47 protein-coding genes, 2 tRNA genes and 1 riboswitch (2 of these 50 running past the window's edge) are annotated in these 57,671 nt (G+C 72.3%); of the genes, 20 read left to right on the top strand and 29 right to left on the bottom strand.

The window, feature by feature from the left end:
• Positions 1-130, top strand: the end of a protein-coding gene (locus tag CG747_RS30890; protein ID WP_100605155.1) for a glycosyltransferase. It extends 1,040 nt beyond the left edge of the window; 130 of the gene's 1,170 nt are visible here — the last part of the coding sequence; the start codon falls outside the window, past its left edge; its stop codon occupies positions 128-130.
• A 115-nt stretch (positions 131-245) separates the two neighbouring features.
• Here CG747_RS30890 and CG747_RS30895 read toward each other — a convergent pair.
• Positions 246-327: transfer RNA gene (locus CG747_RS30895), tRNA-Leu, on the bottom strand.
• A gap of 487 nt (positions 328-814) precedes the next feature.
• Here CG747_RS30895 and CG747_RS30900 point away from each other — a divergent pair.
• Together CG747_RS30900 and CG747_RS30905 are read left to right on the top strand one after the other, a co-directional pair.
• A complete protein-coding gene (locus CG747_RS30900; RefSeq protein WP_100605156.1) occupies positions 815-1,651 on the top strand; it encodes an ABC transporter ATP-binding protein in 837 nt (278 codons plus the stop codon).
• A 62-nt stretch (positions 1,652-1,713) separates the two neighbouring features.
• Positions 1,714-4,245, top strand: coding sequence for an ABC transporter permease (locus tag CG747_RS30905; RefSeq protein WP_100605157.1), 2,532 nt, complete (start codon positions 1,714-1,716; stop codon positions 4,243-4,245).
• A 127-nt stretch (positions 4,246-4,372) separates the two neighbouring features.
• Here CG747_RS30905 and CG747_RS30910 read toward each other — a convergent pair whose 3' ends face one another.
• Both CG747_RS30910 and CG747_RS30915 read right to left on the bottom strand, forming a co-directional pair.
• Positions 4,373-5,698, bottom strand: coding sequence for a cyclopropane-fatty-acyl-phospholipid synthase family protein (locus CG747_RS30910; protein WP_100605158.1), 1,326 nt, complete (start codon positions 5,696-5,698; stop codon positions 4,373-4,375).
• A 201-nt stretch (positions 5,699-5,899) separates the two neighbouring features.
• Positions 5,900-7,288: an NAD(P)/FAD-dependent oxidoreductase gene (locus tag CG747_RS30915; protein ID WP_100605159.1), complete on the bottom strand. Its 1,389-nt coding sequence runs from the start codon at positions 7,286-7,288 to the stop codon at positions 5,900-5,902.
• 565 nt (positions 7,289-7,853) lie between these two features.
• Between CG747_RS30915 and CG747_RS30920 the strand changes: the two genes are divergently transcribed.
• A complete protein-coding gene (locus CG747_RS30920) occupies positions 7,854-8,126 on the top strand; it encodes a type II toxin-antitoxin system Phd/YefM family antitoxin (protein ID WP_100605160.1) in 273 nt (90 codons plus the stop codon).
• Entirely contained in the window at positions 8,123-8,392 is a 270-nt protein-coding gene (locus CG747_RS30925) for a type II toxin-antitoxin system RelE/ParE family toxin (protein WP_100605161.1), read from the top strand. Before CG747_RS30920 ends, CG747_RS30925 begins: the two co-directional genes overlap by 4 nt.
• Positions 8,393-8,502: 110 nt before the next feature.
• On the opposite strand, the gene CG747_RS30930 is transcribed toward CG747_RS30925, so the two are convergent.
• The 8 genes from CG747_RS30930 to CG747_RS30965 all read right to left on the bottom strand — a co-directional run bounded on the left by CG747_RS30930 (position 8,503) and on the right by CG747_RS30965 (position 17,335).
• Positions 8,503-9,456, bottom strand: coding sequence for a Ppx/GppA phosphatase family protein (locus tag CG747_RS30930; protein ID WP_100605162.1), 954 nt, complete (start codon positions 9,454-9,456; stop codon positions 8,503-8,505).
• The gene (locus tag CG747_RS30935) at positions 9,453-10,055 is read right to left on the bottom strand and encodes a DUF501 domain-containing protein (protein WP_100605163.1); all 603 of its coding nucleotides are present in this window, start codon (positions 10,053-10,055) and stop codon (positions 9,453-9,455) included. The genes CG747_RS30930 and CG747_RS30935 overlap by 4 nt, the downstream gene beginning before the upstream one ends.
• 119 nt (positions 10,056-10,174) lie before the next feature.
• Positions 10,175-10,681: a septum formation initiator family protein gene (locus CG747_RS30940; RefSeq protein ID WP_100605261.1), complete on the bottom strand. Its 507-nt coding sequence runs from the start codon at positions 10,679-10,681 to the stop codon at positions 10,175-10,177.
• 253 nt (positions 10,682-10,934) lie between these two features.
• Positions 10,935-12,251, bottom strand: a complete 1,317-nt coding sequence (gene eno / locus CG747_RS30945; RefSeq protein WP_100605164.1) for a phosphopyruvate hydratase — start codon at positions 12,249-12,251, stop codon at positions 10,935-10,937.
• A 307-nt stretch (positions 12,252-12,558) separates the two neighbouring features.
• Positions 12,559-13,239: a transglycosylase family protein gene (locus CG747_RS30950; RefSeq protein ID WP_100605165.1), complete on the bottom strand. Its 681-nt coding sequence runs from the start codon at positions 13,237-13,239 to the stop codon at positions 12,559-12,561.
• Positions 13,240-13,246: 7 nt separating this feature from the next.
• A riboswitch (cyclic di-AMP (ydaO/yuaA leader) is annotated at positions 13,247-13,415 on the bottom strand.
• A 260-nt stretch (positions 13,416-13,675) separates the two neighbouring features.
• Entirely contained in the window at positions 13,676-14,746 is a 1,071-nt protein-coding gene (locus tag CG747_RS30955) for a transglycosylase family protein (RefSeq protein WP_308303815.1), read from the bottom strand.
• 255 nt (positions 14,747-15,001) lie between these two features.
• On the bottom strand, positions 15,002-16,264 hold the full coding sequence (locus CG747_RS30960; protein ID WP_100605262.1) for a cytochrome P450: 1,263 nt from the start codon (positions 16,262-16,264) through the stop codon (positions 15,002-15,004).
• Positions 16,265-16,459: 195 nt separating this feature from the next.
• On the bottom strand, positions 16,460-17,335 hold the full coding sequence (locus CG747_RS30965; RefSeq protein WP_100605167.1) for a LysR family transcriptional regulator: 876 nt from the start codon (positions 17,333-17,335) through the stop codon (positions 16,460-16,462).
• Between the two features lie 122 nt (positions 17,336-17,457).
• On the opposite strand from CG747_RS30965, the gene CG747_RS30970 reads away from it, so the two are divergent.
• Complete coding sequence (locus CG747_RS30970) at positions 17,458-18,732, top strand: MFS transporter (RefSeq protein ID WP_374701845.1); 1,275 nt, start codon at positions 17,458-17,460, stop codon at positions 18,730-18,732.
• On the opposite strand, the gene CG747_RS30975 is transcribed toward CG747_RS30970, so the two are convergent.
• Together CG747_RS30975 and CG747_RS30980 are read right to left on the bottom strand one after the other, a co-directional pair.
• The gene (locus CG747_RS30975) at positions 18,707-18,931 is read right to left on the bottom strand and encodes a DUF397 domain-containing protein (protein ID WP_100605168.1); all 225 of its coding nucleotides are present in this window, start codon (positions 18,929-18,931) and stop codon (positions 18,707-18,709) included. The genes CG747_RS30970 and CG747_RS30975 overlap by 26 nt on opposite strands.
• Positions 18,921-19,742 (bottom strand): helix-turn-helix transcriptional regulator, encoded by an 822-nt coding sequence (locus CG747_RS30980; RefSeq protein WP_100605169.1) that lies wholly within the window; start codon positions 19,740-19,742, stop codon positions 18,921-18,923. Before CG747_RS30980 ends, CG747_RS30975 begins: the two co-directional genes overlap by 11 nt.
• 97 nt (positions 19,743-19,839) lie before the next feature.
• Here CG747_RS30980 and CG747_RS30985 point away from each other — a divergent pair, with 97 nt between their 5' ends.
• Positions 19,840-20,274, top strand: coding sequence for a hypothetical protein (locus CG747_RS30985; protein ID WP_308303816.1), 435 nt, complete (start codon positions 19,840-19,842; stop codon positions 20,272-20,274).
• A gap of 182 nt (positions 20,275-20,456) precedes the next feature.
• On the opposite strand, the gene CG747_RS30990 is transcribed toward CG747_RS30985, so the two are convergent.
• From CG747_RS30990 to CG747_RS31005, 4 genes are all read right to left on the bottom strand, one after another.
• Positions 20,457-22,526 (bottom strand): tetratricopeptide repeat protein, encoded by a 2,070-nt coding sequence (locus tag CG747_RS30990; RefSeq protein WP_180985768.1) that lies wholly within the window; start codon positions 22,524-22,526, stop codon positions 20,457-20,459.
• 39 nt (positions 22,527-22,565) lie between these two features.
• A complete protein-coding gene (locus CG747_RS30995) occupies positions 22,566-23,579 on the bottom strand; it encodes a nucleoside triphosphate pyrophosphohydrolase (RefSeq protein ID WP_100605170.1) in 1,014 nt (337 codons plus the stop codon).
• A gap of 136 nt (positions 23,580-23,715) precedes the next feature.
• Positions 23,716-24,357: a SurA N-terminal domain-containing protein gene (locus CG747_RS31000; protein ID WP_100605171.1), complete on the bottom strand. Its 642-nt coding sequence runs from the start codon at positions 24,355-24,357 to the stop codon at positions 23,716-23,718.
• A 342-nt stretch (positions 24,358-24,699) separates the two neighbouring features.
• Complete coding sequence (locus CG747_RS31005) at positions 24,700-25,518, bottom strand: HNH endonuclease family protein (protein WP_100605172.1); 819 nt, start codon at positions 25,516-25,518, stop codon at positions 24,700-24,702.
• A 136-nt stretch (positions 25,519-25,654) separates the two neighbouring features.
• Here CG747_RS31005 and CG747_RS31010 point away from each other — a divergent pair, with 136 nt between their 5' ends.
• Both CG747_RS31010 and cpt read left to right on the top strand, forming a co-directional pair.
• Positions 25,655-27,133, top strand: a complete 1,479-nt coding sequence (locus CG747_RS31010; protein ID WP_100605173.1) for a DUF2079 domain-containing protein — start codon at positions 25,655-25,657, stop codon at positions 27,131-27,133.
• A gap of 83 nt (positions 27,134-27,216) precedes the next feature.
• Positions 27,217-27,753: a chloramphenicol phosphotransferase CPT gene (gene cpt, locus CG747_RS31015; RefSeq protein ID WP_100605174.1), complete on the top strand. Its 537-nt coding sequence runs from the start codon at positions 27,217-27,219 to the stop codon at positions 27,751-27,753.
• 400 nt (positions 27,754-28,153) lie between these two features.
• Here cpt and mfd read toward each other — a convergent pair whose 3' ends face one another.
• Complete coding sequence (gene mfd / locus CG747_RS31020; protein WP_100605175.1) at positions 28,154-31,690, bottom strand: transcription-repair coupling factor; 3,537 nt, start codon at positions 31,688-31,690, stop codon at positions 28,154-28,156.
• A 254-nt stretch (positions 31,691-31,944) separates the two neighbouring features.
• On the opposite strand from mfd, the gene CG747_RS31025 reads away from it, so the two are divergent.
• Positions 31,945-33,732, top strand: coding sequence for an MFS transporter (locus CG747_RS31025; RefSeq protein ID WP_374701846.1), 1,788 nt, complete (start codon positions 31,945-31,947; stop codon positions 33,730-33,732).
• A gap of 141 nt (positions 33,733-33,873) precedes the next feature.
• On the opposite strand, the gene CG747_RS31030 is transcribed toward CG747_RS31025, so the two are convergent.
• The 3 genes from CG747_RS31030 to CG747_RS31040 form a co-directional block, all read right to left on the bottom strand.
• Entirely contained in the window at positions 33,874-34,923 is a 1,050-nt protein-coding gene (locus CG747_RS31030) for a cellulose-binding protein (RefSeq protein ID WP_257980861.1), read from the bottom strand.
• 1,033 nt (positions 34,924-35,956) lie between these two features.
• Positions 35,957-39,184, bottom strand: coding sequence for an SUKH-4 family immunity protein (locus tag CG747_RS31035; protein ID WP_374701847.1), 3,228 nt, complete (start codon positions 39,182-39,184; stop codon positions 35,957-35,959).
• An 8-nt stretch (positions 39,185-39,192) separates the two neighbouring features.
• Complete coding sequence (locus CG747_RS31040) at positions 39,193-40,200, bottom strand: HNH endonuclease (RefSeq protein ID WP_100605178.1); 1,008 nt, start codon at positions 40,198-40,200, stop codon at positions 39,193-39,195.
• Positions 40,201-40,497: 297 nt separating this feature from the next.
• Here CG747_RS31040 and CG747_RS31045 point away from each other — a divergent pair, with 297 nt between their 5' ends.
• Complete coding sequence (locus CG747_RS31045; protein WP_100605179.1) at positions 40,498-41,031, top strand: YwqJ-related putative deaminase; 534 nt, start codon at positions 40,498-40,500, stop codon at positions 41,029-41,031.
• Positions 41,032-41,039: 8 nt separating this feature from the next.
• Entirely contained in the window at positions 41,040-41,585 is a 546-nt protein-coding gene (locus tag CG747_RS31050; protein ID WP_100605180.1) for an SUKH-3 domain-containing protein, read from the top strand.
• A 147-nt stretch (positions 41,586-41,732) separates the two neighbouring features.
• Here the strand turns inward: CG747_RS31050 and CG747_RS31055 are convergent, their stop codons facing one another.
• Complete coding sequence (locus CG747_RS31055) at positions 41,733-43,160, bottom strand: sensor histidine kinase (protein WP_100605181.1); 1,428 nt, start codon at positions 43,158-43,160, stop codon at positions 41,733-41,735.
• A gap of 406 nt (positions 43,161-43,566) precedes the next feature.
• Here CG747_RS31055 and CG747_RS31060 point away from each other — a divergent pair.
• From CG747_RS31060 to pth, 5 genes are all read left to right on the top strand, one after another.
• Positions 43,567-43,638: transfer RNA gene (locus CG747_RS31060), tRNA-Gln, on the top strand.
• 131 nt (positions 43,639-43,769) lie between these two features.
• Positions 43,770-45,257 (top strand): bifunctional UDP-N-acetylglucosamine diphosphorylase/glucosamine-1-phosphate N-acetyltransferase GlmU, encoded by a 1,488-nt coding sequence (glmU, locus tag CG747_RS31065; RefSeq protein ID WP_100605182.1) that lies wholly within the window; start codon positions 43,770-43,772, stop codon positions 45,255-45,257.
• A 73-nt stretch (positions 45,258-45,330) separates the two neighbouring features.
• On the top strand, positions 45,331-46,305 hold the full coding sequence (locus tag CG747_RS31070) for a ribose-phosphate diphosphokinase (protein WP_100605183.1): 975 nt from the start codon (positions 45,331-45,333) through the stop codon (positions 46,303-46,305).
• Positions 46,306-46,493: 188 nt separating this feature from the next.
• Positions 46,494-47,078: a 50S ribosomal protein L25/general stress protein Ctc gene (locus CG747_RS31075; RefSeq protein ID WP_100605184.1), complete on the top strand. Its 585-nt coding sequence runs from the start codon at positions 46,494-46,496 to the stop codon at positions 47,076-47,078.
• A 90-nt stretch (positions 47,079-47,168) separates the two neighbouring features.
• Positions 47,169-47,759: an aminoacyl-tRNA hydrolase gene (pth, locus tag CG747_RS31080; protein WP_180985770.1), complete on the top strand. Its 591-nt coding sequence runs from the start codon at positions 47,169-47,171 to the stop codon at positions 47,757-47,759.
• 22 nt (positions 47,760-47,781) lie between these two features.
• Here pth and CG747_RS31085 read toward each other — a convergent pair whose 3' ends face one another.
• Positions 47,782-48,381 carry a Uma2 family endonuclease gene (locus CG747_RS31085; protein ID WP_100605186.1) on the bottom strand — a complete coding sequence of 200 codons (600 nt, stop codon included), beginning with the start codon at positions 48,379-48,381 and terminating at the stop codon, positions 47,782-47,784.
• Positions 48,382-48,475: 94 nt separating this feature from the next.
• The gene (ppc, locus tag CG747_RS31090) at positions 48,476-51,241 is read right to left on the bottom strand and encodes a phosphoenolpyruvate carboxylase (RefSeq protein WP_100605187.1); all 2,766 of its coding nucleotides are present in this window, start codon (positions 51,239-51,241) and stop codon (positions 48,476-48,478) included.
• A gap of 320 nt (positions 51,242-51,561) precedes the next feature.
• Between ppc and CG747_RS31095 the strand changes: the two genes are divergently transcribed.
• Together CG747_RS31095 and CG747_RS31100 are read left to right on the top strand one after the other, a co-directional pair.
• Positions 51,562-52,584, top strand: a complete 1,023-nt coding sequence (locus CG747_RS31095; RefSeq protein WP_100605188.1) for a fatty acid desaturase — start codon at positions 51,562-51,564, stop codon at positions 52,582-52,584.
• A 7-nt stretch (positions 52,585-52,591) separates the two neighbouring features.
• Positions 52,592-53,290, top strand: a complete 699-nt coding sequence (locus CG747_RS31100) for a TetR/AcrR family transcriptional regulator (RefSeq protein ID WP_100605189.1) — start codon at positions 52,592-52,594, stop codon at positions 53,288-53,290.
• Positions 53,291-53,365: 75 nt separating this feature from the next.
• On the opposite strand, the gene CG747_RS31105 is transcribed toward CG747_RS31100, so the two are convergent.
• The 5 genes from CG747_RS31105 to CG747_RS31125 form a co-directional block, all read right to left on the bottom strand.
• Entirely contained in the window at positions 53,366-53,983 is a 618-nt protein-coding gene (locus tag CG747_RS31105) for a hypothetical protein (RefSeq protein ID WP_100605190.1), read from the bottom strand.
• A gap of 106 nt (positions 53,984-54,089) precedes the next feature.
• On the bottom strand, positions 54,090-54,458 hold the full coding sequence (locus tag CG747_RS31110; protein WP_180985771.1) for a hypothetical protein: 369 nt from the start codon (positions 54,456-54,458) through the stop codon (positions 54,090-54,092).
• A 17-nt stretch (positions 54,459-54,475) separates the two neighbouring features.
• Positions 54,476-55,609 carry a hypothetical protein gene (locus tag CG747_RS31115; RefSeq protein ID WP_100605191.1) on the bottom strand — a complete coding sequence of 378 codons (1,134 nt, stop codon included), beginning with the start codon at positions 55,607-55,609 and terminating at the stop codon, positions 54,476-54,478.
• Positions 55,610-55,722: 113 nt separating this feature from the next.
• Positions 55,723-56,064, bottom strand: a complete 342-nt coding sequence (locus tag CG747_RS31120; protein ID WP_100605192.1) for a hypothetical protein — start codon at positions 56,062-56,064, stop codon at positions 55,723-55,725.
• A 306-nt stretch (positions 56,065-56,370) separates the two neighbouring features.
• Positions 56,371-57,192: a trans-aconitate 2-methyltransferase gene (locus CG747_RS31125; protein WP_100605193.1), complete on the bottom strand. Its 822-nt coding sequence runs from the start codon at positions 57,190-57,192 to the stop codon at positions 56,371-56,373.
• A gap of 202 nt (positions 57,193-57,394) precedes the next feature.
• Between CG747_RS31125 and CG747_RS31130 the strand changes: the two genes are divergently transcribed.
• Positions 57,395-57,671: the 5' portion of a MarR family winged helix-turn-helix transcriptional regulator gene (locus CG747_RS31130; RefSeq protein WP_016573281.1), read on the top strand. It continues 221 nt past the right edge of the window; 277 of the gene's 498 nt are visible here — the first part of the coding sequence; the start codon lies at positions 57,395-57,397; its stop codon lies off the right edge, out of view.

Consider the following 57,671-nt stretch of genomic DNA (forward strand, 5'->3'; position numbering starts at 1 on the left):
CGACACCCTGATGTCGGACAAGGAGCTGCGGGACCGGATGGGCGCCACCGCCCGGGAGAACATCCAGCGGTTCTCGACCGACGAGATCGTCGCCCGCTGGGAGGCGCTGTTCGCGCTCGTGGAGCGCTGAGCGGGGAGCGCGCAATACCGAGGAGGGGCCGCCGGGTTTTCCCGGCGGCCCCTCCTCGTCAAGCAAGTTGAATATTCAGGTATTTACGGGTCTTTGTCCCGCTGCCCGCGGGAGGTGCCCGGAGCCGGACTTGAACCGGCACGGCCCTAAGGCCAGCGAGGTTTAAGCTCGCCGTGTCTGCATTCCACCATCCGGGCTTGGGGTCCCCCATGCCACCTCAAAGAAGGCAGCACGAGCGTAGCCCGCAGCGCACCAGGCGGTTCGGCCGCTCTTCCCGAGGTTGTCTTATTTTATTGGCAACTGAGGGTGCATCAGTGACCGCCAGGGCCCCCGGCACATGCCCGGAGCCCATGTTCGGCGGTGACCGCCAGGGCGAAATTCGACCCTGAATTGACGAAAACTCGACGCCCGTGCGAGGGCCCTCCGACGGCCTTCCCGGCCCCTCCGCCACCGCCCCCGCGGCCCCCCTCCCGGCGCCGCCGGCCTCAGGGACGCCCTCATCCCCAGGGATGAGGGAGCGGGGAGAACTAATCCCTGGGGGTGGTCCAAGGACGGTCACACGGGTTGACGTCCGGACCCGGTGAGCTGCCGGACGATGGAAACCGATGTCCCACCGCCCACCCACCGCGGCATCGAGCCGGCGCGGGAGCGGCCCGATCCCCGTCCCGACAGGAGCCCTTTCCCGTGACCACCACCCACTCCGGCGTCTCCCTCGCCGGCCGCAGCACCGCGGTGGCCGCCCGCGCCACGGATCTCACCAAGGTCTACGGACACGGCGAGACCCGGGTGGTCGCCCTGGACGCGGTCTCCGTCGACTTCCGCCAGGCCCAGTTCACCGCGATCATGGGCCCCTCCGGGTCCGGCAAGTCCACGCTGATGCACTGCATGGCCGGCCTGGACGCGATCTCCGGCGGGTCCGCGAAGATCGGCGACGTCGAGCTGACCGGGCTGAAGGACAAGAAGCTCACCCAGCTCCGGCGCGACAAGATCGGCTTCGTCTTCCAGGCGTTCAACCTCCTCCCGACGCTCACCGCCCTGGAGAACATCACCCTCCCCATGGACATCGCCGGCCGGAAGCCGGACCGCGCCTGGCTGGACCGCGTCGTTGCGACCGTCGGCCTGGCCGGCCGGCTCAAGCACCGCCCGAGCCAGCTCTCCGGCGGCCAGCAGCAGCGCGTGGCGGTGGCCCGCGCCCTGGCCTCCCGGCCCGAGATCATCTTCGCCGACGAGCCCACCGGCAACCTCGACTCCCGCTCCGGCGCCGAGGTCCTCGGCTTCCTGCGCAACTCCGTGCGCGAGCTGGGCCAGACGGTGGTGATGGTGACGCACGACCCGGTCGCGGCGTCGTACGCGGACCGCGTGGTGTTCCTCGCCGACGGCCGGATCGTCGACGACATGCCCGACCCCAGCGCCGACATGGTGCTGGAGCGCATGCTCGGCCTCTCCGGGGGCGGTGGCGCCGGCGGCTCCGCCGCGCGGCCCCGGACCCCCGGTTTCGACTCCACGGACCGCGTCAGCTGACCGGCAGCAGCCACCCTCCCCGCCCGGACACCCCGGACCACTCCTCCAGGACTGACCCACCCATGTTCCGTACCGCCTTGCGCAATGTGCTCGCGCACAAGGCCCGGCTGCTGATGACCGTACTCGCCGTGATGCTCGGCGTGGCCTTCGTCTCCGGCACCCTGGTCTTCACCTCGACCATCTCCGACGCCCTCCAGTCCTCCGCCCGCAAGGGCTTCGACAACGTCGACGTGGCCATCAAGCGCGGTGGCTCCGACCGCGCCGACGCCGCGCCCGGAGCGCGCTCCGCGCTCGACACGAAGCTGCTGGACAAGGCCGCGCACCTGCCCGGCGCCGCCTCCGCCACCGGCACCGTCTCCGGCTTCACCGCCATCGCCGACAAGAGCGGCACGATGATCGGCGACGGCTTCTCGACCACCGGCAGCAACTACTTCCCCGGCCACGACGGCACCGACGCCCGCTATCCGCTGCGCAACGGCGCCGCCCCCAAGGGCCCGCACGAATTCGCGCTGGACGCCCGCACCGCCGACCACGGCGGCTACAAGGTCGGCGACACCGTCCGGATATCCGTCGACGGCCCGGTCCGGGAGCAGAAGCTGACCGGCATCTTCACCACCGGCGACGCCCGGGTCCACGCCGGCGGCACCCTTGCGCTGTTCGACACCGCCACCGCCCAGAAGCTGTTCGCGGCCCCCGGCCAGTTCGACGAGATCGACATCAAGGCCGCGGCGGGCACCTCCCAGACGGCGCTGAAGGACACGGTGCAGAAGGTGCTCCCCCAGGGCACCGAGGCCACCACCGGCCGGCAACTCGCCGACGACCAGGCGAAGATGATCGCCCAGAGCATGGACGGGGTGAAGACCGCCCTGCTGGCCTTCGCCGGCATCGCGCTCTTCGTCGGCATCTTCATCATCGCCAACACCTTCACCATGCTGGTCGCCCAGCGCACCAAGGAACTGGCGCTGCTGCGCGCGGTCGGCGCCAGCCGCCGCCAGGTCACCCGCTCGGTGCTGACCGAGGCGTTCGTGGTCGGCGCGGTGGCCGCGGTGACCGGTCTGCTGGCCGGTATCGGCATCGGCGCGGCCCTGCGCTCGCTGATGAACGCCACCGGCGCGAAGGTGCCCGACGGCCCGCTGGTGATCTCGCCCAGCACGATCGTGACCGCCCTGGTGGTCGGCATCGTCGTCACGGTCCTGGCCGCCTGGCTGCCCGGCCGCCGGGCAGCGAAGATCCCGCCGGTCGCCGCGATGAACAGCCTGCACGCCACCGCCACCACCAAGTCGCTGGTGGTCCGCAACACCATCGGTGCGCTCTTCGCCGGCGCCGGCACGGCCGCGGTCCTGATCGCCACCGGGATGTCCGACGGCAAGGCCACCATGGCCGCCGGTGCGGCGCTGCTGCTGATCGGCGTGTTCGTGCTGACGCCGCTGCTGTCCCGCCCGCTGGTCGCGCTGGCCTCCCCGGTGCTGCGGCTCTTCGGGATCTCCGGCGTCCTCGCCCGGCAGAACGCGGTCCGCAACCCGCGCCGGACGGCCGCCACCGCCTCCGCGCTGATGATCGGGCTGACCCTGATCACCGGCCTGACGGTGATCGCCGGCAGTGTGCAGCAGGGCATCGACAAGATGGCCACCGCCGCGCTCAAGGCCGACTACGTGGTCTCCATGGCGAACCGTTCGCCGCTCTCCCCCGACGTGGCCAAGCAGCTCGCGGCCGCGGACGGAGTCACCGCGTCCAGCCCGCTGCGCAACTCCCCGGCCCGGATCGGCACCACCACCGAGTACCTGACCGGCGTCAACGGCAAGGACTTCGACCGGCTCACCCGGCTCGACTTCACCGAGGGCGCCCTCGGCACGCTGCACGGCGACCGGGCCGTCGTGGACGACACCCTCGCCAAGGAGAAGGGCTGGCACCCCGGCTCCCGCGTCCCGGTGACCTTCGAGGACGGCAAGAAGGGCACGCTGACCATCGGCGGGGTCTACGAGGGCAACGAGGTGATCCGGGGCCTCCTCCTGGACAACGGCACGCTCGCCCCGCACCAGAAGCACGTCACCGATATGCAGGTGATGGTCAAGACGCAGCACGGCGCCACCCCCGAGACCAAGGAGTCCCTGGTCAAGGCGCTCGGCAAGAACCCGGCGATCACCGTCGCGGACAAGAAGGACGTCTCCGACGCCATCGCCCAGACGTTCACCCTGCTGCTGAACATGGTCTACGGCCTGCTGGCCATGGCGGTGATCGTGGCGGTGCTCGGCGTGATCAACACGCTGGCGATGTCGGTCTTCGAGCGCTCCCAGGAGATCGGCATGCTGCGCGCCATCGGCCTGGACCGCCGCGGCATCAAGCGGATGGTGCGGCTGGAGTCGCTGGTGATCTCGCTCTTCGGCGGGGTGCTGGGCATCGGCCTGGGCGTGTTCTTCGGCTGGGCGGCCGGTGAGCTGATCGGCGGCTCGCTGCCGACCTACGAACTGGTCATGCCCTGGGGCCGGATGGCCGTCTTCCTCGCGGTGTCCGCGCTGGTGGGCGTACTGGCCGCACTGTGGCCGGCCCGCCGGGCGGCGAAGCTCAACATGCTCCAGGCCATCAAGGCGGAGTAGCCGGACCGCGGTCGCCCAGCGGCCCGGACGGCCCGAGGGCCCCGGGCCCCCGCCCTGCCGGGTGGGGGCCCGGGGCCCTCGGCCGTGGGCGCCCCCGCCGCGCCGGGGGCGGGGGGCGCCCGCCGGATCAGCCCCGCCAGTCGCGGGCCCGCAGCGGCAGCCCGGCGGCGCCGGAGTCCGGTGTGCGGACCGCCAGGACCTGGTTGACTCCTATCCGGTTGCGCTCGAACGACAGCGCCGAGGCGGCCATGTAGAGCCGCCAGACCCGGGCCCGGCCGGGGGTGGTGAGGCGGGTCGCCTCCGCCCAGTGGGCCTCCAGGTTGGCCACCCACTGACGCAGCGTCAGCGCGTAGTGCTCCCGGATCACCTCCACGTCCCGCACCTCGAAGCCGGCGTCCTCCAGCTGGCCGGCGGTCTGCCCCACCGGCGCCAGCTCACCGTCGGGGAAGACGTAGCGGTCGATGAACTCGTCGACGCGGTACGTCTCCTCGTCGGCCAGCGGCCGCCGCGCGATCTGGTGGTTGAGCAGCCGCCCGCCGGGCTTCAGCAGGGCGTACAGCGCGCTCGCGTACTCCGCGTACCGGGCCCGGCCGACGTGCTCGGCCATCCCGATCGAGGAGATCGCGTCGAACGGCCCGTCGGTGATCTCGCGGTAGTCCTGCACCCGGATCTCGACCCGGTCCGCGAGTCCGGCGTCCGCGATCCGCTTGCGGGCGTAGGTGGCCTGCTCCTGGGAGAGGGTGACGCCGACCGCTCGGACGCCGTACTCGCGGGCCGCGTGCAGCACCATCGAGCCCCAGCCGCAGCCCACGTCCAGCAGCCGCTGCCCCTCCTTCAGGCCGAGCTTGCGGCAGATCAGGTCGAGCTTGTCGCGCTGGGCGTCCTCCAGGGTGGCGGCGCCGTCGGCCGCTTCCGCGGTGGGCCCCCAGTAGGCGCAGGAGTAGACCATGGACGGGCCGAGCACCAGCGCGTAGAAGTCGTTGCCGACGTCGTAGTGGTGGCTGATGGCCTGCCGGTCGCGGAGCAGGGAGTGCAGCGCCCCGCGGCGCGGGCGGGCCTCCTCGGCGGGCGGCGCGGGCGGGACGGGCAGGCCGGCCAGGGACAGCAGTTCCTTGGCGCCGGCCCGGACCTCGGGACGGGCCAGGGCGCGCAGCACGGCGGCGCGCGGCTTGGGGGCGGCGTCGCCGCGCTCCCAGATCATCCCGGCGAGCAGGTCCAGCGCGGTGTAGAGGTCGCCGTCGACGTCGATGTCGCCGGCCACCCAGGCGCGGGCCAGGCCCAGTTCGCCGGGTTTGAAGAGCAGTCGCCGCAGTGCCCGGCGATTGCGGATGACGAGCGTAGGGGCCCCCGGCGGGCCGGACTCGCTACGGTCCCAGGCGCGGATCCGCACCGGGAGCGGGGCTCCCAGCACCTCCTCGGCGATCTTGGTGAGCCGCCCAGCGGCACCGGCCATGTCGCAACACCTCCGTCATGACGAGTCGGGCAAAGAAGTTTCACCCACCACGTAAACGCCAAGTGGGCGCCTCGATAGTCCCGTTCGCCTGCCAGAGAACAACACAGCGTGCGCTTTCGGCCACACCCGAGCACGCCGAAGGGCGCCCGCCCCACGGATGGCGGACGCCCTTCGGGCTGGTCGGAGTACCCGACCGATGGTTCAGGAAGCCTTGGCCTTCGGCTTGCCTCCGTCGGCCGCGGCGGCCGGAGCGGGGGCGGGCTTGGCGGCCTCGTAGAACTCCTCGCGGGGGTTCTCCATGGCGCCGAGCGAAACCACCTCGCGCTTGAGGAAGGTGGCCAGCGTCCAGTCGGCGAAGACCCGGATCTTGCGGTTGAACGTCGGCATCGCCATGCCGTGGTACGCGCGGTGCATGTACCAGGCGAGACGGCCCTTGAGCTTGATCTTCATCTTGCCCATGACGATCATCGCGACGCCCTTGTGGAGGCCGAGGCCCGCCACCGCGCCCTTGTTGGCGTGGCTGTACTCCTTCTGCGGGAAGCCCCGCATGCCGGAGACCACGTTGTCGCCGAGGACCTTGGCCTGCCGCAGCGCGTGCTGCGCGTTCGGCGGGCACCAGGCGTTCTCGTTGCCGTTCTTGCGGCCGACCAGGTCGGGGACCTGGGCGTTGTCGCCGGCCGCCCAGATGTAGTCGGTGCCCTTGACCTGGAGGGTGGGCTCGGCGTCGATGTGGCCGCGCGGGCCCAGCGGCAGACCGAAGCGGGAGAGCGCCGGGTTCGGCTTGACGCCGGCGGTCCACACGATGGTGTTGGACAGCACCTCAAGGCCGTTGTTGAGCATGACGTGGCCGTCGACGCAGGAGTCCATGCCGGTCTTGAGGTAGATCTCGACGCCCCGGGACTCCAGGTGCTCCTTGCCGTAGGCGCCGAGCTTCGGACCGACCTCGGGGAGGATCTTGTCCGCCACGTCGACCAGCAGGAAGCGCATGTCCTCGCGCTTGACGTTCTTGTAGTACTTGGCGGCGTCGCGGGCCATGTCCTCGACCTCGCCGACAGTCTCCGCACCGGCGAAGCCACCGCCGACGAAGACGAAGGTCAGCGCCTTGCGGCGGACCTCCTCGTCGGTCGTGGAGTCAGCCTTGTCCAGCTGCTCCAGGACGTGGTTGCGCAGGCCGATGGCCTCCTCGACGCCCTTCATGCCGATGCCGTTCTCGGCCAGGCCGGGGATCGGGAAGGTACGGGAGACCGCGCCCATCGCGACGACCAGGTAGTCGAAGGGCAGCTCGTACGCATCGCCCACGAGCGGGGCGATGGTGGCGACCTTGCGGTCCTGATCGATGGTGGTCACCCGGCCGGTGAGGACCTCCGCCTTGGGCAGCACGCGCCGCAGCGGGACCACAACGTGGCGGGGGGAGATGCTGCCGGCCGCAGCTTCAGGGAGGAAGGGCTGGTACGTCATGTACGAGCGAGGGTCGACGACCGTGACGGTCGCCTCGCCGTACCGCATCTTCTTCAGGATGCGGCGCGCCGCGTACAGGCCAACGTACCCACCGCCTACAACGAGGATCCTGGGACGCTCCGTGGTGCTCATGCAATCGAGTATCCACCCCCACATGGGGGGTCGCTCGTGAGCCCCTTCACAAGAATGAAGGAGGCATCTGCTACACTCCGCCGGCTTCGTGACCGACGCCATAGCGCGTTCGGGGAACCACGGTATAACGCGACACGTTGAACACCCCTGTTGATCAGGGCTTGTCCCGCTGTGGGCGGCCGTACCAGGCCCTTGGAGGGCACTGTCGTAACACGGCGGAGACCCACCGTAGACCCCGCAATTCTCGGGCAGATGAGTCCTAGGACCTTCGAATGAGGGACGGATGGCCCGATAGTTCGCCCGAGAGGCGGGTTTTTCATGTGAAGGATTTCACGAACTTTCTTTCCGGGCGCCCTTCCGGGACCCCCTCAGAGGCCCCGAAACGTGCTCGGACGGCGCCGCGCCCGCTCAAGAACCGCGGTGCGGACGGCGGTTGCGGCCCCGCTCCGAGGGCCTGACCGGCGCGCCGGTCAGGCGATGCTCCAGGCGATTCCGTCGAGTATCGCCCCCGAAGCGTCACCCCCTCCGAGCGGCGCGTGTACACGAAGGCGCGTACACTTCCCTTATGGCCGAGAGCACCGTGACCGTACGGGAAGCCCGTGCACACCTGGCGGACCACATCAATCGTGCCGAGGAGGGCTCACCCACGGTGATCACCCGCAATGGCAAACCGGTGGCGGCCGTGGTGCCGATCGCGGACTTCGACGCGCTTGAGGAGGCGGCCGATGTGTTGCTGGCCCGGGAGGCGGAAGCGGTCCTGGCCGAGGGCGGCCCGACCGTGACCATGGCCGAGTTGCTGGCAGACCTGTTCACCGAGCGCCCCGAAGGCGCGGCGTGAAGTACGCGTTCCGGTTCACCGCAGCGGCGCAGCGGCAACTTCGAGCAATCGACCGGCCTGCCGCCATGCGCATCCTGGCCGCGCTGACCGCGCTCGGCGACGATCCGTACCGCGAGGACGCCGACATCAAGAAACTCACCGGCCCGTCGGGCCTCTATCGGCTCCGGGTCGGCAACTACCGGATCGCCTACCAGGTCGAGGACGGCGAGCTCATCATCCTCGTCGTCAAGGTCGGCGACCGGCGCGACGTCTACCGCAGCATCTGAGAGAGGACGGCCCGGATCCCACAGGATCCGGGCCGTCCCCCCAGCTGGAGGGTTACTCGTCATCGAGTGCGGCGTGCCGGGCGGTGCCGTCGGGCATCACTCGCGAAGTGTCACTCGTCGTCGAGTGCCGCATGCCAAGCAATGCCGTCCAGAATGTCGTGTTCGCTGACGACGACCTCGTCGGCGCCGACCCGCTCCATGATCGACAGCAGCACCAGGGCGCCGGCGCCGATGACGTCGACCCGGCCGGGGTGCATGACGGGGATCGCCGCGCGCTCGGCGTGGGTGGAGGTCAGCAGCCGCTCGGTGATCTCGGCGACCGTGGCCCGGGACATCCGGGAGTGGTGGATGGCCGCGGACTCGTACTGCTCCAGACCGAGTGCGACCGCGGCGACGGTGGTCACCGAGCCGGCCAGGCCGACCAGCGTGGCGGCCTCGGTCAGCGGGACGGTCTCCTCGGCGCGGTCCAGGGCCGCGGCGATATCGGCCTTGATGGCGGCGATCTGCTCCGGCGCGGGCGGGTCGGAGACCTCGCCGCCGTGGAGGAGGTGGCGCTCGGTCATCCGGACGCAGCCGACGTCGACCGAGCGGGCCGCCCGGACCGAGCGGTCGCCGAGCACGAACTCCGTGGAGCCGCCGCCGATGTCCACGACGAGGTAGGGGAGTTCGATGTGCGGGTGGCCGGTCAGCTCCTTGGTGGCGCCGATGAAGGAGAACTCCGCCTCCTGGTCACCGCTGATCACCTCGGGCTCGACGCCCAGGATGTCCACCACCCCGCGGACGAACACGTCGCGGTTCTCGGCGTCCCGGGAGGCGGACGTCGCCACGAACCGCAGCCGCTCCGCGCCCAGCTCCTTGATCACCGCGGCGTACTCCCGGCAGGCCGCGAAGGTGCGCTCCAGCGCCTCGGGCGCCAGCCGCCCCGTCCGGTCCACGCCCTGCCCCAGACGGACGATCTCCATCCGGCGGTCCAGGTCCTTCAGCTCACCGGTCTCCGGGTCGAGGTCGGCGACCAGCAGGCGGATGGAGTTGGTACCGCAGTCGATGGCGGCGACCCGCTTCACTTGGCGTCTCCTTCGGGACCGTCGGCGCCCTCGGCGGCGTCCCGCCGGGTTTCGGAGGTGTGCGCGGGGTTCGGGCCGCTCTCCGTGCACGGCGTCACGCACGGGCCCTTGCGCCACCACTCGGGGAGCATCGCCAGGGCCTCGTCGCCGAGCGGGTTGACGCCGGGACCGGCGGCCAGCGAGTGGCCGACGAGCACGTGCAGGCACTTGACCCGGTCGGGCATGCCGCCCGCGCTCGGGAAGCCCTGGAGCACCTCGATGGCGTCCCGCCGGCGGATGTAGTCCTCGTGGGCCGCGCGGTAGGCGGCGGCCAGCTCCGGGTCGTTCGCCAGCCGCTCGGTCATCTCCTTCATCACGCCGTTGGCCTCCAGCGTGCCGATCGCGGACGCGGCGCGCGGGCAGGTGAGGTAGTAGAGCGTGGGGAAGGGGGTGCCGTCCTCCAGGCGCGGCGCGGTCTCCACGACGTCCGGCTGCCCGCACGGGCAGCGGTGCGCGATGGCACGCAGGCCGCGCGGCGGGCGGCCGAGTTGCTCCTTGAAGGCGGCGATGTCCGCGGCGGTGGGCTCGGTGGGCTCGGTCTGGGGAGGGGCGGTGTCCATGTGCGCTTTCGGTGGGTGGCAAGGGGATGGGCGGGTGGCGGGCGGCCGGCGTCGGTGGAATCCTGTTCGGCCGTGTGCGGACCCGCCCGTACAGTCTCGCCGGTACCGGCCGGTGCGGGCTACCGCTTGACCGCGGCGGCGGTACCGGCCGCGTCGACCGTGCCGGCGGCGTCAGCGGCGTCGGCGGCGTCCACGGACTCCCAGAGCTTGTCGTACCAGGGGAGCTGGGCCGCCTTGGCCGCCTTGGGCGCCGCGCGGACTCCGGAGCCGTCCTGGACGATGTACCCGGTCTCGCCCGGCATGACGTAGTGCAGGTGGCGGCGGGCCTGCTGCCGGACGTACGCCGGGTCCTGCCAGCGGGCCTTCTCGTCGCGCAGCCGGTCGAGCGCGGCGGCGGCGTCCTGGGCCTTGCGGCGCTGGTCGGAGATGTCCGAGCGCTGGGAGATGTACTGCCTTATCGGGTAGGCGAGGGCGACCACCAGGGAGCACATCACCAGTGCCAGCAGGGCGGCGCGGCCGGTGAGGCGGTTGCGGCGGGGCCGCCGCTTGGCGCGGTAGACGCGGGCGGCGGCCTGTTCACCGAGCGCCTTGAGCCGGGTCGCGGTGGAGAACCGGTCCGCGGGCACGTGGCCTCGCCTCCCCTTCAGCTTCCGTCCCGACGTCGTCACGGCGGTCATCACGACGTACGTCCCCGGCAACGGTACGGGACCGGTGCCGGGGACGGTGCGCTTCACCGCGGCGTTGCTCCCCCGTCGAGTCCTCGGTCGAGTCCTCGGGAGCGGGGCCGGACGGTGCTGCGGTGCTGCGGTGCGGCGCGCGGGGCGAACACGGCGGGGTGGCCGTCAGCCCGTGCGGCGCCGCACGCCGGGCTTCAGGGCATCAGCCCTTGAAGCGGGGGAACGCGCTGCGACCGGCGTACACCGCGGCGTCGTCGAGGATCTCCTCGATGCGCAGCAGCTGGTTGTACTTGGCGACGCGCTCGGAGCGGGCCGGGGCGCCGGTCTTGATCTGGCCGCAGTTGGTGGCGACGGCGAGGTCGGCGATGGTGACGTCCTCGGTCTCACCGGAGCGGTGCGACATCATGCACTTGAAGCCGTTGCGCTGGGCCAGCTCGACGGCGTCCAGGGTCTCGGTCAGCGAACCGATCTGGTTGACCTTCACCAGCAGGGCGTTGGCGGAGCCCTCCTCGATACCGCGGGCCAGGCGCTCCGGGTTGGTGACGAACAGGTCGTCGCCGACCAGCTGCACCTTGGCGCCGAGCTTGTCGGTGATGACCTTCCAGCCGGCCCAGTCGTCCTCGAACAGCGGGTCCTCGATGGAGACCAGCGGGTAGGCCGCCACCAGCTCCTCGTAGTACTCCGTCATCTCGGCGGCGGAGCGCTCCTTGCCCTCGAACTGGTACTTGCCGTCCTTGTAGAACTCGGAGGCGGCGACGTCCAGCGCGAGCGCGATGTCCTGGCCGGGGGCGTAGCCGGCTTCCTTGATGGCTTCCAGGATCAGGTCCAGGGCCTCGCGGTTGGAGCCGAGGTTGGGGGCGAAGCCGCCCTCGTCGCCGAGGCCGGTGGCCAGGCCCTTGGCCTTCAGGACCTTCTTGAGGGTGTGGTAGACCTCGGCGCCCCAGCGCAGCGCCTCGGAGAAGGACTCCGCGCCGATCGGCGCGATCATGAACTCCTGGATGTCCACGTTGGAGTCGGCGTGCGAGCCGCCGTTCAGGATGTTCATCATCGGGACGGGCAGGACGTGCGCGTTCGGGCCACCGAGGTAGCGGAACAGCGGCAGGTCGCTGGCCTCGGAGGCGGCGTGCGCGACGGCCAGGGAGACGCCGAGGATGGCGTTGGCGCCCAGCGAGCCCTTGTTGTCGGTGGCGTCCAGGTCGAACATCGCCTGGTCGATCAGCCGCTGCTCGGTCGCGTCGTAGCCGACGAGCTCCGGGCCGATCTGCTCGATGACGGCGAGGACGGCCTTCTCCACACCCTTGCCGAGGTAGCGGTTGGGGTCGCCGTCCCGCAGCTCGATGGCCTCGAAGGCACCAGTGGAGGCGCCGGACGGAACGGCGGCACGGCCGGTGCTGCCGTCGTCGAGGCCGACCTCGACCTCGACCGTGGGATTACCTCGCGAGTCGAGAATTTCGCGGGCTACGACGACGTCGATGGACGGCACGTTGTCTCCTTCTTGGATGTCTGGAGTTCTCGGCATGAGCCTAACGGCCCCGGGCGGATCCGCTCGCCTGTGGCCCGCTCCGTGGGACGGAATTACCCAACAAGCTGCCCAAAAGCCCAGTTCACGGGAGGTTTCCGGATGATGTTCGCTATGCGGGTAACGCCGCGCCCGGCCGTCCGGGGCCTCGGGAGACCGCGCACGTCAGGGCGTGTGCCGGGCGGCGCGGGGCGGGCGGCCGGGTCCGCGGCGCGGCGTCCGGGTCCCGACAACGGAGAAGCCCCGCCGTGGCGCGCTCGGGGGTACGCGCCGCGGCGGGGCAGCTCTCAGGGGCAACCGGTACGGCTCAGATGCTGAGCTTCTGGCCCGGGAAGATGAGGTTGGGGTTGCCGCCGACGACGGACTTGTTGGCGGCGTAGAGCGACTTCCAGTTGGTGCCGTGCGCCTTGGCGATCTTGGCGAGGGTGTCGCCAGCCTTGACGGTGTAGGTGTCGCCGGAGCGGTGCGAGTGCTGCGGGGCCGGCTGGGCCTTCTCGACCTTCTCGCGGACCGGGGCGGACTTCTTGGTGGTGCCCTGGGTCTGCTTGCGGGCCTCGGAGGCGCCCTGGCTCTTCTTGACGGTGGCGCCGGAGGTGTCGACGTTGGCGGCCGGGCCACCGGCGGTCAGGTTGCCGGCGCCGGCGCAGGTCCAGGCACCCGGGCCCTGGAGGGCGAGGAGCTTCTCGGCGACGGCGATCTGCTGGGCCTTGGTGGCCAGGTCGGCGCGGGCCGCGTACTGGGTACCACCGGCGGCGGCCCAGCTGGAGTTCGAGAACTGCAGGCCACCGTAGTAGCCGTTACCGGTGTTGATCGACCAGTTGCCGCCGGACTCGCACTGGGCGACCTTGTCCCAGGTGGCGACCGAGGCGGCGGAAGCGGAGGTGGCACCCATCAGCGGGACGGCGACGGCGGCGCCGGCGACACCGGCCAGGGTGGCGACGCGGACGGCCTTGGAGCTGCGGCGGTGCTTGCCCTTGTTGATCAGCATCGTGCGTTCGTTTCCTCACCGACGCCTACGAGGTGAGCTGTCGGGTTCGGGCCGTGTGAGCTGCCCGGCCGCGTGTGGAGCACACGCGGCTTCACCCCAAGCCGACGACCCGTTCTCACGGGCGGGGCCGGCACTTACCTTGGGTCCCCCGCTCCTGCCTTCGGCGCTTGCGCGTCGTCGACTCCGACCGCCGGCAGGACTCGGCGTGCGATCGGAGGGCTCGCTTTGGCGAGCGGTCCCGACCGTAAGCAGTAACCCCGTTGGTGTTCAAACCCCATCTTCTGAACCAAGTTGACCGTTTTTGATCATCAGGGTGGACATTTCCGCAGGTCGACCCCGGTATGGAAACGGGGGACGGGGCGCACCCCCATCCCCCGCAACGAGAGCCATATCTCACTTTTACGAAACGCTACGAAATGCAGCGAACCGCCGGTAACTACCCCTGTGTCCGGCCCAGATCGAGCAGCTGGCCGGGGTGGATGAGGTCCGCGTCGGAGCCGATGAGGTCCTGGTTGCGGTGGTAGAGCGCGGGCCAGCCGCCCGGCAGGCCGTGACTGTCGGCGATCGCTGACAGGTTGTCACCCGGGCGTACGCGGTAGCTGCCGCCGTCCGCCGGGGGCGTGCGGGGCTCGTCCCCGCCGCGGGAGGCGTGCCGGCCGCTGCCGCCGTCCCGGCCGTCCCCGTCGTCCGCGCCGCCGTCCGGCGCACCGCGGTGCTTGCCGGTGGCGGGCGGCGTGGCCGGGTCACCGGGCTCGGTGGGGCCGGACGTAACCGGAGGGGTCGGGGAGGTCGGGGAAGCCGGGGAAGCCGAGCCGGAAGGGTCGGAAGGGCCGGAAGGGGAGGTGGACGGGGCGCCGGTGGGCGCTTCGGAGCCGGACGGGGCGGGGGACGCGGACGGGGAGTCCGTCGGGCCCGGGGTCGCCGGGAGTGCGTCCGGGGCGTCGGAGCCGGAGCCGCCGTCCGCGCCGGTGTCGCCGTCCGAACCGCCGTCGGCACCACTGCCGGAATCACGGCCGGAATCGCCGCCGGACGGCTCGGGGGTCTTGCCGGCCGGGCCCGCGTCGTCCGGGTCGCCCTTCTTGCCGGCGGCGTCCCCGGCCGTGTCGGAGTCGGCGGGGTCGCCGGTGCCGGTGTGGCCGTGGGTCGGGCGCGGCGCCGGCCGGCTGGTGGAGCCCGGGTCGACGGCGGGCTTGCGGCCGCCCTTGGTCAGGCCGGCGTTGACCGCGCAGCTGGGGAAGGCGTCGGGGCCGCGGTCGTCGAGGATCGCCTGGGCCACGGCTATCTGCTGGGCGCGGCTGGCGAGGTCGGGGCGGGAGGCGTAGGCGGAGCCGCCGTAGTCGTCCCACATCTCCTGGGTGAGCTGGAGGCCGCCGTAGAAGCCGTTGCCGGTGGCGGAGCTCCACACCCCACCGCTCTCGCACTGCGCGACGCGGTCCCAGGTCGCGGTGTCGGCCGCCTGGGCGCCGCCCGCGGTGAACAGCGGCAGGGCCAGGCCCGCGCCGGTCACTCCTGCCGTGACAAAGATGGCCGGTGCTTGTCGGGGGCGACGATGCCGGCCGTTCCCGGAACGCATGCGGTTGCCTTTCGCGCGGCGGTTGAGTTGTCGGATCGGGGTCGGAGGGGTTGCCGTGGAGCAGCCCGCGATCGACCGCGATCGCCGGTCGAAAGGTAGCCGGGGTTACGGGCAGTCACAAGTCGGTGTAGTGGAGATCACGCAATGGTCACGTGGCTGACTGAGCGTCAGTTCTGGGACTCTCCCTGGTCAGGACGGTTCGGGCGTGAACTCCACCGGCAAAGTGCGGAGTCCGCGCATGATGAGCCCGCCGCGCCACCGAAGATCGTCCGATTCCGCCGCAAGTCGGAGGTCCGGGAGCCGGGTCAGCAGGGTCGCCAGCGCGGTCTGCCCTTCGAGGCGGGCCAGCGGCGCGCCGAGGCAGTAGTGGATGCCGTGCCCGTATCCCAGATGCGGGTTGTCACGCCGGGTGAGGTCGAGCACGTCCGGCTCCTCGAACCGCGCCGGATCGCGGTCGGCGGCGGCCAGCACCACCAGCACCGGGTCCCCCTCGGCGATCCGCTGCCCGCCGAGCGTCAGCTCCCGGGTCGCGTACCGCCAGGTGGCCAGCTCAACGGGGCCGTCGTAGCGGAGCAGTTCCTCGACCGCGGTGCCGAGCAGTTCGGTGTCGCCGGCCGCGATCGACTTCTGGAGCAGTTCACGCTGGGCGGGGTGGCGGAGCAGCGCGTAGGCGCCGTTGCCGATGAGGTTGACGGTGGTCTCGAAGCCGGCGAAGAGCAGGATGAAGGCCATCGCCGCGGCCTCGTTCTCCGTGAGGTGCTCGCCGTGGTCGGAGGCCCGGATCAGCCCGGAGATCAGGTCGTCCCCGAGGTCGGCCCGCTTGCGGTGGATCAGCTCGGCCAGGTACGCCCGCATCTTCTTCACGGCCCGGGCGACGCCGCCGCGCGGCCCGCCGCCGTGCCGGATCATCATGCCCGCCCAGTCCCGGAAGTCGTCCTGGTCCTCGGGCGGGACGCCGAGCAGGTCGCAGATCGCGTAGATCGGCAGCGGGAAGGCGAACTCGTGGATCAGGTCGGCGCTCCCCCGCTGCGCGCCGTGCTGTTTTTCGACCATGGCGTCGATCAGCTGGTCGGTCAGCTCCTGTATGCGCGGCGCGAACGCGGCGACCCGGCGCGGGGTGAACGCCTTGGAGACCAGGCGGCGCAGCCGGGTGTGGTCCGGCGGGTCGATGTTCAGCAGGTGCGTCATCAGGTTGGCGCCGCGCTCGCCCGGAATGCCGGTCTTGCCCTTGCCGTCCGCGGCGTCGGAGTGGTGCACCGGGTTCTTCGACAGCCGGGCGTCGGCGAGCGCCTGCCGGGCGTCCGGGTAACGGGTGACCAGCCATGCCTCGACGCCGCTGGGCAGCCGCGTCCGGTGCACCGGCGCGTGCTCGCGCAGCCAGGCGTACGCCGGGTACGGGTCGGCGGCGAACTCCCAGGAGAAGAGGGCGGGGACCGGACCGGCGGCGGGCACCGGGCAGCCGCCGGCGGCGTCGGCGGGCGGGGGCCCGGCCGGGGCTTCCGGGCGGGCCGGGAGCCGGGGCTCCGGGCGGGCGTCGGATCCGGTCTCCGGGTGGGCGTCGGATCCGGTCTCCGGCTGGGCGTCGGGCTTGTGCTGCACCTCTCGACCGTAACCGGTGCCGCACCCGCCCCACCCCACCCAGGGGCCTCACCCCGTCTCCACGCCCAGCCCCGCCAGGAACGCCGCCGCGGCCGGCGACGGCCCCAGTCCGCTCCACACCACCCGCTCGGTCCGCTCCGGCGCCGGCCGCACCCGCACGATGCGCAGCCCGGCCAGTCTGCGGGCGGACACCTCCGGCACCATGCCGATCCCGAGCCCGGCCCGGACCAGGTCCGCCAGGAACTCGACGGTGGTCACCTCGAACGCCACCTGCGTCGTCAGCCCCGCCGCCCGGAACGCCTCCTCGCGCTGGCGCCGCGCCGCCGAGCCCTCGGCGTAGTCGACGAAGGTCTCCCGCGCCACCCGCGCCAGCGTCGTCCGCTCCCGCCCGGCCAGCGGATGCTCCGGCGGCACCACCACGACCAGCTCCCCGCGCGCCAGCACCTCCTCCCGCACGCCGACCGTGCGCGCCCCGGGCACCAGCCCGACGAACGCCACGTCCAGCGCGCCCTCCCGCACCCGCTCGATCAGCGGATCGCTCATGTCCATCTGGAGGCTGATCCGCACCTTCGGGTACCTCGTACCGAACGCGCCCAGCTCACGGGCGAGATCGACCGCCCCGACGGTGGAGATCGCGCCCACCGCCAGCCGCCCGCGCACCTCGCCGGTCACCGCCTCCACCTCCGCCCGGGCCCGCTCGGCGGCCTGCAACGTCTGCCGGGCGACCGGAAGGAACGCCTCCCCGGCGACGGTCAACCGCACGCTCCGGCTCGTCCGGTCGAAGAGCCGGGCCCCCAGCTCCTTCTCCAACCGCGCGATCTGGTGGCTGAGCGCGGACTGCACCACATGGCAGCGCTCCGCGGCCCGGGTGAACCCACCGGTCTCGGCGACCGCGACGACGTACCGCATCTGCTGGAGCTCCATGCGCGCGATCGTAGACACGCGCCGCGCCTCCCCCGCCCTTCACCATCCATCGCAATCCACGATCGATGCGATGAAAACTATGTGTTGGACCGATGGATGGCCCGAACGGGACGCTGGGCCGCATGAACACCGCCGCGCACGCCGCGCACCACGAGAACGGCCCGAACGCGGCCCCCGGAGGCAATCCGGAACCCCGAGCAGAGGTACCGGCGACCCGGCTGGGCCGCGGCACCCTGCCCCTGATGTCCGTCGCCACCGGCCTCTCGGTCGCCGGCAACTACTTCGCCCAGCCCCTCCTGGACGTCATAGGCCGCGACCTCCACCTCTCCACCGGCACCACCGCCCTGGTCGTCACCGTCGCCCAGACCGGCTACGGCCTCGGACTGCTGCTCCTCGTCCCCCTCGGCGACCTCTTGGAACGCCGCCGGCTCGCGGTCGTCCTCTGCGCCCTGACCGCCGTCTTCCTGACCGTGACGGCGAGCGCCCCGAACGCCGCGCTGCTGCTGACGGGCACCGCCCTCACCGGCCTCACCTCCGTCGCCGCCCAGGTCGTCATGCCGTTCGCGGCGACCCTGTCCGCCCCCGCCGAGCGCGGCCGGACCATCGGCACCGTCATGACCGGCCTGCTGCTGGGCATCCTGCTGGCCCGCACCGCGGCCGGTCTGCTGGCCGAACTCGGCGGCTGGCGCACCGTCTACTGGGTCAACGCCGCCCTGATGCTGCTGATGGCGGTACTGCTCCGCCTCCGCCTCCCGGCCCTCCGCACCACCGCCGGGCTGCGCTACCCGGCCCTGCTGCGCTCGACCCTGGCGCTGTTCGCGCAGGAGCCGGTGCTCCGCTGGCGGGCGGCGCTCGGCGCACTGACCTTCGCGGGCTTCAGCGTCCTGTGGACGGCGCTGGTCTTCCTGCTGTCGGGGCCCGCGTACGGCTGGCAGGAGTCGACGATCGGGCTGCTGGGACTGGTCGGCGCGGCCGGTTCGCTGGCCGCCTCGACGGCCGGACGCCTGGCGGACCGGGGGCTGGCACACCGCGTCACCGGCGTCAGCGCGTTCCTGCTCCTGGGCTCCTGGGGCCTGCTGGCGGCCGGCGGCACGGGCGGCGCCTGGTCACTGGCGGCCCTGCTGGCCGGGGTGATCGTCCTCGACCTCGCCGCCCACGCCGTACACGTCAGCAACCAGAACCTCGTCTACGCGATCCGCCCCGAGGCCCGCAACCGCCTCAACTCGGCCTACATGACCAGCTACTTCGTCGGCGGCGCGGTCGGCTCCGCCCTGACATCGATGGTGTGGGGCCTGGGCGGCTGGGGCGGCGTGTGCGTGCTGGGGGCGGGGATGGCGGTTGCGGTGGTGGGGGTGTGGGTGGCGGAGTGGCTCAGGCGGAGAACTCCCCGCGGCTGACGGCCGTGACGAAGGACGACCAGCTTGCGGGAGAGAAGGTCAGCGCGGGGCCGGTGGGGTGCTTGCTGTCGCGGACGGGGATGGTGGCGTGGCCGCGGGCGACCTCAAGGCAGTCGCCTTGACCGCCACCGCTGTAGCTGGACTTGTACCAGCCGGTGAGCATGGACGAGTCGGAGACGGTGTGCTCACTACTGACCATGTGCGTGTTCCTCCGCTGCTGCCCTGACGAGGGCCAGTGACTCCTGTTGCGACAACGCGTCGCTCAGAGCTAGAGCGTAAGCGGTCTGACTGGCGGCCACCAGCGCCGGATCGTCCATCAAGTTGCCGGTCAGAAAGCCTTCGACGTAGGCCACCGGGGCGGAGTCCTCGAAGCTCATGAGCGTGAGGTAACTCTCCATGAGCCCGTGCGCTCCGACGCCGTAAGGAAGCACGTGCAGCCGCAGCCGTCCGGCCTCGGCCAGGTCTGCGATCTTGTGCAGTTGCTCGGCCATGACCTGGGGGCCGCCGACGCGGCGCCGCAGCACGGACTCGTCGAGCAACGTCCAGACCACCGGTTTCAACGGCCCGTCGAGAATCCGGGCACGCTGTGTTCGAGTGACAACCTCGTCGTCAAGTTCCTCGGGCGTGTGGTTGGGGCGGTATGCAGCGAATACCGCCCGCGCGTAGTCGTCGGTCTGAAGCACGCCGGGCACCAACGACAGCGCGAACTGCTGGATCAGCTTGGCCTGTTTCTCCAACTCCGCCGCAGCCGCGAAGTAGTCGGCGTACTTCGACTCCAGATCCTCCAACCACCGAACGAAGAACCCGTCCGTCCCCAACGCCTGGTCGATCCGCTGCGCGTCATCCGGCTTCGGAAGCCGCCTGCCCGCCTCCATGTGACTGATAAGCGTGGGCGAGCACACCACACGCTCACTCAGTGCTTCCTGCGTCATACCGGCCGCGATGCGCCGGATCCTCAGCTCCTCCCCGTACTTCTCCCTGGGAGTGCGCGGCCGGCAGTCCTTTTTCATGGGCTAACTCCCCGAGTTGAAAGGTGCGTTGTCAGGCTCGCCCTACTAGCAGCGTAGCCAGAACAGGCCCGAATCTGTGAGGGAACGACCACACAGCGTGAAGAAACGCAGAACCCTCGCGACCGGCGTGCACCGGCCCGAGGGCGTGGCCACCAACCCCTCGGAGGTTGACGACATGACCGAGCCTATTCGACGGCTCATGGAAGGCGGGCGGCTTCTGCCATGGAGCAGCCTGGAAGGGAAGCCCTGCTACCTCCTCGCGAGCGACGGGACCGGATACGTCTCCCGCATGGCCGACCGGGTCGAGGCGGAACAACTCGACGTTGCGGCCGAACTCATCGAGGAAGCCCGGATCGTCCTGCGCGAACAGTCCTGGACACCCGGCGAAATCCAGCTGCTCGCGAGCGACTTGACCGCATCGCTCACCAACGTGCGGCGGGTCGCGGTGAGCCGGGGCGCCCGGCTGCCCGCGCCCGCCTACGACTCCCCCGACCGGGCAACCCCTGAGCGGGACGAGACACGTCCTGTCTGAGCCGACGGGCTCGGCTCACGGCCCCGGTCCGTCCTGCGGGGAGCGTTCCGGGCGCTCCCCCGAAGGGTGCCGCGCCGTCGCGGCGCGGTGAGGGAAGGGTCCCGTCCGGTGAACCATTCCGGTTCGTCCGGGCGGGGCCACCCCGCGGGGCGCTACCAGCCAGCCGGCTCGGTGTCGGCCGCCTACGGCTCCGGGGCCTCCCCGAGGGCCCGCTTGGCCCCGAGGTGGCCCATGTCCGCCGCCTTGCGGTACCAGGTCCCGGCCTCGTCGTCGTCGCCGTCCTTCTTGTGGAGTTCGGCGAGGCGGAAGGCCCCGTAGGCGTCGCCCTGTTCGTAGCCCTTGAGGTACCAGGGGCGGGCTTCGCCGGGGCGGCCGTGCTCTTCGAGGAGCACGCCGAGGTTGGACGCGTCGAAGCCACGCCGCTCGGCATCGTCCTGGAAGAACTCCACGGCCCGTTCCAGAGTGTCGACGCTCAGGGGGTCCAGGAAGTCGGCGGCGCACGCGTCCCCCGAATCGGCCGCACGCCGCAGCCAGACCTCGGCGACCTTGTGTTCACGCCACAGCAGGTGGATGAGCCCCATGCTCCTCGCGACGGGCTCGTACTGGGCCCAGGCCGCGTCCAGGTAGCTGTAGAGGGCGTTGTCAACGTCGCCCCGGGCGAGCCGCAGATCGCCGAGCAGCTGCGCGGCCTCCGGGCTCCCGTGCCGCGCTCCTGCCTTGAAGCAGCGCTCGGCCCGTGCTTGCAGCAGCTTCCCCAGGAGCGTGGCCGCCTCCGCGTCCCCGGCCTCGGCGGCCGTCTCCAGGAAGGGTTCCGCCGCCCGGTCCTCGCCCCGTTCGGCGAGCAGCCGGCCGATCCGGCCGGCGGACCGGGCCTCCCCGGCCGCCGCCGCCCGCCGGAACCACTGCTCGGCTTCCTCCCCCTGCCCCAGCGACTCGGCGAGGAGACCGAGGCTGTGGAGGGCGGTGGTGTCCCCGTCGTCCGCGGCGCGCCGGAAGGCGGCCCGTGCCGCTGCCGCGACCTCGCCGTAGTCGTACGCCGGGTCCGTCCGCGCCGTCTCCAGGGCGCAACCCCACACCGGGCCGGGGACGGCGGGCAGTTCGTCGTGCCGGGCCGCCGCCTCGACGAGGATCGGTGCTGCCCGCCAGGTGTCCCCGGTGACGCGGACGAGGAGCGGCAGCAGGCCGTGGCGCCGTGCGACCGCCCAGGCGAGGGCGTCCTCGGCCGACTCCCGCTCCAGGCCGGTCACGTCCGCGTACCCCTCGTGGACCTTGAGGAGGAGGTCCATGGGGAGCGGGCCGGTGAGGCCGCAGCGGGCGAGGTCCAGGGCGGCGCGGACCAGGGCGTGGCCGCGCGGGTGGCGGTCGGCGCGGCGGGCGCGCCACCATTCCTCCCAGAGGAGGGGGGAGAGGGTGAGGTACGCGGCGACACCCACCGGTCCGCTGGAGCGAGCGGCGTCGGCCAGCCGGGGGTCGCCGTCGTGGGCGAGGAAGACCTGCTCGCGTTCGGACGGGCTCCACTCGCGGGCCAGCTCGACGGTCCGCGCGAGGTCGAGAACCCGGCCGTGGGGCGCGGCGCGGCACGCGTCGTAGGCGTCCTCGCGCATGGTGCCGACCACGACGGCCTTCAGGGCGGCCAACTGGGCCAGCAGACGGGGTTCCAGCCTGCCTTCGCCGTCGTCGAGGTATCCGTCGAGGTCGTCGAGCCAGACGGCGTACCGGCCACGCCGGCCGTTCAGCAGCGCGGGCAGGCCGCGCAGGTCCGTGCCGCGGGCGGGGGCGAACACCCGGAAGCCGCGGAGCTGGTCGGCCATCCCGGCCAGCGCCGTTCGGGTCTTGCCGGCGAACGGTTCGCCGATCACCAGCACCAACCCGCCGTCCTGAGCGGCCTGTTCCAGCGCCGTGTCGAGGTCGCCGTCACGTGCGCGGAGGATGTACGGCGGCGCCGCCCGGCGGCCCGTCACACGCTCCGCGGGGCGCACCCCGAAGGTGACGGGGTCGAGGTTCTCGGCGACCGGCCAGGTTTCGGGGTCGGGGACGGCACTGGGGAAGGCGGGCGCCTGGATGGTGACCGTGCTGATGGTGTCCGCCTGGATGACAGGTCCGTGGACGCTGCCGCCGGAGACGGTGTTGCGCACGGCGGCGGGGCGGGCCGGGGGCGCCGGTGCACCCGGCCGCCGTGCTCCGGTGCTCGCTTCCCTGGCGTGGTGCATCGCGGCCCTGGCCGCGATCCGCTCCACCGACTCCTCGTCCACCCAGGCCCCTCCCCCTCAACTCCCGTCCCCCCAACGGTACTAAGCGCCGCCCCCCTCGGCGGCCACCACCGCGTCCCGATAGGCGCGGGCCGCGGCCCGCAGTGCCGCCTCCGGGTCCACGCCCTCCGACTCGGCCCGGACGGCCAGCGCGAGAAGTTCGTAGCCGATCCCGGCTCCCGTCGGCAGCGGCACGGCCAGGCCCGCGGTCCGCACCCGGGAGGCGAGCTTGGCGGCCAGGGCGAGGCCGGGCTGGGCGAGCGGGATGCCCTCCGTGACCGAGTCGCGCTGCTTCTCCTCGGCCTTGGTGCGGAGCCAGTGGGCCTTGACGTCCTCGGGGGTCTCGGCGGGCTCGTCGCCGAAGACGTGGGGGTGGCGGTGGAGCAGCTTCTCGACGAGGGTGCCGGCGACGTCGTCGACGGCGAACGGCTCGTCGGGGTCGTCCTGGGCGATGCGGGCGTGGAAGACGACCTGGAGGAGGACGTCGCCGAGCTCCTCGCGGAGCGCTTCGCGGTCGCCCTCCTCGATGGCCTCGACCAGCTCGTACGCCTCCTCGATGGCGTACTTGGCCAGGTCGCGGTGGGTGCGGATACCGCTCCACGGGCACTCGGCGCGGATCTGGTCCATGACCTGGACGACGTCGAGCAGGCGGGCGCCGGGGAGGTCGTAGGAGCCGGGGAGCAGTTCCAGGTCGGGCATGGCCTCGCGGCCGGAGCCGGCCAGCCGGGCCAGGCCGTCGGTGAGGGCGCTCTCGCCGTCGGCGGAGGTGAGGACGACGGCGGTGCGGTCCCCGGGGACGACGTCGTCGACCAGTTCGCGGGCGGTGGGGGCGGCGTTCTCGACCGCGATGCCGGCCTCGCGGAGGTAGGGGAGTTGCGGGTGGTGCGGGTCGGCGCACAGGACGCGGTCGGCGGCCCGCAGGGTCTGCCAGGCGGGCCAGGACAGCACGCCGGGGGCGACCCGGTGGCTGGTCGTGAGCAGGACCAGGCGGCCGGTGCCGGGGCCCTCGGGGTCGGGCGCGGCGGCGGGGGCGGCGTCTGCGGCGTCAGCGTTCACATGAACGAACGTAACGCACGCCGCCGACAGCGCCGGGAGTCCCCTGGTCGGTGCCCTGCGTAGGGGCTCCGGGGGCCCGCCCGGTCCCGGGGTGGGGCGGGCGGGCCGCCGCCCCGCCCCGGGGAAGGGCCGGTGGCTACGCCTGCTGCGGGTGGGCGGTGGCCGGGACGATCCACGGGTCCTTGGTCTCGCCGAGGATGACCTCCTGGTCGTCCCACTTGCCGAAGCGCGGGTTGACGTCGACCCGGAGGGCGCGGGAGGTCCTGGACAGCGCGTCGACGAGCTTGCGCTGGCCGTCGGGGCGGCCGCGGTCCGCGTCCAGGTGCTTGGCGAGGCCGTCGAGGAGGAGCTGGTTGCGGACCACCGAGTCGATCCGGTCGGGGGCGATGCTCTGCTGGAGCCACATCGTCCGCAGGCGGGCGGCGCCGCCGGCCCGGTCCTCCACCGCCGCCCGGCCCTTCTGGACGTCGGCGCGGGTGAGCGTCACCCCGGCGTCCGCGGCGGCGCGGGCCAGCACCTCGTCGAAGATCATGCCGTTGAGGGTGGCGAGGCTGAGCCGGCCGGTGTTCGTGACCATCTCCTTGCCCTGGGGGGACGCGGCCTGTGCGGCGCGGACGTCCTTCACCCGGGCCTGGAGCTCGGCGACGGTGATCCGTTTGCCGTCGACGACGGCGGCGGCACCGGGGTGGGTGTCGGTGCCGCAGGCGGTGAGCAACGGGGTCGCGGCCAGCAGAGCGGCGGCGGCGGAAACGGAGAGCGCTGTCCTACGGCGGAACACATGGCCTCCCGGCAGATCGGATCGTGCGACGGAGTGACGACCTAGTACGGAATGACGACCTACTTGCGACCTAGCTACGACCTTGAGTGATCGATGCTAGGGAGTCGGCGTGGCCCGGGCCACTGCTTCGGCCAACGAGCTGCACCGGGGTCGGTTCCGGCCGGGGGCGGGCGGCCCGCCCGGGTGGCTCACCCGGGCGTCCTGCGCGCCACCTGCCCGCATCAACCCTGCATCTGCCCCAGCCAGTACAGGGTCCGGCGGATCTCCGTGGGGAAGGCGTGGTGCGGGCCGTGCAGGCGCTCGGCGTCGTACAGGAGCGGCGGTCCAGGCGGCGGCCGGCGGCTACTTCGCCGTGAAGCGGGCCGGCGCCTCGGTCGGCGATCCCCCGCCCGGCAGCGCCTGGCGCGGGCAGGAGTTGAGCACCTTGGCCATCGCGTCCTTCTCGGCCCGCGTCACCCACAGCCCGTACTTCTTCTTCACCGCCACCTGGCGCGCGACATACGTACAGCGGTAACCGGCGTACGGGGGCAGCCAGTCCGCCGCGTCCCCGTCGCTCTTGCTGCGGTTGGCCGACGCCTCCACCGCGATCAGGTTCAGCGGATCGTTCGCCAGCGCCACCCGCTTGCGCGCCGGCCACTGCCGCGCACCCGTCTGCCACGCGTCCGACAGCGCCACCACATGGTCGATGTCGACGGTGCTGCGGCCGCGTTGGTAGCTCAGCGACTTGCCCGTGTACGGGTCCTTCGGGAGGGTCCCCGACACCACCACGCACTTCTTCGCGTCCCGGAACGCGGCGCCCCGCAGGTCCCGCTTGAGGATGTCGTCGCGGGTACCGCAGCCGTTGCCGTCGGTGTCCGCCCAGGCCGAGCCGAAGCGGTCCCGGGCGTAACCGGTCTTCGTCGCCGGGCGCTTGACGTCCAGGGAGTCCAGCGCGGGCAGCGCGCTGCCCGCCGCCCCCGGCCGACCGCCGCCGTCCGCGGGAGCGGACGGGCCCGCTCCCGCCCCCGCTCCCGAGCCACCGCCGCCCCGACCGCCGTGTCCTGAGCAGCCGGTGACGGTCAGCAACGCGGCCAGGGCGGCGGCGCCGACGACCCGCGGGGCAAGGGGCGAACGGCTCGCAGCGGGGCCGTGGGGGCGGGCGGACGGGGCGGTCCGTATCACGTGGTGGATCCAATCCGAAAAGCGTGGCAACAGGGTTGCGGAACAGGCCGACAAGGGTGCGGACCGGCCGGCGAACGCCGGACCGGCCCGCACCCCGGTTCGGATATCTTTTCGGAAATCGAGAGTGAGGACGCCCATGGACACGGCCGCAGCAACCGCGGCGGACGGCCGCCCCGGGCCGACTCCCGGCACCGCCACCGCCACCGCGTCCGCCCCGGCGACCGGGACCGCCACCGCACCGGCGTCCCGGCTCGCCGCGCTCCGCGCCCCGCGTCTCGACCCGTACTGGACCGCCGGGTTCTTCTTCCTCGCGTTCGCCGTGCTGTCGTTCTGGCGCTACCGCACCCTGTCCACGATCTCCTGGGACCTCGGCATCTTCGAGCAGGCGATCCGCGGCTACGCCCACCTCCAGGCGCCCGTCGTCGACCTCAAGGGCCCCGGCACCAACATCCTCGGCGACCACTTCAGCCCCATCCTGGTGCTGCTCGCCCCCTTCTACCGGCTCCTCCCCTCCCCCCTGACCCTGCTCACCGCGCAGGCCGCGCTGTTCGCGCTCTCCGCGATACCCGTCACCCGCGCCGCCGCCCACCGCCTGGGCCGCCGGCGCGGGTTGGCCGTCGGCGTCTCCTACGGCCTGTCCTGGGGCATCCAGCGCGCCGTCGACTTCGACTTCCACGAAATAGCCTTCGCGGTACCGCTGATCGCCTTCGCCCTCGAAGCGGCACTGCGCGGACGCTGGAACACCGCGGTGTGCTGGGCCGCACCGCTGATCCTGGTCAAGGAGGACCTGGGCGTCACCGCCGCCGCCATCGGGGCGCTCGCCCTGATCCGCACCCGCCGCGCCGGCCCGCTCCCCGTCGCCCTGGTCGCCGTCGGCATCACCGCCACCGCCGTCGTCCTCGGCCTGGTCATCCCCGCCTTCAACGGCTCCGGCTCGTACGACTACTGGAACAAACTCGGCAGCCACGGCAACTCCGCCCCCGCCATACCCCTCGACGTCGCCCTCCGCACCCTGCTGTGGACCCTGCTGCCCACCACCGGCCTGCTCGCCCTCCGCTCCCCCCTGCTCCTCGTGGCCGCGCCGACCCTCGGCTGGCGCTTCCTCTCCCACGAACCGCACTACTGGGGCACCGACTGGCACTACAGCGCCGTCCTGATGCCCGTCGTCTTCCTCGCACTGGTCGACGCCCTCCCGCGCGCCCTCGCCTCCCGGCGGCCCTGGCTGCGTTCCTACGCCCACCACCTGCCCGCCGCCGTCCTGGCCGCCGCGCTCGCGCTCACCACCACGCTGCCGCTGGCCCGGCTGACCGAGGCCGACACCTACCGCACACCGCCGTCGGCGACCGCCGCCGAGCGGCTGCTCGACCGGATACCCGACGGCGCGACGGTGGAGTCCGACATCCGCCCGCTCAGCCGCCTCACCGGCCGCACCCGCGTCTACTGGACCGGCGACACCGACGGCCTGGCCGCCGACTACATCGCCGCCCAACTCCACGACGACCGCACCCCCGAACAGACCCTGGCCGACGCCACCGCCCGCCACCCCCGGTCCACCTACGTCCTGGTCGGCGCCGCCGGCGACGTCGTGGTCCTGCACCGGACATCGGCCCGCTGACGGCCCGAAGGTGCGGCCGTCGTGGAGTGGGGCGGCCCGGAAACCCCGCGCGCCGACACCCCGAACCCGCCTAGGGTGACCCGATGACCACCGACGTCATCGTCCTCAACGGCGGCTCCAGCGCCGGCGTTTCCTCCCTCGCCCGGGCCCTCCAGGACACTCTCCCCCGGCCCTGGCTCACCTTCGGCGTGGACACCTTCGTCGACGCCCTGCCGCCCTCCCTGACCTCCGCACCCGACGGCCTGACGGTGGGCCCGGACGGCGAGGTCACGGTCGGCCCCGCCTTCCGCCGCCTGGAGTCCGCCTGGTGCCAGGGCGTCGCGGCCATCGCCCGCACCGGCACCGGCGTCATCGTCGACGAGGTCTTCCTCGGCGGCGCCACCGGGCAGGCACGCTGGCGCGCCGCCCTCGACGGGCTCGACGTGCTCTGGGTCGGCGTGCACTGCGACCCCGAGATCGCCGCCGCCCGCGAACGGACACGCGCCGACCGCGTCCCCGGCATGGCCGCCGCCCAGGCCGAACTGGTGCACCGCGGCGTGCGGTACGACCTGACGGTCGATACCGGGCGGATGGATGCCGTCGGGTGTGCGGGGCGGGTGGCCGCCTGCGTGGTCGGCTGACGCCTCGTTCCGCCGGTCCGCCTTCGGCGGGGGTGGGGTGTTGGTGGGCGGGGGCGCCGGTGGGTGGTGGGTGCCGGGTTCGGGGCTGCGGGGGTGGGTTTCCGGACTGCTGCGCTTTACGTCCGGAAACCCACCCCCGCAGCCCCGAACCCTCCCGCCGTGGAGCGCCCCCGCCCGGTGAGGGGGAAGAAAGAGAAACTACGGGGCGGACCGGCTTGCTGCTTGTACCTTTCCTCCCCACCGGGGTGGGACCCTTCACGCGCGGGAGGGTTCGGGGGGTCCGGGGTGGTTGTTCGGACGTAAAGCGCAGCAGTCCGAACAACCACCCCGGACCCCCCGAACCCGCAACCCACCACTCACCGGGGCCCACCCCGACACCACCCCGCCGAAGGCGGGCGGGTCAGCCCAGAATCGTCGTCAGGAACTCGCCGACCCAGGCGAGCAGTTCCCGCCCCACCACCGGCTTGCCGCCGATGCGGCCGGCCGTCGGGCGGGGCACCAGGATCTGCCGGGTGGCGGGCTTGAGGACCGTGCGCGGGTGCAGCCGCTTGAGGCGGAGCTCCTGCGATTCCCGCAACTCCACCGGGCCGAAGCGGATGTTGGAGCCCTGGAGGGTGATGTCGGAGACGCCGCAGGCACGGGCCAGCATCCGCAGACCGGCGACCAGGAGGAGGTTCTCCACCGGCTCGGGCAGCTTGCCGTAGCGGTCGGTGAGTTCCTCGCGGACCGCCGCGATGTCCTCCTCCGTGGCGGCCGAGGCGATCGCCCGGTACGCCTGGAGGCGCAGCTGCTCGCCCGGCGCGTAGTCGTGCGGAACGTGCGCGTCCACCGGGAGTTCGATCTTGACCTCCAGCGGGGGCTCCTCCGCGCCGCCCTCCAGGGACGCCCGGTAGTCGGCCACCGCCTCCCCGACCATCCGGACGTACAGGTCGAAGCCGACGCCCGCGATGTGGCCGGACTGCTCGCCGCCGAGGAGGTTCCCCGCGCCGCGGATCTCCAGGTCCTTCATCGCCACGTACATACCGGCACCCATCTCGGTGTGCTGGGCGATCGTCGCCAGCCGCTCGTGCGCGGTCTCGGTCAGCGGCTTCTCCGGCGGGTAGAGGAAGTAGGCGTAGCCGCGCTCGCGGCCCCGGCCCACCCGGCCGCGCAGCTGGTGCAGCTGCGAGAGGCCGAAGTTGTCGCCGCGCTCGACGATCAGGGTGTTGGCGTTGGAGATGTCGATGCCGGACTCGACGATGGTGGTGGAGACCAGGACGTCGAACTTCTTCTCCCAGAAGTCGACGACGACCTGCTCCAGCTGCGACTCGCCCATCTGGCCGTGGGCGGTCTGGACGCGCGCCTCGGGCACGATCTCGCGGAGCCGGGCCGCCGCGCGGTCGATGGACTCGACGCGGTTGTGGATGTAGAAGACCTGGCCCTCGCGGAGGAGTTCACGGCGGATGGCGGCGCCGATCTGCTTCTGCTCGTAGGGGCCGACGAAGGTCAGGACCGGGTGCCGCTCCTCGGGCGGCGTGGTGATCGTCGACATCTCCCGGATGCCGGTGACCGCCATCTCCAGGGTCCGGGGGATCGGCGTCGCGGACATCGTCAGCACGTCGACGTTGGCGCGGAGCTTCTTCAGCTGCTCCTTGTGCTCGACGCCGAACCGCTGCTCCTCGTCGACGATGACCAGGCCCAGGTCCTTGAACTTCGTCTCCGACGAGAACAGGCGGTGGGTGCCGATGACGATGTCCACCGCACCCTCCCGCAGCCCCTCCAGGACCGCCTTGGCCTCGGTGTCCGTCTGGAACCGGGACAGCGCCCGGACGTTGACCGGGAACTGGCCGTACCGCTCGGTGAACGTGCCGTAGTGCTGCTGGACGAGGAGGGTGGTGGGCACCAGCACCGCCACCTGCTTACCGTCCTGGACGGCCTTGAAGGCGGCCCGGACCGCGATCTCGGTCTTGCCGTAGCCGACGTCGCCGCAGATCAGCCGGTCCATCGGAACCGACTTCTCCATGTCCTCCTTGACCTCGGCGATGGTGGTGAGCTGGTCGGGCGTCTCCACGTACGGGAAGGCGTCCTCCAGCTCGCGCTGCCAGGGGGTGTCCGGGCCGAAGGTGTGGCCGGGCGCCGCCATCCGGGCGGAGTACAGCTTGATCAGGTCGGCGGCGATCTCCTTGACGGCCTTCTTGGCGCGCGCCTTGGTCTTCGTCCAGTCCGCGCCGCCGAGCCGGTGCAGCGTCGGCGCCTCACCGCCCACGTACTTGGTGACCTGCTCCAGCTGGTCGGTGGGGATGTACAGCCGGTCCCCGGGCTGGCCGCGCTTGGCCGGCGCGTACTCGACCAGGAGATATTCGCGGGTGGCGCCCTGGACGGTGCGCTGCACCATCTCGATGTACCGGCCCACGCCGTGCTGCTCGTGGACGATGAAGTCACCGGCCTGGAGGGTGAGCGGGTCGATCTGCTTGCGGCGCCGGGCCGGCATCCGGGCCGCGTCCTTGCCCGCGGCCTTCTGCCCGGACAGGTCCGTCTCCGTCAGCACCGCGACCTTCAGGCCCGGGTCGACGAAGCCGTTGTCGAGCGAACCGCAGGCCACATGCACCACCGCCGGCGCGATCTCGCCGAGGTCGGCCTCCAGGCGCGCGGCGATGCCCTCGCCGCCCAGCACCTCGACCGTACGCGCCGCCGGGCCGTGCCCCTCGGTGACGAACACCGTGCGCCAGCCGTCCGCCAGCCACTCCTTGGTGTCGGCCAGCGCCCGCTGCGTATCACCGCGGTACGTCTCCGGGGCGTGCATCCCCAGCTTGAGGGTGTCCCCGTCAGCCGCTTCCTCGTCGGCCGCGAACGGCGACACAGACCACCACATCATGCCCAGCTCACGGGCCCGGTCCCGGACGTCCGCGATGCCCCACAGCGACGCCGCGCCCACGTCGATCGGCGCCGCGCCGCCCCCGGCACTGGCCGCCCAGGACGCCTGGAGGAACTCCTGGCTCGTCGCCACCAGGTCCGCCGCCCGAGTCCGCACCCGCTCCGGATCGCAGACCACCGCCATGCTGCCCTTCGGCAGCACGTCCAGCAGCAGCTCCATGTCGTCGACCAGCACCGGGGCCAGCGACTCCATGCCCTCGACGGCGATCCCCTCGGCGATCTTCCCCAGCAGCTCGCCCAGCTCAGGATGCTGCTCGGCGAGCTCCGCGGCCCGCGCCCGCACCTCGTCGGTCAGCAGCAGCTCACGACAGGGCGGCGCCCACAGCCCGTGCTCGGCCACCTCCAGGGAACGCTGGTCGGCGACCTTGAAATACCGGATCTCCTCGACGTCGTCGCCCCAGAACTCCACCCGCAGCGGGTGCTCCTCCGTGGGCGGGAAGACGTCCAGGATGCCGCCGCGGACCGCGAACTCGCCGCGCTTCTCGACCAGTTCGACCCGCGCGTACGCGGCCGCCGCCAGACCGTCCACGACCTCTTCGAGATCGGCCGTCTGCCCCGTCCGCAGACTCACGGGCACCAGCTCGCCCAGCCCCTTGACCTGCGGCTGGAGCACCGAACGGATCGGCGCGACGACCACCGACACCGGGCCCGCCGTCGGGTCGTCCACGGTCGGGTGCGCCAGCCGGCGGAGCACCGCCAGCCGCCGGCCGACGGTGTCCGACCGCGGCGAGAGCCGCTCGTGCGGCAGCGTCTCCCAGGACGGGAACTCCACGACGGAGTTCTCCTCACCGGCCGGCATCAGCGACCGCAGCGCGGCGGCCAGATCCTCGGCCTCCCGGCCGGTGGCCGTCACCGCCAGCACCGGGCGGCCGGTCCGCCGCGCCAGCGCCGCCACCACGAACGGGCGGCCGGCCGGCGGCCCGACCAGGTCGACATGCGGCCGGTGGCCGTCGGCCGCGGCCTTGACCGCTTCGGCGAGCGCCGGGTCCCGTACGACGGCGTCGAGCAGACCACTCAGGCTCATGAAAAGGTTCCGTCCCAGCGAGGCGAACAACGCGACCGGTCCGCCACCCCCTCGACAGCGCCGACGGGCGCACACGGACCAGGGCTGACCACCTTACGCCGGACCACCGACAACCGGCCGCCGCGGCGGCCGCCGCCCGCCGTCCCACGCTGCGAGAAACCCCGTTCCGCCGCACCCCCGCGCGTGCCAAGGTGTCACCGGAATCGTGCCGACTACACGTAACGGTCGGCCACACCACACCAGGAGGGGGCCCGGTGAGCCGCACCACCCAGGACAGCCACAGCGCCGGCCGGAACGGCACCGAAAACCAGCCACCCGACAGCCCCGCCACCGCCCGGCGCGGCCCCGTCGTCGCCGCCCTCATGCTCGGCATGGCCCTGGCCGCCCTCGACTCGACGATCATCGCCACCGCCGTCCCCCAGATCGTCGGCGACCTCGGCGGCTTCGCCGTCTTCTCCTGGCTCTTCTCCGGCTACCTCCTCGCCGTGACCGTCACCCTCCCCGTCTACGGCAAGCTCTCCGACACCTACGGCCGCAAACCCATCCTGCTCGCCGGCATCATCCTCTTCCTCATCGGCTCCCTGGCCTGCGCAGGCGCCTGGAACATGGGCTCCCTGATCGCCTTCCGCATCCTCCAGGGCCTGGGCGGCGGCGCCCTCCAGGGCACCGTCCAGACCATCGCCGCCGACCTCTACCCGATGAAGGAACGCCCCAAGATCCAGTCCAAGCTCTCCAGCGTCTGGGCCACCTCCTCGGTCGCCGGCCCCGCACTGGGCGGCCTGCTCACCACCTACGGCGACTGGCGCTGGATCTTCCTGATCAACATCCCCGTCGGCGCCCTCGCCCTCTGGCTGATCGCCCGCCACTTCCACGACACCCGCCGCGACCGACCGGCCACCACCGGCCGCCGCCCCCGCGTCGACTGGCCCGGCGCACTCGCCATCTTCGCCACCGGCGGCCTGCTCCTCACCGCCCTCGTCCAGGGCGGCACCGCCTGGCCCTGGCTCTCCCTCCCGTCCCTCCTCCTGCTCACCGGCAGCGCCCTGGCCGCCGCGACCACCGTCCTGATCGAACGCCGCGCCGCCGAACCGATCATCCCCGGCTGGGTCTGGCGCCGCCGCACCATCTCCGCCGTCAACCTCGCCCTGGGCGCCCTGGGCCTGCTGATGGTCGCCCCGACCGTCTTCCTGCCCACCTACGCCCAGGCCGTCCTCGGCCTCGGCCCGACCACCGCCGGCTTCGTGCTCTCCGTCATGACCCTGAGCTGGCCGATATCCGCCGCCCTCAGCAGCCGCGTCTACAACCGCATCGGCATCCGCAACTGCGCCCTCCTCGGCATCGGCGCCGCCGCCCTCGTCCTGTTCGCCTTCCCCCTGCTCCCCTACCCCGGCGCCGCCTGGCAGCCCGCCCTGCTCATGCTCGTCCTCGGCGCCGCGCTCGGCCTCTTCCAACTGCCGCTGATCATCGGCGTCCAGTCCTCCGTCGGCTACGCCGAACGCGGCACCGCCACCGCCTCCATCCTCTTCTGCCGCCAGGTCGGCCAGTCCCTCGGCGCGGCCCTCTTCGGCGCCATCGCCAACGCCACCCTCAACGACCGCCTCACCCACGCCCCCGCGGCCATCAGCACCGGCCTGCCGCACGACCTCGACGCCGTCTCGCACGCCCTCCGACACGCCGGCGCACTCACCGCCGACTACCTGCGCCGCGCCGTCGCCGCCACCGTCGAACACGTCTACCTGGGCGCCGCGGCCGCCGCCGCCCTCGCCTTCCTCACCGTCCTGCTCCTGGCCCCCCGCCGCTTCCCCGTCCACCCCGAAACCCACCCGTCCCCCACCACGGCGAACACCGACCACCACGACACAACGGGAACGGACGAGACGACCGGAACGACAACCGCGGTCGACACGACGGCCGCGGTCGGCACGACGGCTGCGGTCGGCACGGAGGGCAGTGACGGAGACGGGGACAGTGACAGGGACGCGATGAACGACGCGGTCAAGGCAAAGGGTGCCGACGACACCGGCGCCCCGCCCAGCAACTGACTGCGCCTACGCCGCCTGCCCCCGTCTGCCGTCTGCCGTCTGCCGTCTGCCGTCTGCCGTCTGCCGACGGGGCCTCGGCTGCCGCCTGGGGGCAACTTCCCGCCGGATGGCCGACGGCCGGCCGGGGGCACCTGCCGCGGCCTAACGCCGGCCCTGGCCTCCCCGGTCCGTCCGCGGCGACTCCGTCCCCAGCGCCTGCTCCCCATCCGAACCCTGTCCCTGGCCCGAACCAGCACCAGCACCAGCACCAGCACCAGCACCAGCAGCGGAACCAGCCCCGGCCCCCGACCCGGACCCGGACCCGGAGAACTCCGCCGGATCCTTCCCCGTCAACGCCGCCAGGCTGTTGCGCACGTGCGTCATATGGACCCGGACCTCCTCGCGCGCCTCGTCGTGCTCCCGCACGATCCGCTCGGTCGCCCGCTCGATCCGCTCCACCTCGACCCTGGCCTGCGCCGCCAGCTCCGCCGCCTGCGCCTCGGCGTCCTCCATCCCGTGCCGCGCGGACTCCTCGGTCTCCGCCGTCAGCCGCCGCCGCTCGGCCACCACCGCCTCCCCGTGGGCGTCCAGCTCGGCGACCCGCTGGTCCATCTCGGTCTCCAGACGCGCGAGTTCCCGCTCCAGAGCGTCCCACTCCTCGGCGTGCCGGGCCTCCTGGTCCTTCAGCAGCCGCTCGGTACGCCGCCGGGTCTCCGCCAGCTCCCCCGCCGCCTCCGCCCGCGACTGCTCGCCCTCCTGGACGGCCGCCGTCACCAGCTCCGCCGCCTCGTCAGCCGCCGCCTTCTCGGTACGCCGCGCGTCCTCCTCCACCTCCGTACGCAGCCGCTGCGCGGCCGTGTCCGCCGCGTCCTGGACGTCCTGCGCGTAGTCGGCCGCATCGTCGTGCGCCTGCTCCTCGTGCGCCGCCGCCTCGGACCGCAACCGCGCCGCCTCGGACTCCGCCGTCGTCAGGATCAGCCGCGACTGCTCACCGAGGGACTCGTACGTCTGCTCCGGAAGCTGCGCCACATAGGTACGCAGTTCGGCGAGTTCGGCCTCCATCTCGTTGGCCAGGACGGTCAGCCGGGCGGCGCGCTCCCAGCAGGAGTCGCGGTCGATCGAGAGCCCCTCGACACGCCGGTCCACGTCCTCCGGGCGATAGCCGCGCCCTCGTACGGTCTCGAACCCGTGAGGCGAAACCGAAGTACTCATCCCTCAAGCCCCTCTCCGCTGCGCACCGCAGTCGCGCGGACCTGCAAGCTTCCGCACAGTCCCGCGCACATCTTTCTGGATCGGCCCGAAGCGGTTCCATCGCGACACTCCGCCCATTCCTTCCCACAAGGATGCGTCATTTGCCACCAGAAGCCGGAATTGGATCTTCGCCCGCGAGGGGGGTTTGCCACCTCCCACGTTGCCGCGACGAACCCACTCGCCCCGGTAAGGGCGGATTCACCGCAGGCAGGGGCTCGTTCACCGCAGGGCCTGGGCGCATTCACCGGAGGCTGACGCAGGCCCACCACAGGGCGGTGCAGGTTCGCCCCAGCCCGGGGCGCATTCGCCGCAGCCTGGGGCGCATTCGCCGCAGGTCGGCGCAGGTCCGCCACGAGAGGCGGAGAATCCGTCACCGGAATGCGGGCCGCCGCCAGAACAAGCAGCCCCAAGGGCGGGCCCACTGACGGCCCGAAGAGTGGAACCCGAGAGCGAGACCAACGGCAAGGCCAAGGCCAAGGGCAAGGGGCAAGAGCAAGGCCAAGAACGGAACCCAGGGGCGACACCAAGGGCGCAGCCCAAGAGCGACGCCAAGCCGGGTCCACCACCAGGGCAGCGGGGTCCACCGCCGGGTCGGCCAGGTCAGCCGCCGCGGCCGCCGGGTCAGCCGGGTCCACCGCCGGGCGCAGCCCGCTTCACCGCCCGCGACACCGGCAGGCCCCGCCGACGCAACGCAAGGCGGGTTCACCACCCGGATACGTCACGCACACCGCGGGCCCCTGGCCGGTCAGCGACCATCCGCCGCCACAACCGACAACCGCCGACCTTCGACCGGCAACCGGCAACCGGCAACCGGCAACCGGCAACCGGCAACAGCTTCACGGCCCCGCGTGCCACCCTCGCCCCGCCGCCGCCCCTCCCTCATTACGGCAACAATTACGGAGCGTGAGCAATTCCCTACTCCGTTACGGAGTGTAATTGACTGGTGGGTGCGGCGGTAGAGCCGATCCGCCGCACCCCCACCCTCGCGGGGCGCCTACAACAACCCGTCCCACATCTGCTCCAGCAGGACCGACCACCACGTCTCCGGCGACCCGAGCGCCGGCGGGTCCAGCGCCACCAGCTGCGCCTGGAAGTCCACCGTCCAGCGGCCGGCCTGCTCGGGCGTCAGCCCGTACCGCAGGCGCCACATCCGCCCCAGCATCGCCAGGCACCGCACGAACTCCGGCAGCCCGCTGTTCACGAACTGCGGCGCGACGGCCTGCCCGCCGGGCCCGGCCTCCAGCGGGACCGCCACGATGTTCGCGGTCCCGTACTGGACGCACAACTGACGGCCGAAGTCGTTGCCCATCACCAGATACGAGCCCGCGTCCGGTGCCGGCTGCACCATCCGTTCCGCCGCCAGCTCCGCCAGCGTCGGCACCGGGCGCCCCGGCTGCGCCTGCGCCCAGAAGAACGGCCCGAAGTCGACCGGCAGCCCGGCCCACACCAGCGTCTGCGCAACGACATCCGGTACGCCCTGCCGGGAGACCGCCCGCTGGTCGAAACGGAAGATCCCCTGCGGCCCGAACGCCTGCTCCAGCTCGTGCCCGATGGCCTGCGGCGGCGCCGGAGGCACCGGCTGCACCTGCGACGGATGCGGCAGCGGCGCCCGCACCGGCGCGGGCCGCGCCGGCCCGTCGGCGACCTGGTGCAGCTCACCCTGATGCTCGATCAGGTGCCGGACGCCCTGCTGGCGCGAGGCGTGGTCCTTGCCGTACGGGGCGGTGTGGCTGATCCGCACCTGCGGCCAGTTCTCCCGGATCATCCGGGCGCAGTAGCCACCGGGCAGATCGCAGCACTCCAGCTCGGTGTGCAGTTCCACCACCTGCTGCGGCGGGACGTTCATCGCGCGCAGCTCGTGCAGCAGTTGCCACTCCGGATGCGGTGTACCCGGCGCCGACCGGCGCACGATCTTCTGTTCGCTGCCGTCCGGCGCGCGGTAGCTCAGGACGGCCATGTAGCCAGGGCCGATGGTCGGCTGGCCACTGGGCGCCTGCGGATAGCCGTACGCACCGGGCGCACCCGGACCGACACCCTGTCCACCAGGAACGCCCTGTCCACCGGGTCCGCCCTGTCCACCAGGAGCGCCTTGCCCACCGGGAACGCCCGGTCCTCCAGGACCCGGCATACCGGGGCCCGGCACACCGGGCGGGCCCGGCGGCGGACCGGGCTGCGCCGGCGGGGCCATCGGCGGAGCCGGCGGCATACCGGGACCGGCGGCCGGCGGCATGCCGGGGCCGCCGGACAGCGCGGCACCGTCCGCGAGCATCGTGGCCGCGGCGTGCACCCCACCCGCGGGGCCTCCTCCGGGACCACCCTGCGGAACGGACGGCGGAACGGACGGCGGAGCAGGCGGCGGAGGCGGACCGTCCTGGCCACCGGGGCCGGGGCCGGGAACGCCCGGAGCACCGCCGGGCTTGGCCGACGCCCCCAGGGGCTTCGGCGCGCCCAACGGGCCAGGAGGCGGCGGCGGAGGCATACCGGGACCGCCGGAAGCACCAGGGCCACCGGGACCACCGGAAGCACCGGGCCCACCCGGACCACCGGCGGCTCCGCCGGGACCGGGCGCGGCGGCTTGCAGGGCCGCGCCGTCCGCGAGCATCGTCGCCGCGGCGTGCACCCCGCCCCTGGGGCCACCTCCGGAACCACCAGGGCCAGCCGCACCGGAACCACCGGTACCGGAGCCACCGCCCGTATCGCCAGTACCGCCTGCACCACCTGAACCGCCGGTGGCAGCAGCGCCACCGGGTCCCCCGCCGGGGCCGTCCACCGCGCTCAAGTCCAGTTCGGAAGCGTCCAGTTGGGACACCAGCTGGGTCGGTACGTAACCGCCCGCCGGCGCGCCGGTCGCGACCGGGCCCGGGGCCGGCGGACCGTCGGCGGGACGCGCGTCCGCCTTCTGGGTCTCGGCGGCCGCGACGGCCTCGGGCGCCGGCCGTCCGCCGTCCCGGCCCGCGCCGGGAATTCCGGGCGTGCCAGGGGGAGGCGGCGGGCCGCCGGTGCTGCCGGGCATCGAGGAACCGTCCGCCAGCATCGTCGCCGCGGCGTGCACACCCCCGCCGGGGCGGCCCTCGGACGGCGGTGCCGGCGGCAGCACGCCGGGCGGCGGCGGTACGTCGGCGATCGGCGCCCCGGTCGGCGGCGGCAGGTCGCGCAGGGCACTCGGCGCCGTGGACGGCGAGGAGGGCATGGACGGCGCGGGCGGAGCCGGCGGCACACCGGGCGGCATGGGCGGCATCGGCGGCGGCGAGGGCGGCATCGGGGGCAGCCCACCGGGACCGCCGGCACCCGACTGCCCGGGCACGTCCGGCGACGGCGGGGGCAGCGTGGGCGAGATCTTCGTACGCGGCAACTGGCTTCCGCGGTGCAGCAGTTCGGTCTTGGCGTCGGGGCGCACCTGCGGCGTCGACGGAGTGTCCTCGTCGTCGGAACCCGCGAGCGGCGGCGCGAACACCGTCTGCGGCAGCGCCACCGATCGGTCCTCGCCGTTCCCGCCCGCGGTGGTGTCCGCGGCGGCCCACGGCGTGTCGTCAGCCGCGGAGGGGGCCGGGTCCCGGTCCGGTTCCGGGCCCGCGTTCACGCTGACGTCGGCCCAGGCATCCGCGGACGCGCCCCCGGCGTCGGCCACGGCCGACTGCCCGTCGGACGCGCTCCCGGCGCGCGCACCCGTCCCGGCCCCGGCCTCCGCGGCAGCCCCGGAAGCAGTTCCGGAACCATCAGAATCAGAACCACCAGAACCAGAACCAGCAGCAGAAACGGACCCAGTGCCGGAAGCGGTCCCGCCCCCGGCCCCGGAAGCGGTCCCGGAAGCACCATCGCCCCCGTCGCCCGCCCCCTTCCGGCCGCCGAGCCCCATCGCGTCCGCCGCCTCCTGCAACCACTCCGGCGGTGTCAGCAGGAACGACGTGGCTTCCAGGTCGATCCGCTGCGGCGGCTCCGCCGCCTCGTACCCGGCCTCCGCCGCCGCGCCGTACTCCTCCTCGTAGCGGCGGATCACCTCGCCCACCGGCAATCCGGGCCACAGCGTCGTCTCGCCGCTGTCCCGGGCGATCACCAGCCGGCTGCGGCTGCCCTCGCCGACCGGGCCGCCGCCCTCGCGGTCCTCCGCCCACGCCACGAAGCCCAGCGCGAACTCCCGTACCCGTACCTCCCGGTGGAAGGCGGGCGGCACCTCGCCGTTCACCCACCGCTCGGCGCGCTCCTGCGCCTGTGCGAACGTCACCACTGCGCTCAGCCCTCCACCGGCACGGCGTACGCGAAGCCGCCGTCCACCATCAGGTTCGCCACCGTCTCCAGCTCCGGCGGATTGCCCGCCAGTCGCAGGAGGAAGTCGTCGAAGTCCCCACCACACGGCAGCATCAGCCGCTCCACCCGCTCCTGCACCGACCATCCGTCCTGATCGCGGGCGTCGTCGTACGGGCAGAACCACACCGAGCCCAGCGCCTCACCGCGCACCTTCACCGCGACCACTCCGCCCTGTGCGAACGCCACACCCAGATAGTCCTTGGTGAAGTGGTCGCGCAGGCACTTGTTCACGTAGACGAGATCGTTGACCGCGGCGTCGTCGCGCACCGCGAAGAACGGCTGGTCGACCAGGAGACCCAGCTCCGCGTCGAGCGCCGCCCCCACCGGCGCGCAGCCGCCCGCCGCCTTCAGGAACGACCGGTACGCCCCCGGCAGGCGGTAGCCCAGTGCCTCCTCGGCCTGCGCCACCTGCTCCTCGGCCACCGCCAGCTCCCGCCGCGGCAGTCCGAAGTGCACCGGGCGGGTCTCCTGAAGGGGCCGCGTCCCCCGCTTGTCGTGCGCCACCGCCGCCGTCGCCAGCCCCGCGTGGTGCCGCAGCAACGCCTTCACCTCGACGGGTACCAGTTCCATCCGCCGCGTTCCCGCCACGTGGTGCCAGGTCCAGCCGTGCGGTGTCGCCACGGCCGGCACGTCTATCCACAGTTCGTGGCCCTGTGCGTGCAGCGCCGCGTTCGCCGACACGAAGTCCGTCAGCCGCAGCTCGTCGACGCCGAAGCCCTCCGGCGGCTCGGCGATCTCCGCCGCCGCCCGGGCGTACGGCGAGAAGTCCGGGAAGCCGTTCGCGTCCATCCGCACTCCCGCCGGATACCGCGCGGCACGCACCGGATCCGGGAAGTGCACGACCTGCCCGGCATAGGCCGAGTTCGGTGGCACGGGACGTCCTCCGGCCTGGAGGCCGGGATGCGCCCCCAGCCCTTGCCGACCTGTCGTCATCGCGGTTGCCCCCTGGCTGAAGCTGGCTTTGGGGCACAGCCTATGCGGTGCCGCAACACCCTCCACCGCCCCCGCCCGCAGCGCACGTCAGCCCCGTGACACACCCGCGTCACCCCCTGCCCCGCACCCCTCGGCGCTCCCCGACCGCACCCCGCCGACCAGGCCCGTTACCGGACGACCGACAGACCGTCACACCTCAGTGACATCCCCGACAGCGCGCCCGACTACCGCAACACCCAGCACATTTGGCAATCTGACCTCCGCAACCGGGGGGATTGCAGGGAGGGAAGCACCACCATGACCACCACCGCACACCACACGTCCACCACCGGCGACCCCCGCGCCACCGGTGACCCCCGCATCGGCTGGAGCGGCACCGCGGACGCCGACCGGGCCCCCGCTCTCCACCACCGCCGCGACGGCATCCTCCCCACCATCGGCGCCGCCCTGTCGGTACGCGGACAAACCCTCACCTGTACGGCGAGCAAGGCCGAACAGCCCCCCACCCTGCACCCCCTCGTGCAGGACTTCCTCGACACCCTCACCACCGCGCAACGCGACCGCTTCACCGGCCGCTGCCCCGAAGCGGTCCTCCTCTCCCGCCATCTCCTCGCCGTCGAGGCCAACCGCGGCAAGCGCGCCTCCCGCAAACCCCTCACCAACGGCGAAGCCCGCCGCTCCCTGAAACACTCCAAGATCACCGCACGTCACATCCGCGAGGACGGCGACCCCCAGCACGGCAGCTACGCGCCCCCCTGCCGGTCCTGCGACGCACTCCTCGCCCACTTCGGCGTCATGCCCATCGGGGCCACGACGCCCCAAGGGAGCTGACCGCCACGATGCCGCCCACCCCCGCCCACGACGACCCCGGCTCCACCCGCTTCCCCGCCGCCGTCGACATCGCCCTGCAGAACGCCGGCTGGCAACCCGGCCGCTGGGACATACAGCAGGCCGAACACTGGGCCGACGCCCTGGGCGGCCACACCTCCCCCGCCGGCCACCGCCACACGGTCTTCCCGGCCGCCGTCGAGGCCTGGGCCGAGTTCGGCGGCCTGTCCATCGCCGGTCCCGGCCCCGGCCGCCACATCGCCCCCACCCCCTTCGTCATCGACCCCCTCCTCGGCCTCCACCTCGCCCGGACCCTCGGGGACCTCGGCCGCGCCCTCGACACCCACGTCGCCCCCCTCGGACAGGAGCAACTCCCCGACACCAAGGCGACCCGCGGCACCACCTACCCCCAGGCCACCCTCGCCATCGACACCGAGGGCCGCGTCTACAGCCTCGACCACACCGGCGACTGGTACCTCGGCCCCGACCTCGACCAGGCGCTGAGCACCCTCATCCTGGGCACCCGCCCCAGCCGCCTCACCGTCTCCGGCGACTGACGCGACACCTGTCGGGACGCACCCCGGGACGCACGACGCGCCACCGGACGGGACGTACGAGGGAACGCCCCCGCGGCGGGGCGCAGACGGCACCCATCAGCCCCGAGGCACCGGCACCGAACACCGACGGCCCCCGGGGCACCGGCCTCAGCCCGCCGCCCCCAAGGGCACCACCGCCGACACCCGGAAGCCCCCCGCCTCCGTCGGCCCGGACACGAACACCCCGCCCAGCGCCGTCACCCGCTCCCGCATCCCCACCAGTCCGTTCCCCCCACTGGGCAGCCCGGCGTCCGTCGCGCCCCGCTCCGACGGGCCGTTCTCCACCTGCACCGCCACCTCACCGACCCGATGCGCCAACCGCACCCGCGCCCGCGCCCCCGGCGCATGCTTGTGCACGTTCGTCAGCGCCTCCTGCACCACCCGGTACACGGTCTGCTCCACCCGCGCCGCATACCGGCGCACACCGGCGACGCCCACCTCGTCCGGCTCCCCGTCACCGCCGTGCACCGAGAACTCCACCGCCATCCCGGCCACCCGGGACTGGTCCACCAACTCCCCCAGCTCCGCCAACCACGGCCCGTCCCCGTCCAGGTCCGCGCCGCCCGCCGGCCCCCCGGCCGCCCCCGCGACCGCCGGCGCCTCCGCGGCACCCTCCGCCGCCTGCCGGGACACCCGCGACGCGACCGCGGCCAACCGCTCCGGCTCGTCCGAACCCGCCGGCCCGCGCACCGCCGCACCGTCCGCCGTGCGCAGCACCCCGAGCATCTCCCGCAGCTCCGTCAGCGCCTGCCGCCCCATGTCCCCCACCAGGGCGGCGTTCCGCGACGCCTTCTCCGGGTCCTTCAGGGCAACCGCCTGCAGCGCCGCCGCATGCACCACCATCAGGCTCACCCGGTGCGCGACCACGTCGTGCATCTCCCGCGCGATCCGCGTCCGCTCCTCGTTACGGGCCCACTCCGCGCGCTCCTCGGCCCGGTCCGCCAGCAGCGACAGCTCCCGTTCCAGACCGTCCGCCCGCTCCCGCAGGCTCTCCACCAGCCGCCGCCGCGCTCCGACGTACAGCCCCCACAGCACCGGCGGAGCCGTCAGCACCAGCCCCACCGCCAGCGCCATCACCGTCACGAACCACCCCGGCGGATGGAACTCCGGCTGCGCGGCCACGTCCTGCCGCATGCTGAAGAACGTCGTCACCACGGTGCCGACCACCGTCATCCCGGCCAGCAGCCCTATGATCCGCCGCGGCACGTCCGACGCCGCGAGCGTGTAGAGCCCCACCACGCTCAGCAGCGCGCCCATCTCCGTGGGCATCACGGCGATCGACGTCAGCACCACCGCCACCGGCCACCGCCGACGCAGCAGCAGCACCGGCCCGGCCACCAGACCCAGCAGCACCCCCGCCACCACCGGGATCCCCGACGAGTGTGCGAACGGCACGCCCTCGGCCATGCACTCCACCGTGGACGCCACGGCGAGCAGCACGTCCAGGACGACGCTGCGCCGCCGCGCCCACCACCAGGGACCGCCCCCCGGCCTCCCTCGCGCGGCCACGCTGTCACTTGCCCCCGTTGCGGTCATACCGACCAGCGTACGGGCGGCGCCCCGCGTTCCCCGGGCCCGCTCCCACCTCACATCCGGCCCGTTACCAGCCTTTACGCCCAGTTATCGCCCGAACCGTTGCAGCGCGCGGCTTTCCGCCCCTCCGCGCCCCGACCTCGGCCCCGAAGCCCCGCGCCCCCGACCGGAGCGGATCGACCACCGGGTGATGATCCGCGTCACAGCCGGCGTGGCGGCCGCCGGGCACCGCGGGGTCGACCTCGCCGGCCTCGGCGTCCTCGCGCGGGAGAGGCGCACCGGGACCGCCTCGTACTGCGAGTTTTTCAAGCTGCTGATCCATACCGTCGCATCGAAGGCTGGTGGTACGGCATAGTGTTGGGAGTCGAGCGACCGCCTGACGGAATGTCCGATTCGGTCGGCTTTACACTCCCCTGTGGTGTAATAGGCAGCACTGAGGTTTTTGGTACCTTAAGTCCGGGTTCGAGTCCTGGCGGGGGAGCACAGTCACCACAGCTCTGTATGCGGGTCCTGACCAGTCGGTCAGGACCCGCCCTCGTTTCCTCCGCAAAACGCCCCGGTATCCTTCGGATGACCACCACCCGAAGTAGCCAAGAAGCCGAAGGGCATCCCGTGAGCGCCAACCGCCCGGCCGCCGTCGTCGTTCTCGCAGCGGGTGAGGGCACCCGCATGAAGTCGACGACCCCCAAGGTCCTGCACGCGATCTGCGGCCGATCCCTCGTCGGACACGTCGTCGCCGCGTCCCGTGAGCTGGACCCCGAACACCTCGTCGTGGTCGTCGGCCACGCCCGCGAGCAGGTGCGGGAGCACCTCGCCGCGATCGATCCCGCCACCCGCACCGCCGTGCAGTACGAGCAGAACGGCACCGGCCACGCCGTCCGCACGGCGCTGGAGGAGCTGACCGGCGACGGCGTCACGCTGGACGGCACGGTCGTCGTGGTGTGCGGTGACACCCCCCTGCTGACCGGCGAGACGCTGCGGCGGCTCAGCGAGACGCACGCCGCGGACGGCAACGCCGTGACCGTGCTGTCGGCCGAGGTGCCGGACGCGACGGGCTACGGGCGGATCGTGCGGGACGGGGCGTCCGGCGCGGTGACCGAGATCGTCGAGCACAAGGACGCGAGCGAGGCGCAGCGGGCCATCCGGGAGATCAACTCCGGGGTGTTCGCGTTCGACGCGCGGCTGCTGGTCGACGCGCTGGGCAAGGTGCGTACGGACAACAGCCAGGGTGAGGAGTACCTCACGGACGTACTGGGGATCCTGCGGTCGGCGGGGCACCGGGTGGGTGCCGCGGTGGCGGCGGACCACCGGGAGATCCTGGGGATCAACAACCGGGTGCAACTGGCGGAGGCCCGGCGGCTGCTGAACGCGCGGCTGCTGGAGCAGGCGATGCTCGCCGGCGTCACGGTGGTCGACCCGGCGTCGACGTGGGTGGACGTGTCGGTGACGTTCGAGCAGGACGCGACGGTGCACCCGGGGACGCAGCTGCTCGGGTCGACGCACGTGGCCGCGGGGGCCGAGGTCGGCCCGCAGTCGCGGCTGAAGGACACCGCCGTGGGTGCGGGGGCGTCGGTGTCGTTCACGGTGGCCGACAGTGCGGAGATCGGGCCGGAGGCCTCGGTGGGTCCGTACGCGTACCTGCGTCCGGGCGCGGTCCTGGGCCTGAAGTCGAAGGCCGGGACGTTCGTCGAGATGAAGAACTCGCAGATCGGCGAGGGCACGAAGGTGCCGCACCTCTCCTACGTGGGGGATGCGACGATCGGCGAGTACACCAACATCGGTGCGGCCAGCGTGTTCGTGAACTACGACGGCGAGGCCAAGCACCACACGACGGTCGGGTCGCACTGCAAGACGGGCTCGGACAACATGTTCGTGGCGCCCGTCACGATCGGGGACGGCGCGTACACCGCGGCCGGTTCGGTCATCACCAAGGATGTGCCCCCGGGTTCGCTGGCGGTCGCACGCGGCCAGCAGCGGAACATCGAGGGCTGGGTCGCGCGCAAGCGGCCCGGGAGCGCCGCCGCGCAGGCCGCTTCGTCCGCTCATCAGGATGGGGAGCCGGGTCAGGGGTCCGGCCGGAAGTCCGAGGGTGAGCGGTGACTGTGCCAACGGGTACGCCGTGCGGGGCGTACGGTGATGAGCGCATGCAAACTGTGATGCAAGGAGATTTGCTGTGACCGGGATCAAGACGACCGGCGAGAAGAAGCTGATGCTCTTCTCCGGCCGCGCCCACCCCGAGCTTGCCGAGGAGGTCGCGCACCAGCTGGGTGTGGGCCTGGTCCCGACGAAGGCTTTCGACTTCGCGAATGGCGAGATCTACGTCCGCTACCAGGAGTCGGCGCGTGGCGCGGACTGCTTCCTGATCCAGAGCCACACGGCTCCGATCAACAAGTGGATCATGGAACAGCTGATCATGATTGATGCGCTGAAGCGGGCCTCGGCCCGCAGCATCACCGTGGTCGTGCCGTTCTACGGGTACGCGCGTCAGGACAAGAAGCACCGTGGGCGCGAGCCGATCTCGGCGCGCCTGATCGCGGATCTGATGAAGACGGCGGGCGCGCACCGCATCGTCACCGTGGACCTGCACACGGACCAGATCATGGGCTTCTTCGACGGCCCGGTGGACCACCTCTTCGCGCTGCCGGTGCTGGCGGACTACGTGGGCGCCAAGGTCGACCGCGACAAGCTGACCGTGGTGTCCCCGGACGCCGGCCGGGTGCGGGTGGCGGACCGCTGGTGCGACCGCCTGGGCGCGCCGCTGGCCATCGTCCACAAGCGCCGGGACAAGGACGTGGCGAACCAGGTCACCGTCCACGAGGTCGTCGGTGACGTCAAGGGCCGGGTCTGCGTCCTGGTCGACGACATGATCGACACCGGCGGCACCATCTGCGCGGCGGCCGAGGCGCTGTTCGCCAACGGTGCGGCGGACGTGATCGTGACGGCGACGCACGGCGTGCTGTCGGGTCCGGCCGCGGACCGGCTGAAGAACTCCAAGGTGAGCGAGTTCGTGTTCACCAACACGCTGCCGACGCCTTCGGAGCTGGAGCTCGACAAGATCACGGTGCTGTCGATGGCGCCGACGGTCGCGCGGGCGATCCGTGAGGTGTTCGAGGACGGCTCCGTGACGAGCCTCTTCGACGAGCAGTGAGTCGGCGGTCGGCGGTGGCCGGCTAGATCGACTTGGGGGCGGCCTTCCCGCCGGGTAGACTCCTGGAGTTGCTCGGCGAGGGAGGCCGCCTTTTTGTGGCGGTGGTCCGTTATCGACGCGCTCTTCGTAGCAGGTCTGTCGTGGGCCGGGTGACGCCCCGCAGATTCTTTGAGATACGAGGAGCTGGCATGGCTGAGATCAAGCTTGTCGCTGAGGCCCGGAACGACTTCGGCAAGGGCGCGGCGCGTCGTCTGCGCCGTGAGGCGAAGGTTCCCGCGGTCATTTACGGCCACGGTGCCGAGCCGAAGCACGTGGCGGTCGACAGCCACGCGCTGATGATGGCGCTGAAGACCCCGAACGCGCTGATCCGCCTTGAGGGCGAGGGCACCGACGAGCTGGTGATCCCGAAGGCGGTGCAGCGCGAGGCGATCCGTCGCTTCCTGGTGCACGTGGACTTCCTGGCCGTGAAGAAGGGCGAGAAGGTCGCCGTCGAGCTGCCGATCCAGACCGAGGGCGAGCTGGCCCCCGGCGGCAACCTGCTGGAGCACCTGCTCAACACGCTGCCGGTCGAGGTCGAGGCGACCCACATCCCCGAGTCCGTCACCGTGTCGATCGCGGGCCTGGACGCCGGTCACACCGTGCTGGCCAAGGACATCGAGCTGCCGGCCGGCGCGTCGCTGACCGTCGACGGCGACACCCCGGTGCTGCAGGTCGTCGCCGCGCAGGCGGAGGCCCCGGCCGAGGCCGCCGAGGGCGAGGGCGCCGAGGCCTGAGTCCTCGCGCGGTAGTTTTCTTCCCAACCGCTGTCGCGGTGCCGGACGGCGCCGGGGCGGCGGTTGGGTCGTTTTTGAGGAGACGTGGACATGACCGATGCGGCGAGCCCCTGGCTCATCGTGGGGCTCGGCAACCCGGGCCCGGAGTACGCCGGCAACCGCCACAACGTGGGGTTCATGGTGGCGGATCTGCTGGCGGAGCGGATGGGGGGCCGGTTCAAGGCCCACAAGGCGCGGGCCCAGGTGGTGGAGGGGCGTATCGGCCCGCCGGGACCGTTGAGCCGTCGGGTGGTGGTGGCCAAGCCGTCGTCGTTCATGAACCTGTCGGGCGGGCCGACGACCGCGCTGCGGGACTTCTTCAAGGTGCCGGTGGCCAACATCGTCGCGGTGCATGACGAGTTGGACATCGACTACGGCGCGCTGCGGTTGAAGCTGGGCGGCGGCGACAACGGGCACAACGGCCTGAAGTCGATCACGAAGTCGCTGGGTGCGGAGTACCACCGGGTGCGGTTCGGGATCGGACGGCCGCCGGGCCGGATGCCGGTGGCGGACTTCGTGCTGAAGGACTTCTCGTCGGCGGAGCGCAAGGAGTTGGGGTACTTCGTGGACCGGGCGGCGGACGCGGTGGAGGCGTTGGTCGTGGAGGGCCTGGAGCGGGCGCAGACGACGTACAACTCGTGAGCGGGCGAGGCCCGGTCGGCCGCTACTCCTGGTACATGTCCTTGGCGCTGTAGCGGGGCAGGTCGGTGGCGTCGATCGTCCACGTGCCGAGGTCGGTGGCGATCTTCACGGGTTCGCCGTACGGCTGCTTGCTGAGGCGGTTGGCGTAGGCGGGGCGCCCCTGGCTGGTGTCGATGTCCCACTGGTAGGTCCAGGTCCCGTCGCGGGGGTCGAGGATCAGGTAGTGGGGGATGCCCATGGCGGGGTAGTCGCGGGTTTTTTCCTCGTAGTCGTTGTCCGGGTTGGACGGGGAGACGATCTCGATGGCGAGAACGATCTCGCGCGGGTCGAGAGGCTCTTCTGTGTCCATGGCAGCAGCGGTGCTGACGTGGATGTCCGGGATGCGGAGCTTGCCGAGGGCCTCGTCGTCGGTGTCGGTGGACTCGAAGGCCAGAAGATCATCCGGTAGCTGCGGGTCCAATTGCTGGACGATCCGCTTCGCGGTGAGTTGGTGCCGGGGCCGCGGGCTCATCATCATCACGAGCGTTCCGCCGCTGATCTCGGGCCAGGTGAAGCCGGGCGGCGGCGTGAGGTGGTCGCGCAGCTCGCGCAAGTGCCGGTAAACGGTCTGCTGCTCTGTCATGGGTCCTCCGGTCGCCTTCTGCATCCAGTATGACAACGGCGGGGCCGTCCGGAAGGTGTTCCGGGCGGCCCCGCCGTGGTGTGGGTGGGTGCGGTCAGCCGGTGTTGCGGAGGCCGGCCGCGACGCCGTTGACGGTGAGGAGGAGGGCGCGGGAGAGCAGCGGGTCGGGTTCCTGTCCGGCGGCGGCCGCGTCGCGCTGGCGCTTGAGGAGGGAGACCTGGAGGTAGGAGATGGGGTCGAGGTAGGCGTCGCGGACGTGGAAGGTCTGCTTGAGCACCGGGTTGGAGTCGAGGAGTTCGGCCTCGCCGGTGATGCGGAGGACTTCGGCGACGGTGAGCTCGTGTTCGGCCTTGATGGTGGCGAAGACGTGCTGGAGGTCGTCGGGGACGAGGGTGTCGACGTAGTGCTGGGCGATCCGCAGGTCCGTCTTGGCCAGCGTCATCTCGACGTTGGAGAGGAAGTTGCGGAAGAAGTGCCAGTGCTCGTGCATCTCGTCGAGGACGCTGCCGAGGCCGGCTTCGCGGGCGGCCTTGAGGCCGGTGCCGACGCCGAACCAGCCGGGGACGATCTGGCGGGACTGGGTCCAGCCGAAGACCCACGGGATGGCGCGGAGGCCGTCGAGGCCGGCGCCGGAGTCGGGGCGGCGGGAGGGCCGGGAGCCGAGGTGGAGTTCGGCGAGCTGGTCGACGGGGGTGGAGGCGAAGAAGTAGGAGGGCAGGTCGGGGTCTTCGACGAGGTGGCGGTAGGCGCCGTGGGCGGCTTCGGAGACGGTCTCCATGGCGGCGTCCCAGCGGGCCAGGGCCTCGTCGGACTGGCGGGGCGCGGTGTGCAGGGCGGATGCCTGGAGCGTCGCGGCGACGGTCAGTTCGAGGTTCTCCCGGGCGAGTGACGGGACGAGGTACTTGTCGGAGATGACCTCGCCCTGCTCGGTGACCTTGATCTCGCCTTCGAGGGTGCCGTAGGGCTGGGCGAGGATCGCGTCGTGGGAGGGGCCGCCGCCGCGGCCGACGGTGCCGCCGCGGCCGTGGAAGAGGCGCAGGCGTACGCCGTGCCGGTGGGCGACGTCGCGGAGCAGGCGCTGGGCGCGGTGGATCTCCCACTGGCTGGTGGTGATGCCGCCGAACTTGGAGGAGTCGGAGTAGCCGAGCATGACCTCCTGGACGTCGCCGCGGAGGGCGACGAGGCGGCGGTAGGAGGGGTCGGAGAGCATGTCGTCGAGGAGCTGGTCGGCGATCTTCAGCTCGTCGGTGGTCTCCAGGAGCGGGACGATGCCGATCTTGGCCCAGCCGGCGTGCAGGTCGATCAGGCCGGCCTCGCGGGCCAGGACGGCGGCGGCGAAGACGTCGTCGGAGCCCTGGCACATCGAGATGATGTAGGACTCGATGACCTCGGGGCCGAAGGTCTTCTTGGCCCGGCGGACGGTGCGGAAGACGCCGAGGGTCTTGGCGCCGGCCTCGTCGAGGGGCGGCGGGGTGGGGGCGAGCGGCCGCCGGGAGCGGAGTTCCTTGGCGAGGAGCTTGCGGCGGTAGTCGCGCGGCATGTCCACGTAGCGCCAGGACTCCTCGCCGAGGCGGTCGAAGAGCTGGCCGAGGGCGTGGTGGTGGGCGTCGGCGTGTTCGCGGACGTCCATGGTGGCGAGCTGGAGGCCGAACGCGCCGATGGTGCGGAGGGTGCGCTCCAGGCGGCCGTCGGCGATCAGGCCGCCGCGGTGGGCGCGCAGCGAGGTCTGGATGAGGGTGAGGTCGTCGAGGAGTTCGCTGGTGCCGAGGTAGTCGCGACCGGGGACGTGGGGGGTGTCGCCGGCCAGGCGCTCGCGGGTGTTGAGGAGCTTCTGGCGGATGCAGGTGGCCTTGAGGCGGTAGGGCTCTTCGCTGTTGAGGCGCTTGTAGCGGGGGCTGATCTCGGGGAGGAGGTCGAGGTCCCGCTGGAGGGAGGCCAGGAGTTCGTCGGTGGCGCCGCAGTTGCGGATGGAGTTGGAGAGGGCGCCGCGGAGTTCGTCGACGTGTTCCAGGGCGTCGGTGATGCCGTGCTCGTGCTGGAGGATCAGTACGTCCCAGGTGACCTGGGGGGTGACGTTGGGGTTGCCGTCGCGGTCGCCGCCGATCCAGGTGCCGAAGGTGAGGGGGCGGGTGCCGGCGGGCAGCTCGGTGCCGGCGCGTTCGAGTTCGGCGGCCAGGTCCTCCAGGACGTCGCCGACGGCGCCGCGGCCGAGCTCGTCGAGGTAGTAGATGGCGTTGCGGGCCTCGTCGGTGGGCTCGGGGCGGGCCACCCGGAGTTCGTCGGTCTGCCAGATCAGGTCGACGTTCTCCGCGAGGCGGAGGTCGACGCGGCGGCGGTCCGCGACGTCGGTGCGGTCCAGCAGCTCGGCGATCTTGCGGAGCTTGGTGAGCACGGAGCGGCGGGCGGCCTCGGTGGGGTGGGCCGTGAAGACGGGGCGCACGCCGAGGTTGCGGGCGGTCTCCCGCAGGTGCTGGGGGTCGGCGTCCTTGAGCATGTCGGCGGTGCGGGCGAGGATGCCTCCCTCGGCTGCGCGTCGGGTGCGGAGTTCCCGGCCGCGGTGGACCTGCTCGGTGACGTTGGCCAGGTGGAAGTAGGTGGAGAAGGCGCGGACGAGCTTGGCGGCGGTGGCGAGGTCGGTTTCGCCGAGGAGCCGGGCGGCGGCCTCGCCGTCGGAGCGGGTCAGGGCGCGAACCTGCTCGACGAGGTCGAGGAGGTCCTGGCCTTCCTGCCGGACGAGGGTTTCGCCGAGGAGGTCGCCGAGGCGGCGGATGTCGGCGCGCAGGGCTACGTTGCCGCCGGAGGAGGCCGGGGCGGTCCCGGCGGTGGCGGTCTCGGCGGGGGTGTTGTCGGCACTGCTCACAGGTGCGGCTCCTTGCAAGGGATGGTGCAGTCATTGAGCACGTCTGGGCGGGGTGCGGACCGCGCTGTCCGACGCCCCCAGGATAGGTCTGCCCGTCGTCCGGGAATCACACCGTCCGCAGGATGGGCATCCGGCGCGGAGGGCCGGGGGCGGGGGCCTGTCACGGCCTTGCCGCGGGTGGCGCCGCTGCCATACTTACGAGACCGTAGGTTACGGTCCCGTAGGCCGTAACCGTGCCCCCGAGCCCCCGAGCCCCCGAGCCCCCGAGCCCCCGAGCCCCCGAGCCCCCGAGCCCCCGAGCCCCCGACGAGGGACACCACATGACCGCTGGTCCGAAAGCCGTGGAAGAGTCACCGATGCCGCTCGACAGTTCCGCTGGTTCTTCTGCCGCCTCCGCTCTGCCGTCCGCGACGCTGGGCGGTGAGCAGCGCAGGTCGCTGGAACAGATCACCCTGCTGTTGTTCATCACCGTGCCGTTCCTGGCCCTGCTCGCCGCGGTGCCGCTGGCCTGGGGCTGGGGCGTGAGCTGGCTGGATCTCGGGCTGATGACGGCGATGTACTTCATCGGTTGCCACGGCATCACGATCGGTTTCCACCGCTACTTCACGCACGGCGCGTTCAAGGCGAAACGTCCGTTGCGGATCGCGCTGGCGGTCATGGGGTCGATGGCGGTGGAGGGGCCGCTGGTGCGCTGGGTCGCCGATCACCGCAAGCACCACAAGTTCTCCGACGCGGACGGCGACCCGCACTCTCCGTGGCGGTACGGGGAGACGGTCCCGGCGCTGATGAAGGGCCTGTGGTGGGCGCACATCGGCTGGATGTTCGACGAGGAGCAGACGTCGCAGCAGAAGTACGCCCCCGATCTGGTCAAGGACGGGGCGATCCGCGCGATCTCCCGCCAGTTCGTGCTGTGGACTGTGGTGTCGCTGCTGATTCCGCCGCTGGTCGGCGGGCTGGTGACATGGTCCTGGCAGGGTGCGCTGACCGCGTTCTTCTGGGGTTCCCTGGTGCGGGTGGCGCTCCTCCATCACGTCACGTGGTCGATCAACTCCATCTGCCACGCGGTGGGCAAGCGCCCGTTCAAGTCCCGGGACCGGTCCGGCAACGTGTGGTGGCTGGCGGTGCTCTCCTGCGGTGAGTCGTGGCACAACCTGCACCATGCCGATCCGACCTGCGCCCGGCACGGGGTCATGAAGGGCCAGCTGGATTCCAGCGCCCGGCTGATCCGCTGGTTCGAGCTGGCCGGCTGGGCGCACGACGTGCGGTGGCCGACCGCGGCGCGGATCGACGCCCGCCGCAAGGACGGCTCCCGGGGCGAGGAGAAGGCCCCGCTGGGGGCATGATTGACGGGTGGCGATCGACAGCGCGAGCAACGGCAGCAAGGGAAAGTCCTCCGGGTCCTCCGGGTCTCCGTCTTCGGGAGGCCGGCGGGCCCGCCGGGTGCGGATGACCGGTGCGGAGCGCCGTGAGCAGTTGCTGGACATCGGCCGCACGCTGTTCGCCGAGCGGGGTTACGAGGGCACGTCGGTGGAGGAGATCGCGGCGAAGGCCGGGGTGTCCAAGCCGGTGGTCTACGAGCACTTCGGCGGCAAGGAGGGGCTGTACGCGGTGGTCGTGGACCGCGAGATGCGGCAGCTGCTGGACATGGTGACCGGCGCGCTGACCGCCGGCCACCCGCGGGAGCTCCTCGAACAGGCGGCGTTCGCGCTGCTCGACTACATCGAGACGTTCACGGACGGTTTCCGGATCCTCGTGCGGGATTCGCCGGTCGCCCAGTCGACCGGCACGTTCGCGTCGCTGATCAGCGATATCGCCACGCAGGTCGAGGACATCCTGGGCCTGGAGTTCAAGGCCCGCGGCTTCGATCCGAAGCTGGCGCCGCTGTACGCCCAGGCCCTGGTCGGCATGGTGGCGCTGACCGGCCAGTGGTGGGTCGACGCCCGCAGGCCGAAGAAGGCGGAGGTCGCGGCGCATCTGGTGAACCTGGCGTGGCACGGGCTGGGGAATCTGGAGCCCAAGCCGCGGCTGATAGGGCACCGGAAGAACTGAGCGGAAGCGCAGGGGGGAGCCCCTGGTGGGCGGCCCACGCCGCCCACCAGGGGCTCCTGTGCGCGGTGGCCCGGTTCAGGCGCTGAAGGTGCGGAGGTGCTCGACCTGGCGGAGCAGGATCTCCACCGCGCCGCGGTTGTCGACCGGAATGGTCGTGGTGTGGTGGACGCCGGCGCTGCTCACCGCCACCTCCACGTACCCGGTCGTCACGGCGTCCGTGACCGACGAGGGCAGCCAGCCGAACAGCACGTCGGTGACCGCCTCGAACACGCCGCCCGCCGTGACCTTCTCCTTGGTCTCCGACTTGTCCAGCGCGGCCCAGATCGCGCCGTGGAGAGGGAGCCGGCCGGTGGGCAGGGTGATCGTTCCGCCGGAGACGGTGATGTCGCCGAGGGTGACCGGCTCCCGCACGCCGCCGGGGTGGACGGGGCCGTAGCCGGGCTGCGGGGCGTTCGGCGGGTGTCCGGGGCCGGGCTGCGGCTGGCCGTAGCCCGGTTGCGGCTGGGCGTAGCCGGGCTGGGGCTGGGTGTAGCCGCCTTGGGGTGCGCCGTAGCCGCCTTGGGGTGCGCCGTAGCCGGGTTGTGCCGGCTGTCCCCACTGCGGGGAGGAGTACGGATTCTGGCCGGGCTGCGGCTGCGGCTGCGGCTGCGGCTGCGGCTGCGGCTGCGGCTGTCCGGCGTAGTGGTTCGCCATGGTGGTCTGCCCCCGCGGGTGGTGGTGGGTGGGTGAGGGCGGCGGTGGCCGGACGTGCCGGGTCGGGGCGCGCCGCCGCCACCGCCGTCGAGGGCCCGTGGTGCGCTCAGTACGTGCGGCGGTCTCCCCGGCTGCCGCCGCGCGAGCCGTCCCGGTCGTGGGCGCTCCCGTCCTCGTCGCCGCTGTGCCGGAGGGTCTGGCGCTGCTCCGGCGGCAGGGCCCGCCACTCGTCGCGCAGGCCGGCCAGGCCGGACGTCAGGGCGCGGTGGCCCGAGGGGCTGTCCAGTACGTCCTTGATCTCCAGGCGGCCGGAGAGCATGGCGCGGGCCAGGTCCTTGAGGTCGGGCGATACCGAGGCGTTGTCGCGGACCGCCCGCAGCGCCGTGGTGAGGTGGGTGTTCTGCTCCTCGGAGAGGTCCTTGTCCTCGATGGGGTATTCGCGGTCGCCGAGCCCGGTGGCGTGCTGCTTGCTCATGGGTGCTGTGCTCCTTGTCAGCCGAAGGCGTTGCGGACGCGTTCGGCCTCGTTCCGGCCGCTCTCGGTTCCCGGGACCGGGGCCGGCGCGGGTGCGGGCATCGTGGTGATGTCGCGCGGTGGGACGTAGTGGGGGCCGGATTCCTGGGCGGGCGGCGTGGCGACGGGGGGGCGGAGCCGGCGCTCGGTCCTGGTCTCCTGCTCCCCGCCGCCGGACTCACCGCCGGAGTCGCCCCCGGACTCGCCCTTGTCCTCGCCGAGGCCCACGAAGTCGAAGCCCTTGTCGACGCGCTCGCCCCACTTCTCCTTCTTCCCCTCGGCCGCTTCGTGCGCCTTGAACGCGTCGTGCACGAACTTGCCGCCGCGCGCGCCCTCCTCGCTGCCGCCGAGGAGCTTCTGCGCGCCCTTGCGCTCCGCCATGCCGCCGGCGAACTCGCTGACGCCGGTCTTGACCGCGGCCTTGCCGCCGGCGAGCGCGGCCTCGCCGGCGTCGATGCCGTGCTGGGCGCCGAAGTAGTTCTTGATGCCCTGTTTGGCGAGGTCCTGGCCGACCGCCTTGCCGCCTGCCACCGCGGCCTTCTTCAGGGCGTCGAGGGCGATGTCCTTGGCCTTCTTGGTGGCGGCTTCCTCGGCGGCCTCCTCGACCTTCTGGACCACTTCCCGTTCGAGCCGCTGGAGGATCTGCCGCACCATCACCCGGGTGGCGACGGTGGCGCCGGCCGCGCCGGCTTCGGAGAGGCCGAAAGTGACCGGGGCCGCGGCCTGGGCCGCGAGCAACTCGATGGCCAGCGCGACGAGTTGGGCGATGACGGCGATCTTGCAGGCGAGGACGATCGCGGCGACGGCGGCGAGCATGGCGCCGAGGACTTCGGCGGCCAGGGCCGCCACCTCGAAGTAGCCGGTGCCGCTCTCGGCGTACTTGCGCCACGCCTCCTCGAACTTCTGGACGGCGTCGCCGAAGTTGACGCCGCTCAGTACGGCGTTGGCGGCGGTCTGCCCCGTGCCCTGCGCCAGCCGGACGTCGGCGGCGAACTGGAACCACGCCTGCGAGGCGTCGAAGATGCTGCCTTCCTTGGCGTCCGGCCAGTCGAAGCCGAGCAGGTCCAGGATCCAGTCGACCTCGGACGGCAGGTTGATGGACGGCGTGGACAAGGTGTGTCACTCCCCCGGGCGGTGAATGGGCGTGGGAACGGGCCGGACGGCCGCGGACCGGGCAGTGGGCCGGCGTTCCTCTCGGTGTGCGCGGTGTCCTCGGACGGGACGGGTCAGACGGCGAGGTTCGGGCGGTTCGCGCTCACCACGTGCAGGTCACTGGTGTTCTGCTCTTCGACCTTGTCGTAGTTGGCGGCCATCGCTTCGAGGTTGCCGCCCATCTCGCCGAGGTCCTTGGCGAGGTGCTCCATCGATTCGACGATGCCGTCGCGGATCGGCGTGTAGAAGTCGGCGACCTTGCCGATGATGTCGTTGCCCCAGTCCTTCTCGGCCTCGCCCAGTGCGTCCTTCAGCGTCTTGGTCGACTCGCCGAACTGGACGCCCAGTTCCTTGAAGGCGCCCCCTTGGGTCCTGAGGACGTCCGAATCGCTGCCGAACGCGGCACCCGCTGCCATGTGTCACCCCTCGAAGTACGCGTCCCGCTCCGGCCCCTCACGGCGCGTTCCCGTTGTCCCGCGGTGCGGGTGTACGGGGTTGCCGATGGGCCGTCAGGACTGTGTCGCCGTGGCGGCATCGTAGGCACGGGTGTACGGGGCGACCCTCGGTATTCGGCCGCAATCCCCGTTCCGCGGCGGGGTACTTGACGGGGCGGCGGTGCGGCGCACCGCGCCGGTCTCGAACCAGCAGCCTTCTCCTGCCTCCCCAGGCCGGCGGCGAGCTGGATGTGGTCGAGACCGGTGCTCACTGCGGAGCGTCCGGGGTCAGACTGCGGGTTTCCGGGCTACCGCGAAGATGCGGCGGAACGGGAAGACCGTGCCGTGGCGGCCGGTCGGGTAGGCGCGGCGGAGGGCTTCGCGGTATTCGGCGAGGAAGGCGTCACGGGCCTCCGGATCGTCTTCGAGGGCGGTGAGGACGGGGCGCAGGGCGGTGCCCTTGACCCAGTCGAGGACCGGGTCGTCGCCCTGGAGGAGCTGGACGTAGGTGGTTTCCCAGACGTCGGTGGCGCACCCGAGGTCGGCGAGGAGTTCCAGGTAGCCGGCGGGGTCGAGGATGTGGACGAAGCGGCGGCCGTGGGTGTCGAGGCGGTGGCGCCACTGCGGGGAGTCGCACAGTTCGCCGAGGAGGGCGTGGCTGGGCGAGGTGAAGTTGCCGGGGACCTGGAAGGCGAAGGTGCCGCCGGGGGTGAGGGAGTCGATCCAGCGGGGGAACGAGTCCGGGTGGTTGGGGACCCACTGCAGGGCCGCGTTGGAGACGATCAGGTCGTAGGGCTCTTCGGGGGTCCAGTCGGCGGCGTCGGCGGGGGCGAAGTCGAGGTGGCCGCCGCCGGGGGTGGGGCCGGCGTGGGACTCGGCCTCCTTGAGCATTTCGGGGGAGTTGTCGAAGCCGGTGATGTGCGCGTCCGGCCAGCGGTAGACGAGTTGGGCGGTGACGTTGCCGGGGCCGCAGCCGAGGTCGGCGATGCGGGCGGGGCGGTCGGGGCGGGGCAGTTCCGGTATCCGGGCGAGGAGGTCGTGGAAGGGGCGGGTGCGGTGGCCGGAGTGGTGGAGGTACTGCTGGGGATCCCAGGTTGGTGCGTCGTGCATGTTCGATAACCCCTTTGCTGATGCAGGGCCGGCACGGCTTCTGTTGTGGAGCTTGGCGAACGCTGTCCGGTCGAGTTCTGGCCATCTCGTCGGATTCCACGCTCGCGCCGACGATGCCCAGTAGTCCAGGAAAATATATCTCGACGTCGAGAAACTTGCCATCAAGAGACTTTATGTCGACAGACCCTTTACACTGATCGCCATGGAGGACGAGGTCGATCGACTGGTCGCAGCATGGCGCCGCGAGCGCCCGGACCTCGACGTGGAGCCGCTTGAGGTCCTCAGCCGCGTCTCCCGGCTGGCCAGACACCTCGACCGGGCCCGCCGCCTCGCGTTCTCCGAGGTGGGTCTGGAGCCCTGGGAATTCGACGTGCTGACCGCGCTGCGGCGCGCCGGCGCGCCCTACCAACTCTCCCCCGGCGCACTGCTGACGCAGACCCTGGTCACCTCCGGCACGATGACCAACCGCATCGACCGGC

Source organism: Streptomyces sp. CB02959 (assembly GCF_002803155.1).
Lineage (GTDB): Bacteria > Actinomycetota > Actinomycetes > Streptomycetales > Streptomycetaceae > Streptomyces.

Coding starts and splice junctions, on each gene's coding strand:
- CG747_RS30905 (WP_100605157.1), top strand. CDS start 1,714: ATGTTCCGTACCGCCTTGCGCAATGTGCTCGCGCACAAGGCCCGGCTG.
- CG747_RS30910 (WP_100605158.1), bottom strand. CDS start 5,698: ATGGCCGGTGCCGCTGGGCGGCTCACCAAGATCGCCGAGGAGGTGCTG.
- CG747_RS30915 (WP_100605159.1), bottom strand. CDS start 7,288: ATGAGCACCACGGAGCGTCCCAGGATCCTCGTTGTAGGCGGTGGGTAC.
- CG747_RS30920 (WP_100605160.1), top strand. CDS start 7,854: ATGGCCGAGAGCACCGTGACCGTACGGGAAGCCCGTGCACACCTGGCG.
- CG747_RS30935 (WP_100605163.1), bottom strand. CDS start 10,055: ATGGACACCGCCCCTCCCCAGACCGAGCCCACCGAGCCCACCGCCGCG.
- eno (WP_100605164.1), bottom strand. CDS start 12,251: ATGCCGAGAACTCCAGACATCCAAGAAGGAGACAACGTGCCGTCCATC.
- CG747_RS30950 (WP_100605165.1), bottom strand. CDS start 13,239: ATGCTGATCAACAAGGGCAAGCACCGCCGCAGCTCCAAGGCCGTCCGC.
- CG747_RS30965 (WP_100605167.1), bottom strand. CDS start 17,335: ATGGAGCTCCAGCAGATGCGGTACGTCGTCGCGGTCGCCGAGACCGGT.
- CG747_RS30970 (WP_374701845.1), top strand. CDS start 17,458: ATGAACACCGCCGCGCACGCCGCGCACCACGAGAACGGCCCGAACGCG.
- CG747_RS30975 (WP_100605168.1), bottom strand. CDS start 18,931: ATGGTCAGTAGTGAGCACACCGTCTCCGACTCGTCCATGCTCACCGGC.
- CG747_RS30980 (WP_100605169.1), bottom strand. CDS start 19,742: ATGAAAAAGGACTGCCGGCCGCGCACTCCCAGGGAGAAGTACGGGGAG.
- CG747_RS31010 (WP_100605173.1), top strand. CDS start 25,655: ATGGACACGGCCGCAGCAACCGCGGCGGACGGCCGCCCCGGGCCGACT.
- cpt (WP_100605174.1), top strand. CDS start 27,217: ATGACCACCGACGTCATCGTCCTCAACGGCGGCTCCAGCGCCGGCGTT.
- mfd (WP_100605175.1), bottom strand. CDS start 31,690: ATGAGCCTGAGTGGTCTGCTCGACGCCGTCGTACGGGACCCGGCGCTC.
- CG747_RS31030 (WP_257980861.1), bottom strand. CDS start 34,923: ATGAGTACTTCGGTTTCGCCTCACGGGTTCGAGACCGTACGAGGGCGC.
- CG747_RS31040 (WP_100605178.1), bottom strand. CDS start 40,200: ATGACGACAGGTCGGCAAGGGCTGGGGGCGCATCCCGGCCTCCAGGCC.
- CG747_RS31045 (WP_100605179.1), top strand. CDS start 40,498: ATGACCACCACCGCACACCACACGTCCACCACCGGCGACCCCCGCGCC.
- CG747_RS31050 (WP_100605180.1), top strand. CDS start 41,040: ATGCCGCCCACCCCCGCCCACGACGACCCCGGCTCCACCCGCTTCCCC.
- CG747_RS31055 (WP_100605181.1), bottom strand. CDS start 43,160: ATGACCGCAACGGGGGCAAGTGACAGCGTGGCCGCGCGAGGGAGGCCG.
- CG747_RS31075 (WP_100605184.1), top strand. CDS start 46,494: ATGGCTGAGATCAAGCTTGTCGCTGAGGCCCGGAACGACTTCGGCAAG.
- pth (WP_180985770.1), top strand. CDS start 47,169: ATGACCGATGCGGCGAGCCCCTGGCTCATCGTGGGGCTCGGCAACCCG.
- CG747_RS31085 (WP_100605186.1), bottom strand. CDS start 48,381: ATGACAGAGCAGCAGACCGTTTACCGGCACTTGCGCGAGCTGCGCGAC.
- CG747_RS31095 (WP_100605188.1), top strand. CDS start 51,562: ATGACCGCTGGTCCGAAAGCCGTGGAAGAGTCACCGATGCCGCTCGAC.
- CG747_RS31105 (WP_100605190.1), bottom strand. CDS start 53,983: ATGGCGAACCACTACGCCGGACAGCCGCAGCCGCAGCCGCAGCCGCAG.
- CG747_RS31110 (WP_180985771.1), bottom strand. CDS start 54,458: ATGAGCAAGCAGCACGCCACCGGGCTCGGCGACCGCGAATACCCCATC.
- CG747_RS31120 (WP_100605192.1), bottom strand. CDS start 56,064: ATGGCAGCGGGTGCCGCGTTCGGCAGCGATTCGGACGTCCTCAGGACC.
- CG747_RS31125 (WP_100605193.1), bottom strand. CDS start 57,192: ATGCACGACGCACCAACCTGGGATCCCCAGCAGTACCTCCACCACTCC.